Below are 57,671 nucleotides of genomic sequence, written 5' to 3'. Positions count from 1 at the left end.
ATCCCTATATGACAGAGTTGGGGGACAGGGAGACTGCTGCCAGCCGGTTGAATCTGGCCCAGTCATTCAATGGCTTGGGGTGTATCTGTGGGCCGTTGGTAGGCGGATTATTATTGTTCTCAGAAGACGGATCACCCGCCATCGCTTTGCCCTATACGTTGATGGGTATTGTGGTATTGTCAGTCGCTATGGTTTTCTCTAAGATCAGGTTGCCGGAAATAGTCCATGAAGAAGAAAACAAGGAACAGGAAAAGGTGGGAGGATTATGGTCGCATAAACTTTTTATTTTGGGTGTTGCCGCCCTGTTCTGTTATGAGATAGCTGAGATTTCCATTAACAGTTTCTTTATCAATTACGTGGTAGACGATGGCTGGATGAATGCCCGGGATGCTTCTGTCGTGCTCTCTTTCGGAGGATTGGGCCTGTTTATGTGCGGACGTTTTGCCGGTAGCTGGATTATGCAGCGCATTTGTGCAGAGAAAGTATTATTATTTTGCACCATATGCACGGTGATCACTTCTTTATTGCTTGTGCTGAACTTGGGGATGGTTTCCCTGATTGCCCTTTTCTTGGGTTATGCATTTGAAGCTATTATGTTTCCTACTATTTTTGCCCTTTCTTTGAGAGGATTGGGGAGACATACGAAGCGCGCTTCCTCATTTTTGATGATGTCACCTGTCGGTGGGGCGGTAGGCCCGTTAATGATGGGATATGTAGCCGATCAAACTACGATGTCTTTCTCTTTTATAGTGCCTTTACTCTCTTTTATGGTAGTTATGTTGTATGCTTGGAGAGTGAATGTGGCAAAATCATATTGAGCTTTTATCAAGAACCATTGTATATAATTTGACAGGTTTATCATTATAAAACATCCGGATGTTGTTAATGAAAACATGCCCATGTTGTATAAGACAACATGCCCATGTTCTGACATAAAACATGGGCATGTTTTTACTTCTTGATTCTATAGGGAAGAGAGACAGAAGTATACTTTTAAGTAGTAAAAGAGTATACTATGCTTATTTATAATAATATTAAGGAATACTTTTGAAAGACAACCAAACGGGTTTGCTTCAATCTTGGTTTCTATTAATACTCGTCACTGAGTGATATTACTTTCAGTTGCTTTTCCAACATCGACTGCGATAAAACGGTATAAATAACAACCGATACGGGAGTGCCCGGCAGTATGTCAAAGTAATTGTCGCTGAAAGAGCTTTCTGCATCACCTGTACTTAAAAATACAGCCCGTGCAAAATAATCACTTTTCAGGGTTACCTCGAAACCTCCTTCTACCGGTTTAATGTCCCGTGTAATCGATACTTTGGGATAATTGACCTCTTTTTGCTTGACTAAAAAGTATTGATTCGAATAAATGTTTTTATTCTTATCTGTAAGCCGGGCATAAATGAAAACGTCTTCTTTAGGGATATTTTTTAGTGCTTTGTCCAGTTCAATGGAAAAGAGCTTGCGGCTCGTATTGGCGGCTATCTTTACGGTTTGCCGGAAGTCGCTGATGATTTCACCTGTCAGTTTGATAACTTTTACATCGAGGGTACCGCTACAAGAAGCCGGGAGGTCGGAAACCACATAGATGTTCAGCATACCTTCCTCATCGGCAATGGGGGAGACGAGCAGATCACGATAGGCCTGACGGGCAAAGTAGTGTTGCGCTTTCCAGCGTCCGTAATAGTCGCGGCTTGCCCAGGAGGCCACCGGCCAGCAGTCGTTGTGCTGCCAGAAAAGTGTTCCCATGCAATAAGGCATGTCCCGTCGGTGGGCTTCAATAGCCGTTTTGATGGCATCTCCCTGTAATACATGGTTCATGTAGAGGAAAGCTTCGAAATCTTTCGGTTGACGATATTCGTTCAACAGATATGTTTCGATCAGTCCGTTGGCATGCGCGCCACCGCGTTGGTGAGACATCATTACCTCCGAGTAGATGTCCCAGTCTTCCGGGTAGGGAGCATAGCGCTTTACCGATTCAAATTCCGGAAACGACTGGAAACCATATTCGCTGAAAAAGCGGCTGCGTGCTTTGTTGTAGCTGTTGATCGGTTCTTTGGAATGCCATACGTTCCAATAATGACGGTCACCGTTGCGATCGTCGCTGCCGCCGTCATAACGGGCAAAAGGAGAAGAGGGCCAATAAAAACTTTCGGGAGCATATTTTTGAACGACTTCGGGAAGCGTCACGTAATATTGATCGGTAAATTGCTTCCATATCCGTTGCTCGTACTCCGGATTCTGCTGGGTATATCGCCTTTGCCATCCCCAGTTGAACCAGGCATCATTGCACTCATTGTTACCGCACCAAAGGGCGATACAAGCATGATTGCGCAGGCGCTTTATGTTGTCGATCGCTTCCTGGCGGATATTTTCAAGAAATTCGCCTTCGGCAGGATAAAGGCTGCATGCGAACATGAAATCCTGCCAAACCAGTATACCATATTGGTCGCAAAGATCATAGAAGAGGTCGTTTTCGTAAATACCTCCTCCCCAGATGCGCAGCATATTCATATTGGCATTGACTGCGTCGAGAATGGTTTTCCGGTATCTTTCTTCTGTGACGCGTGGCAGAAAATTGTCCTGAGGAATGTAATTGGCGCCTTTTGCAAAAACGGGTTGCCCGTTTAGTTCTACATAGAATGTCTTTCCGTCCTTGTCGGGTTTATTGATAATCTTTAAGGAGCGGATTCCTATTTTCTCTGTTTGGCTGTCTGTAAATCGTTCGTTGATAGATAAGTCTGTCCGGAAGTCATAACGGTACGGCTCTCCCAGTCCGTTGCTCCACCAAAGCTTCGGGTTTTTGAGGACGAAAGAAACGGTTGCTTTGTTGAGCCCTTTTTTGAGAGATAATCTTTGTTGTCCCAGCACTCTACCGGATTTATTATCCGTAATGGAGACAATGGCTTGGTCGAAATCTCTGTCTGCTTCTATTTCTACTTCTCCGGTGATGGTTGCCCGGTTTTTGTTTACTTCTTTTTGCCGGATAAAAATATTGTGAATATGTGCATCGTCCCATGCTTCTATAAAAACGGGGCGCCAGATGCCCGATGTGACCAGACGCGGTCCCCAATCCCATCCGTAATGATAGCCTGCCTTGCGGGCGAAGACGCTGACCTTCTTATCGAATACTCCGCCATTCTCCGATTGGTCATTGGATGCTTCGTAATGATAGGGAAGCGCATCCCATTTAGGGATATCCATTTTGATGGGTGAGTGGAAGTAAACTTTCAGCTTATTATCATCCGGCAGCAGATAGGGTTTTATATCGACTTGCCACTCACGGAACATATTATTGGCTGCCAGTATCTTTTTTTCGTTCAGGTAGACATCTGCATAGGTATCCAGTCCTTTGAATATGAGTCTGATAGTTTGTTTCTGCATGATTTCTGCCGGGAGAGAAAAAGTGGTTTCATAGATCCAGTCTTCTTTGTCGATCCATTGCAGCCCTCTTTCGTTGAGCCGGAAGAACGGATCTTCAATGATTTTATTAGCCAGCAGATCGGTATGTATCACACCCGGTACGGTGGCCGGATACCAGTTGGTAAGTCTTGCCTGTTTGAATTTCCAGCCTTCATTCAGTTCTTTCCGGAACGGGACGGCCATCAGTAAAGCACTGCATAGGAGTGATGAGGCCAGTAAGCCGGTACGTTTCACGGTTGATTTCAGTTCCTTCATAATATATTCGTTCTATGTGTTGTGGACTTCTATTTGCAAAAGTATGGAAAATTACCTTTATCGAATGATGAAATTTTATTGAATGCTGATACTATTCTGAATATTAGGGGTTGTTTTTCGTGTTTATACCTTATTTGTAGTACGAATTTACCACAAGTGTGGTATTTCCGGCGAACTAAAACCTCCCTATCTTTGTCGTATAATAAAAGAATGGATATTTAAATACAATATAAGTATGGCAAAGATAGCGAAAAAGCTGACGGACCTTGTTGGCAACACTCCGTTGTTGGAGTTGAGTAATTACAATGCAAGTAAAGGATTGAAAGCCCGCGTGGTAGTAAAGTTGGAGTATTTTAATCCGGCAGGAAGTGTAAAAGACCGCATTGCGCTGGCAATGGTGGAAGATGCGGAGGCGAAAGGTGCTTTAAAGCCCGGTGCCACTATTATTGAGCCGACCAGTGGAAATACGGGGGTAGGACTGGCTTTTGTTTCTGCTTCTAAGGGATATAAACTGATTCTGACGATGCCGGATACCATGAGTGTAGAACGACGGAATTTGCTGAAGGCTTTAGGGGCCGAGTTGGTATTGACTCCCGGTGTCGACGGAATGAAGGGTGCTATCGCCAAAGCGGAAGAATTGAAAGCAAATACTCCCGGTGCAGTGATATTGCAGCAGTTTGAGAATCCTGCCAATCCGGCTGTGCATGTACGGACTACCGGACAGGAAATCTGGGCCGATACGGATGGCAGGGTTGAGATATTTGTGGCTGGAGTCGGTACAGGGGGGACAGTAAGCGGCGTCGGTAAGGCGTTGAAAGCTCATAATCCTTTAATAAAGGTAGTGGCTGTGGAACCTGCGGATTCTCCGGTTTTATCCGGCGGTAAGCCTGGTCCTCATAAGATACAAGGTATCGGTGCAGGATTTATCCCGAAAACTTATGATGCTTCGGTAGTAGATGAAATAGTACAGGTACAGAATGACGATGCTATCCGGACCAGTCGTGAACTGGCTATAAAAGAAGGATTACTGGTAGGTATCTCTTCGGGAGCTGCCGTATACGCTGCTACCAAACTTGCCGAACTTCCGGAGAATGCCGGTAAAACAATAGTAGCACTACTGCCTGATACAGGAGAACGCTACTTGTCGAGAAAATATGGGAAATACCTATTGATAGCGTGACAGCCAAAGAATATGCTGCCCCGCATAATAGTTGAAAGCCTTATTTAGTTGAAAGTTGAGAGTTGAAAGTTGAAAGTTAGCTGCGCTATACACACGCACTGCATAGTAACTTTCAACTTTCAACTCTCAACTTTCAACTAAATAAGGCTTTCAACTATTATGCGGGGCAGCATATTCTTTGGCTGTCACGCTATCAATAGGTATTTCCCATATTTTCACATTTCTTACAGCCGGGTCGGAGTATACGAATTCCCGGCTGCTATAATGTTTCATGATGATATTCAGTGCTTCCCGTTTACTGTCCATATCTTCGATGAATCCTACCTTTCCACGGCAAATGACGCTCTTGGCTTTCATACGGTAACTGCAGGCTACTTTGGGATGCTGGAATACCAGTTCGTGATCTGTGCTGAAAGTGATACACACATGGTTGTTTTGCGCCAGCATATTGATACTGCTTCCGGTAGGGCCGGAATGCAGATAGATAACTCCCTCCTGATAACCGAAATTCATGGGTATTACGTATGGATTTCCTTCCAGATCGGTGATGCCGACAAAACAGATATCGCAACGGGAGATGATCTCTTCCACTCGTTGTCTGTCTTCTATGATAACAGTTTTCATTTTAAATAATTCAATAATATATCAAATCAATAATGTGCCAATGTGCCAATATGCCAATGTGCCAATTGCCATTCGGCTGGACAGCGCAGCTAATTGACACATTGGCATATTAGCATATTGGCACATTATTCACATTATTAAACTAATGCAAAGTCGAGTTGTTTCTTTTCCAAATTGGCTCGTGCCACTTTAACAGTGATGGCATCTCCCAGGCTATAGGTGTGATTTTTGCGACGTCCCCGCAGGCAATAGTTCTTTTCGTCGAACTCATAGTAGTCATCATCCAAATCGCGCATCGGTATCATACCCTCGCATTTATTTTCGTTGAGTTCTACATAAAGCCCCCATTCCGTAACTCCGGAAATTACTCCGTCGTAGGTCTGACCTACCCGTTCACTCATAAATTCCACTTGTTTATACTTAATGGAAGCACGTTCGGCATTGGCGGCAATTTGTTCCATGTTCGAGCTGTGGTCGCACAGGTCTTCGTATTTACTTTCCGAAACACTTCTTCCACCATCGAGGTATTTGGTAACTAACCGATGAACCATCATATCCGGGAAACGGCGGATGGGTGATGTGAAGTGAGTATAATAATCGAATGCCAAGCCGTAGTGGCCGATGTTGTGCGTTGAATAACGGGCCTTCTGCATGGCACGGATAGAAACTGTTTCGATCAGGTTTTCTTCTTTTTTTCCCTGTATATCATCCAACAGGTGATTGATGGATTTTGAAATATCCGTTTTGGTACCACTGGTACGCAGTTTGTATCCGAAACGCGCAATGAACTGATTCAGGTTGTCTAACTTTTCCGGATCGGGCAGGTCGTGAATACGGTAAGGCAGGACTTTGGCCTTTTTGCCTTTAGGTACACGGCCTATCTGCTCGGCTACCGTCCGGTTGGCAAGCAGCATAAACTCTTCCACTAACTTGTTGGCATCTTTCGATTCTTTGAAATAGACGCTGACCGGTTTTCCTTTCTCATCTATCTCGAATTTTACTTCGTAACGGTCGAAATTGATGGCACCGGCGGCAAAACGCTTTTCTCGTAAAGCTTTGGCAATCGTATCCAGCATCAGTACTTCATCTTTAAAGTCACCGTTTTTGGTTTCGATGATCTGTTGTGCTTCTTCGTAAGTGAAACGACGGTCAGAATAGATCACTGTATGTACGACACGGGAATTTTTCACATCTCCTTTTTCCGTGATGTCGAAGATGACGGAAAATGCGAGTTTCTCTTCGTGTGGACGCAGGGAGCAGAGGAAATTGCAGAGACGTTCGGGCAGCATCGGTATGGTACGGTCTACCAGATAAACGGACGTTGCGCGTTTCTCGGCTTCCTTATCGATGATACTTCCTTCTTTTACATAATGGGTCACGTCGGCTATGTGTACGCCTACTTCCCATAAATTATCTTTTAGTTTACGGATAGAAAGCGCATCGTCAAAGTCTTTGGCATCTTTCGGGTCGATGGTGAAAGTCGTTACTTTACGGAAATCTTCACGTCTGGCTATCTCTTCCGCTGTGATTTCCTCCGGGATTTTATCGGCAGCTTTCTCTACAGCCTGCGGATAAACGTAGGGCAGGCCGAATTCCGCCAGGATGGCATGCATCTCGGTTGTGTTATCCCCTGCTTTTCCTAAAATATCGATCACCTGTCCGATCGGATTTTTGGCTTTGTCCGGCCATTCGATCACCTTTACCACTGCTTTGTCTCCGGTCTTTCCACCTTTCAGTTTGTCTTTCGGAATGAAAATATCGTTGGCCAGTGTCCGGTTTTCGGTTACCAGAAAAGCATAAGACTTCTCTACTTCCAGCGTACCCACAAAGGTGTCGTTGGCGCGTTCCAGAATTTCGATCACTTCTCCTTCGGCATCATGGTGCTTGCGTTTGGCAAAAAAGGCTATCTTTACTTTATCATTATTCATGGCATGGGCCGAATTGCGTTCGGCTATGAATATGGGTTCGCCTCCGCCTTCGGGAATAAATGAGTTCTTTCCATTGCTTTTCCGTTGGAAAGTCCCTGTCATCTCGATACCGTGATTGTTGAGTTTGTATTTGTTTTTATCGACTTCCGTTATGTAGTCGTCTGCCAGCATATCCGCGAGAATATCCATGCACAGCATTTTCAGGGGATGTGTGGTAAGATGTAATTCCGCGAAAAGATATTTAAGGCTGATAACCTCTTCCTGTTTGGTATGGAAGAAATCCATTAATATGTTTGCCAGTTCTTTTTTCTTCATTCGTTTACCGGCTTTCTTTTCTTTCTTTTTCGCCATATTTTTTAAATTATAAGTTTAGTATGCAGGCCAGGTGGTAAGTGCGTATCTTATACGCTGGTTTCTAATTATTAATAGATACAAAGTAAATGATTAAATATTAATAATTCAAGATTTTCATGTACATTTGCCCGCGAGTTGATTAATATTATAACAAATTGGGGGCAGAAAATCCTACTCGGAATGAAATTTAATAATGTGTCAATGTGTCAATATGCCAATGTGCCAATTGGCTGCGCTGTTTATCCGAATGGTAATTGGCACATTGGCATATTGGCACATTGAATAATTATCTCTTATGGCAAGTATCTTAATAACAGGAGCAAGCGGATTTATCGGCAGTTTCATTGTGGAAGAAGCATTGAAGCGTAAATTTGCTGTGTGGGCAGGCATTCGTTCGTCGAGTAGTAAGAAATATTTGCGTGAGCGTAAGATCCATTTTCTGGAACTGGATTTTGCCCATCCCAATGAGCTGAGGGCACAGTTGTCCGGGCATAAAGGTACTTATAATAAGTTTGATTACATTGTACATTGCGCCGGACTGACCAAGTGCAGGGATAAGAAAGAGTTCGATCTTGTCAACTACTTGCAGACGAAGTATTTTGTCGATACGCTACGGGAGTTGAATATGGTTCCCAAACAGTTTATTTATATCAGTACGTTGAGTGTTTTCGGACCGGTGCACGAGAAAGATTATGCTCCGATAAAGGAGACCGATATTTGTGCTCCGAATACTGCTTACGGGCTTAGTAAACTTAAAGCAGAATTGTATATACAGAGTATTCCCGGTTTCCCTTATGTCTTTTATCGTCCTACGGGAGTATACGGTCCGCGTGAGATGGATTATTTCCTGATGGCGAAATCGATTCGCAATCATATGGATTTTTCGGTTGGCTTCAAGCGCCAGGATCTTACTTTTGTATATGTGAAAGATATTGTTCAGGCCATTTTCTTAGGGATAGAGAAACAGATATCCCGTCGTGCTTATTTTCTTTCTGATGGAAAAGTCTATAAAAGCAGTGCATTTTCCGATCTGATACGAAAAGAATTGGGGAATCCATATGTTATTCGATTGAGATGTCCGTTAATTGTCCTTAAAGTTGTATCTTTGCTCGCTGAATTCGTGGCTACCCGTTCGGGAAAGAGCAGTACACTGAATTCGGATAAGTATAAGATAATGAAACAACGAAACTGGCAATGCGATATAACTCCTGTCATGAAAGAACTGGGATACGTTCCGGAATACGATCTTGAAAAAGGAGTGAAAGAGGCCATTGCCTGGTATAAGAATGAAGGATGGCTCTAGATTTATTTAAACGTGTAGAGACCCGCAAGGGACTGTTCGCTGTCGAGAAGGTGACACTGATATATAATTTGTTAACTTCCATATTGATTCTGTTCCTTTTTCAGCGGATGGATCATCCCTGGCATATGTTGCTCGACAGGGTTATGATTGCCGGTATGACGTTTCTGCTGATGTATCTCTACCGGCTGGCACCTTGTAAGTTTTCCGCATTTGTGCGTATTGCCATTCAGATGAGCCTGCTTTCTTATTGGTATCCGGATACTTATGAATTTAACCGTTTCTTTCCCAATTTAGATCATATTTTTGCTTCGGCCGAACAATGGATGTTTGGAACTCAGCCTGCCCTTCATTTTTGTTATCTTCTTCCGCAGAAATGGATGAGCGAGGCTTTTAATTTAGGCTATTTTTCTTATTATCCGATGATTCTGGTAGTTACACTGTTTTATTTCATTTACCGGTTCGAGTTGTTCGAAAAGCTTTCTTTTGTATTGGTTACTTCGTTTTTTATCTATTATCTGATTTATATATTTGTTCCGGTTGCAGGTCCTCAGTATTATTTCCCGGCCATCGGGTTGGAAAATGCAGAACACGGGACATTTTTTGCCATCGGTGATTATTTCAATTATCATCAGGAGTTACTTCCCGGTCCGGGATATGAGCATGGCTTCTTTTATAATTTGGTAGAGGGGTCGCAGCAGGTCGGCGAACGGCCTACGGCTGCTTTTCCCAGTTCGCATGTGGGGATTTCTACTATCCTGATGATTATGGCATGGCGTGGCAGCAAGTGGTTGTTCGCTATTTTGATGCCGTTTTATGTGCTGCTTTGTTGTGCTACTGTCTACATACAGGCCCATTATCTGATTGATGCGGTTGTCGGGTTTGTTTCTGCATTCGTGATGTATGTCCTTGTGACGAAGATGTTCAAGAAATGGTTTGCGGTGCCGATGTTCAAGTAAGGTGAACAGGGAAGAGAATGCCGTCCATAAAAAATAAATAGTAATCGATGCTTTATTTTATTTAAAGCTCCCCCGGCATTTGTTGTTAGAATGCCGGAGGAGCCTCGCCTTATGTAGAGAAGATTATAGGGTTTTATTGTTAAGAGTACGGAGGATAATGTAATGGCAAAGATCGTTGGATTATTCTTCGCAAATATAATGAATGTTTGTATTTCCGGTTTAATTTGGCAAATAAAATGATGGGAAATGATTAAATTTTAACTTATAAAATCAATACGTGTCACGGTTTTCAGTGACAAAACTTTTTAAGGGAGATGTAAAAGTTGAGGTACGATGTGAAAGGGTATGATAAAGAGTGCGGCCCGCATGGAATTTCCGTGCGGGCCGCCTGTTATTTAAAAATGACTTAAATCGATCAGTCCGAAGTTCGGGTCTTTTTCCGGTTGCCATGTACGTACATGGATAATCGGTTCTTTGGGATTATTGAGATCTACCATCAGGAAAAGATACCCTGTGTCGCCGTAACTGGATGAAAAGTAGTCCTGTTTGATTTGGATGCCATAGATTTCTCCTCCTACTCCGGATTTACGCACTTGATTATCAGCAAAACGGATGTTGATATACTCGTTGCCTGCGAAGATGTGTTTCAGTCTTTTCATGAATTCGCTTTTCGTCTGACGGGTATATTTGACGGCATCTTTGCTCATTGGCTGGTTTTCGTTCGCCACTTTGTGTTTCAAGACGGAACCGGTGATAATCAGAGCATCATCCGAGAAGATGCTATTGATGTAATCGTAACGTTTCAACGCATAGGCTGTTTTGTAGCTCTCGAGGAAGTTTATCAGTACCTTACGCACGTCGTCTCCCCAAGAGGTTTGATTCATGATGTCGTCAACGGCCGCTTTGTTGAGTCCGAATGAGATCGCGTCTATTTTCCCCTCTTTAGTCAGGGTGAATACAACGTCCTCGACGAATGTGCGCCGGTTGCCGTTGAAACTGAAACTCATAGGAAGGCTGCGGCAGGTGATTTCACCATTGCATTCCAGGTATTTGAGTTCAGGCTCTTTTATTATTTTGGCATTGCCATATTTGATAAGTTGATTGAACATGGAAAAACCTTCCGGCGTGCATATGGATTGTATGTTCGTATAGTTCTTAGAGCGGATTGCCTTTTCTACTTCGTCTATGGTGTTTTGGTAAATGGTGGTGGCTTCATCGGCGAGGTAATGCATGGCGGATTCTGTCTGTTTGGCACTATCACCGGAGACAGCTTGCAGGGGCTCTTCAGAGGCGGATTCTCCCGGTTTGGGTTCGTCACCTTCCAGTTTTAAATAGCAATTGCGCATAGGGATCGGGTTTACCGATTGCATCACTTCTGCCAGTTCATTGTCGATATTCGATTCGCCTTCGAACATGTATTCTGTTTTGATCTGCATTCCTTTGGCATTGGCTACGGCCGGCATTTCGATGATGCCCAGTCCGTCTTTTGCCGAAAAGATGTTCGACCAATCGCGCCCGTCAAAATAAGTGTAGTCGTAATTGCGGGCGGGTTTGCCTTTGTAGAGTACTTTCAGATCGATGGTTTTCAGATCCCCGTCGATATGCACCTCGTTGATAGAGACTTCCAGATGCGAAAAGATCTCATTCATTTGTTTGGGAATCCAATTGCATAGTAATTGCTCTTTGCCTTCTTCGTCTTTCATGGTGAGGAAATTGCCGTCCGGATAACTTTGCAGCAAGATAAGAGCCCAGTAATAATAACGTAGGGCATCGGCTACCTGTGCCTTTTTCTCGGCTTTTATCGCTTCTTGGGTAAAGTCGAGCAGTTTGGTTTTGCGGCCTTCGAAAATACGTTGTATCTCGCTCACTTTGATGTAGCGCATGACAGCTGCTTCCGGTTCGTTTTGTATGACGATGCGACGGGTGTTGTTCAGGGTAGCCCGTGAATAGGTGTTGATGACCGATTTGAAGGTCTCGTCCACCGTAGCCTTGTCTCCGTCTGTCCCTCCTTCGGTGAGCTGGCTGAATTGGCTGGATACATTGGTGGAAATCTGGCTGATTAATGCAGCCAGAGCTTCATTGTCGGCTTTCTTAAGCGTGGAAGCGTTTCCTGTTCCCCAAATATATTCTTTGCTGTTCTGTATTTCTTCTACAGATTGTGCACGAAGCAGTGGGAGACTGAATGTCAGCATAACAAGAAATAGCAGTTTTCTCATATTGTTTGTTACGTTATAAGAGGTTCATTTTCTTGCAAAAGTAATAACTTTTTTATAATTATGCGATTAAAGTCTATCTCTTTTTTATTCACCTTCCGGCTTTATTTTGTCGAAAATTTGGAAAAGTTCTTCTACCGATTCTGTTCTTAGCATGGCAATGCGGGTTTCCCGGAAATTTGGAATGCCTTTGAACAAGGGTGTTGCAGCCAGATGGCGGCGTATGTGTATGATGCCCCGGCGTTCGTCCAGGCGGGCTACACTGTTGAGTACCTCTTCGCGGAGTACGTTTAGATACCATTCGAAAGTTTCGGGCGGCAGTTCGTTACCTGTTTCTAAGAAGTGTTTTACTTCGCGGAAAATCCACGGCCGGCCGATGCTGCCGCGACCGATCATGATGGCATCCACTCCGTAGCGGTCAAGGCATTCCTTTGCCCGTATGGCCGAGGTGATGTCACCGTTGCCAATGATCGGGATGTGCATGCGCGGGTTGTTTTTCACTTCGCCGATCAGCGTCCAGTCGGCTTCTCCCGTGTACATCTGTGCACGGGTACGTCCGTGGATGGCCAATGCGGCAATGCCGCAGTCTTGCAATTGTTCGGCCAGATCGACGATGATCTTATGGTCGGCATCCCAGCCCAGCCGGGTTTTTACGGTAACCGGTATTTTCACGGCATCTACTACGGCGCGGGTGATTTCAAGCATTTTCGGAATATTCTGCAACATTCCGGCACCGGCGCCTTTTCCGGCTACTTTCTTTACGGGGCATCCGAAGTTGATGTCCAGTATGTCGGGACGTGCTTCTTCTACGATTCGTGCGGCTCCTATCATGGCTTCGGTGTCTTTGCCGTATATCTGTATGGCAACGGGGCGTTCTTCATCGCAAATCGTGAGCTTCTGCGTGGTTTTATTGACCGAACGTATCAGTGCGTCGCTCGAAACGAACTCGGTGTATACCATATCTGCTCCAAACTTTTTACACATCAGACGGAAAGCGGGATCGGTAACATCCTCCATCGGGGCTAAGAAAATAGGGTGTTCACCCAAATCTATATGGCTTATTTTCATTTGTTGTTTACTTAATTATGCGGTTTACGATTGAAGTAACTTTCTTTATCGCTGCAAAAATACGGATTAAATTGTACCTTTGCATCATGATAAATCTATTTTCAATCGTAAATTATGAATATAAATGACTTTGAGATAATGGCTCCGGTGGGTTCCCGTGAGTCGCTTGCGGCAGCTATTCAGGCGGGAGCCGATTCCATTTATTTTGGTATTGCCAATCTGAACATGCGTGCCCGTTCGGCCAATACTTTTACGATTGACGACTTAAGGGAGATTGCCCGTACCTGTGACGAACATGGGATGAAGAGCTATCTGACGGTAAATACGATCATATATGATGACGATCTGGAGCTGATGCGCACCATTGTGGATGCGGCAAAGGAGGCCGGTATTTCTGCCGTGATTGCTGCTGATGTGGCGGTGATGAGCTATGCCCGTCGGATCGGTCAGGAGGTGCATCTTTCTACTCAGTTGAATATATCGAATGTGGAGGCGTTGCGGTTTTATGCACAATTTGCCGATGTGGTGGTGCTTGCCCGTGAATTGAATCTGGAACAGGTGGCCGAGATCTACCGTCATATCCGGGAAGAGAATATTTGCGGTCCTTCGGGGGCACAGATACGCATCGAGATGTTTTGTCACGGTGCATTGTGCATGGCAGTTTCGGGCAAATGTTATCTTTCATTGCATGAGATGAACAGTTCGGCCAATCGGGGTGCTTGCATGCAGGTGTGCCGCCGTTCTTATGCGGTGCGCGATAAGGAGACCGATGTGGAGTTAGAGGTTGATAACCAGTATATTATGTCTCCTAAAGATTTGAAGACCATCCACTTCATGAATAAGATGATGGATGCCGGTGTGCGGGTATTCAAAATAGAAGGCCGTGCTCGCGGGCCGGAGTATGTACGTACGGTGGTGGAGTGCTATAAGCAGGCCATTCAAGCCAATCTGGAAGGCACGTTTACCGATGAGAAGATCGCTGAATGGGACGAACGTCTGAAAACAGTGTTCAACCGTGGCTTTTGGGACGGTTATTACTTAGGGCAACGCTTGGGTGAATGGACGAAAAATTATGGTTCGGCCGCTACGGAACGCAAAATTTATGTGGGGAAAGGAATCCGGTATTTCAATAATATCGGGGTTGCGGAGTTTTTGGTGGAAGCGGCTGAGCTGAATGTGGGTGATAAGCTGTTGGTGACCGGTCCGACTACCGGTGCGCTGTTTGCCACACTTGAGGAGGCTCGTGTAGATTTGAAGCCCGTGCAGACCGTAAAAAAAGGAGAGCGTTTCTCCATGAAGCTGGATAAAGTACGGCCGAGCGATAAGCTCTATAAACTCGTTTCAACGGAAGAATTGAAGAAATTTAAAGGAATTGAATAATGTGCCATAAATAATGTGCCAATATGCCAATGTGCCAATTTTCCCTGCGGCATATGTCATGACGGCACAGATAATGGGTATATTATCTAATTGTTACATTATTTTGATTAGTGCATTGCTTAATTGATACATTCTCCAATTGGCACATTGGCATATTGGCACATTATTTAATTGACAAATTATTTTTTATGGATAAATATATTTATGAACTGGAGATGAAGGTGCGCGACTATGAGTGCGACCTGCAGGGCATTGTCAATAATGCCAATTATCAGCATTATTTGGAGCACACCCGTCATGAGTTTCTTTCTTCTGTCGGAGTTAGTTTTGCCGTACTTCACGAGCAGGGTGTCGATCCTGTTGTAGCCCGTATCAATATGGCTTTTAAAACTCCTTTAAAGAGTGGTGATGAGTTTGTCTCTAAACTTTATATGAAGAAGGAAGGGATCAAATATGTATTCTATCAGGATATCTTTCGTAAAAACGATCAGAAAGTAGTGGTGAAATCAACGGTTGAGACGGTCTGTGTGGTGAACGGACGTTTGAGTAACAGCACATTGTTTGATACCGTTTTTGCACCTTACCTCTGATGAGTAGTCCTGAAGAGTGTATTTGCAGCATTGCCTTGACGCAGATTCCGGGAATTGGGCATATTTGGGCCAAGAAGTTGCTGGATGGGGTTGGAAATGCTGTTGATGTGTTTCGCTATCGAAAAGAACTTCCCGATCGTTTGCCCGGTGTCAATAGCCGTGTGGTAGAGGCTTTAGATTGTCCGCAGGCTTTGTCGCGTGCTACACAGGAGTTTGAATTTGCAGAGAAGAATCATATTTCGTGCCTTGCTTTCACTGACGAGCGATATCCCTCCCGTCTCCGTGAATGTGATGATGCTCCTGTCGTACTCTTTTTTAAAGGTGCGGCCGATTTGAATTCTCTGCGTGTCATCAATATGGTAGGTACTCGTAATGCTACCGATTATGGAAAACAGCTTTGTGCTTCTTTTCTTCGTGATCTGAAGATCCTCTGTCCGGACGTACTTGTGGTAAGCGGCCTTGCTTACGGTATCGACATTCATGCCCATCGCGCTGCTTTGGCCAATGATCTTTCTACGGTCGGAGTATTGGCACACGGTCTCGACCGTATTTATCCTTCTGTCCATCGGAAGACGGCTGTTGATATGCTGCAAAAAGGCGGTCTTTTAACGGAATTCCTTACCGGAACCAATCCTGATAAGCATAACTTTATAAGCCGTAACCGTATTGTGGCAGGTATGTCCGATGCCACAATTGTGGTGGAATCTGCTTCTAAAGGAGGCTCGCTGATTACTGCCGACATTGCCGAGAGCTATCATCGCGACTGTTTTGCTTTTCCCGGCCGTACGATGGATGCCTCTTCTATCGGCTGCAACCAGTTGATCCGGGATAATAAAGCGGCTCTTCTTCTGTCGGCCGAAGATTTTGTAAAGGCTATGGGCTGGGGAGTTTCCCCTGTCTTTTCAAAAACGGAAAGTATTCAACGAAGTTTGTTTCTTGAATTGTCGGAAGAAGAACAACAGGTTGTTTCTATTCTTGACAAGCAGGGCGATCAGCAGATAAATACGTTAGTGGTAAAAGCGGATATTCCTGTGCATAAGATGAATGCCATACTTTTTGAGTTAGAAATGAAAGGGGTGATACGTGTATTGGCAGGCGGTATGTATCAACTGCTTCGGTAAAGAGCAAAAAAAAGGAGCAACGCCTTGCTCCAACCTTTGTTAACCTTAAATCTAATACTATGAAAAAAATCACATTGCAAATGTAAAGTTTTTGCCTGTTCCCACCAAATTTTATTCTTGATATTGGTTCTCTTTTAATTTCTTTCACGGTTTTTCACTGTTATCGTACACGAATACACTCAGGATGGGTATATTCAATGTAATTTAAGCTCTTTATCCCGAAGAATCGGGAAAAGTGAATGTGCATAAGAACATCGTTTATGGAGGATAAATACAGTTTGATTTGCGAACAATAGTCCTATGGCAGGGTTGCGTACAAGTCTGTTTGAGAAATGTTGTGATTTCAGATACGTGTAAGTGCATGGAGACGGAAGAGCGGGAACGGCCCTTCACTCTGTATCACCGATGAATAGGGAGTTTGATTAAAAAAGGTGAAGCCTGTGAAGGGGGGCGAAATATATAGAATAAGCATGCTGAAAAATAAAAAACGTTTGCCGGAAAAAAGATGTTACGTCTTTTTTTGAAACTTGTACATCTTTCTCTTGAAACCTGCTACATCTTTTTTTGAAAGATGCTACGCTTTTTAAAAAAGATGCTACGCTTTTTCACGCAGAAAGTTAACGGGCTGAAGTTGTAAAGTTGCAAATATCTTCCAATCGTTTCACGAACCCTTTCAGTACCGTAAAATAGTTGCCGGAGTGTTGCTTAAGTTCATTTTCATCTTCTATATTTGTTGCATCGAGATAATCGGTAGATGCAAAACAAGAGAAATTTATTCATGAAAAAGTAATGTCTTTCGTATTGTATTGGAGGAATCTCTTTTTGGGTAGATATGGCATTTATTAAAGATAAACGCGACTGTTACGGCAATGAATTGGAGGGCAATGAATTGGAGAATGAAACAGGATGTATGTACCGGTGGAATTTAGAAACAAATAAAACAATAATATAAACTTTAAAAACAAGAAGTATGAAGACATTTATTTTTTCAGCATTGGCATTGGGAGTGATGGCTGGTTGCTCAAATACAGAGATTGAGGATGTGGTTGATAGTGGGGAACCGGTAGCGATTACACTGAATGCAGGAGTAGAAACAGCAGTAGTGGTAGGGACGAGAGCTGCTATTGGAACAGATGAGCTGTTTAAAGCTACAGTATTGGGATGGGAAGGTGATAATGTTGCTGATTATAAGGTCGCACCTACATGGACGGCAATATCCAGTGATATAAAAGCGTCTTCTGAAGTAACTAATAATATAACTTTAACGAATACTCAATATTATAAATCAGATGGAACCCATACTTTTATGAAAGCTTTTTATGTAAATGGTGAAACTCCTGTTGCTGATACTGATAGTTGGATTTATAACTTGACAAAGAAAGATGGAACATTAGACATCTTAATGGCATCTGCCATTAACGGTGATAAAAATACGCCTGCTGCTTCATTTGCTTTTAAGCGGCCGTTGACAAAATTGATATTTAAGGTGGTTGCCGGTGATGGATTAGCTGATAATGTAACACTTACCTCTATTGAGGTAAAAGATATGTGTGTACTTGAAAAAATAAATCTTGGTACTGATGAAGTTGTTTTTGGAGAAACGCTTGCTACGCCTTTGTCTATAGGTGTTACTGCAAGTACTTCAATAACTGCAACTGAAACACCGGTAGGGCATGCCATCATGGTAAAACCTATCGCAGGTACATTTGTTATTAGTGTGACAACAAGTACAAAAACTTATGATAATGTTACTGTAACTTTAAATTCTGTGGCAGAGCATTTAGACGGCGCAGGTGTTGCATACACTGTAACTTTAACATTTAAAGAACAGATTTCGGTCAGTGCTTCTGTTGCTGATTGGAGTGAAGGTACAGGTTCTGCTACTATTGGATAATTGTTTTTATAAATGTAGTATAACCATCTAATGAATTCCTCAAGAAAAGATATAAAAACTTTTCTTGAGGAATTTTTTATATAATGCTTTGTGTGTAAAAATATTATTGTACTTTTGTGGAAAACATAAACAAATAAATAATATATCGTTATGTCCGGCCTCTCCACTTGTGGAGTCACGATGAACTGTTTGGAATGTCCCAAGGCAGTGACAAATTCTATTGTTCATGCTTCTCATCCGAGAGGGTTTCACAAGCCGGCTCAGAAGTGTGAAGAGAACATTATTATTTTTTTGCTTAAAGGTGAAGTTCTTGTCAATAGTCAGGAATATGCCGGTACTACATTGCGGGCCGGCGAATTTATTCTTCAGGCAATCGGTTCGAAGTTGGAGTTGCTTGTTATGGAAGACGCTGAATGTGTATGCTATAGCTTTAATAAACCTGAATTCTTTTGTGAGGAGCGTTATAATCATATAAAAACTCAAGTGACTCCTCCCTTGATCTTTTCTCCATTGAAAATAGTGCCGGAATTGAAACATTTTCTTGAAGGTTCTGCCAGCTATTTATCTAAAGACAAGATATGTCGCGAGCTATTATCACTCAAGAAAAAAGAACTTGCTTTTATTCTTAGTTCCTATTATTCCGATTATGAGTTATCCACTTTAGTACATTCATTGGCCAAGTATACCAGTAGTTTTCAATACTTTGTCCTCGGCAATCATACGAAAGTAAAAACAGTGGAAGAATTTGCCCACTTGGGTGGATATACGGTTACTACTTTTCGTCGTATATTCAATTCTGTATTTCATGAACCTGTCTATGAGTGGATGATGAAACAACGTAAAGAAGGGATCATTTACGAACTTCGCTATACGAAAGCTACCATTTCTGAGATTTGTTACAAATACGGATTTGAATCTTTACCTCATTTCTCAAATTTCTGTAAGAAAAACTTTGGAGCTTCTCCTCGCAGCATACGTTTAAGCGAATCGCAGTAAGTTTTGGGAGTATAAAAAAGGGCATCGCTTCACAGCGACACCCTGCCTAAATGGACACTCAGCAGTCTATAAAGATACACACTTGTACTTTTTGTTTATTGACTACCGGTATCCTCTCTTACATAAGGGATGATAAAATTCTATTAACGATTGGACGGAATTGTTAGCTTGTTTAAATAATTTATATTCATAATCATTTTTTTCTTTGTGTGTAACTTATTAATATAATTCCTATTACATGTGAAAACGAACAATAATATGTAATATTTAGTCGGAGTGCCGATAATATAAGAGCGTGAGACCGAAACATTACTCCTAAACGAGGCTCGACCAAAAGCCTAACTCTGGATCAATGAGTCAGCCCACACTCCCTTTATTGGTATATACGGGGAATTTATCTGTACGTATAAAAGCGTGTAGATATAACATATATATGCAATAAAGGTTGCGGGACTTTCTCTGTGCCAGAGTTCCAGAAATGAAATTGGTCGATTTCGTTTAGGCACAAATATTAGTTCGCAACAGAAGATGTACTACTGATAGTTAACGTCACCTGTGCTTGTATACGTTATGCATCTCCTTTTCCATTTGCAAATATAATGCATTAATATTATATTACAACCGATAATAATCTATTTATTTTCTTAATTCCTAAGAAAAATGGTTAACCTTGTTTTTAAGAAAACATCTTTTTCTATCATAGAGACAAGTTTATAGGTGAAATAGAACAGGAATATATGCTTATTTTCATGAAAGAAAGTGTCTTGATTTTACGATGAAAAGCTTATACGAATCCGTAGCGGCTATTCTATGGATTAGTGAATATTCAAAGTTTTTTTCGGTCGGTTCTATTTGATGCGGAAGTAAAGGACTGGTCCTAAAGAAAGAACTCCTTTAAATGTATTTTGCAATCTTTTAAAATCATTTTAGAAAGTATTACCGTCAATGCGAATAGCAAGTTTTACGTGATTTCTCTCTTTATTTGCAAACTCTGAATGGTTAATCCTGAAAGACAGTATCCTATGTTGAATTTTAAATTTAGTATTATGAGACATTATTTTACAAGTAGATTGTTTCTATTTTTGTTTGTTCTATTCGGCTGCGTGATGGCAACCAACGGGCAGAGTCTGAAAACCGTTAAAAATTGGAATTTCTTATCGTGGAGTGAAACAACTTTAGCTAATCTGGGGGCAGATGCCACCAGCTGGGAAGCAGAAATTGACGCTGATACGCAAGTTCTTAAGCGTTATAAGAATTTAGAGACGGTGGATGCCAAAAATGTCCTGAAAGCTAATGGGGTAGTGATTGCAGAGACCGATGGCATTCTCTTTCCTGCACTGACCAAAGGAAATTTGAGCCTTCGTATAAATATGGGTGATGATGGTATCCAGTTAGGAAGTAAGAATCTGGAAGTGACAATCAAAGAGCTGAAAGCTGGACAGCATGTTACCATTATTCTGAAAAGTGCGAATGCGACAAGTGGACGCGGCATCAGTGCCATAACGAACATGACAGGTACGGTGGGATCTGACACTTATAAGACCGGCAATGATGGTGAAAATACTTATGAGTTAGTAGTCGCTGCGGATGGTGATGTGAAGTTCAAATACAATGAAGGTGTTATCTTGAAAAGTATTACAGTATCCGAAGAAGCGGTTGCACGTAAAGTAGCTTATATTTATGATTCTTCTTATGCCGGTTATGTACTCGATGAAGACCCTGTACATGCTGCATTGATTGACGCCTATGAGGTAACGGATATCGATGTGAAATCTTTAGATGGTTCTACGGTAAATGAATTACTTGGTTATGATCTGGTATTTTCTTCTGAGGCTGTTGGCGGTAAACATGCGTATGGGTTGAAGTTGGAGACCGTTGTAAATAAAGTGCCTATGCTCAATCTGAAGTCATTCTATTATTCGTCGGACCGTTGGGCATGGGCTACGGGGCAGAATCCGGATAAAGGAACTAATACGATGATTATATTGGAAGCTTATCGTGATCATGCTATTTTCAATGGAGTGGCCATCGCAGAAGACGGTACATGTGTTATTTTTACCGAGAGCGATGCCAGCAACAATCAAGTGCAAGCTTATAAAGATCCGGGTGCAATCATTGCTGATGACATTGTTATGGCAAAAGATGGAACAGGTACTTATAATACCATTCATGAACATGGTACGACAAATAAGTATATGTTGATACCGTTTGCCAGTAATCTGATCAGGGGGATTGATGCCAATGCAATTAGACTGTTGCTGAATGCGGCCGATTATTTGATTGCCACGAAGGAAGTATATGTTGAGCCGTCGGATCCGGTAGCTGCTCCGGTTATTTCGGATGTTGTTAATGGAAACGCTAAAACAGTGACTATTACTACTGCAACAGAAGATGCCGCGATTTACTATACTTTGGACGGTACTGTTCCTACTATTGAAAGTATCCTATACACGCAACCATTTGATGTTTTGAAGCCGTGTTCGGTAACGGCTTTTGCTGTGAAAGAAGGAATGCTCGATTCAGAAGTAGTGTCGAAGGATATTGAGAACGAAAATTATATTGCACGAAACAAAACGTTGTTATGGGCCAATTTCAAGGATCAGCCGGAAGAATGGGGAGTAACCGGGGATATAATCGGTTCCGGAAAGACGGATGAAAAGACAATCGCAGGATTTATAATCGGAAGCAAGGGGCAGCGTGTTAATTTGCAGGCTACAGGTGTGTCCGAAAAGATCGGTGATACTTACGGTCCCGCTACAGAAGAAGATATGGGAGCGACAAGCTATGCAATGTCTTTCCTTACAGGCTCTGCCAGTGGCTATATAATTACTCCGTCTGTAGTAGCCGGACCTTTTGATGTTGCTATTTGGTGGTGTACGGCAAAGAGTGCATCTTACACTGAGAAATTGACTATATCTGTGAAAACTGCGGATGCAGAGGAGTGGACAGAACTTGAAACGATCTCTAATAAAAGTTATAAGAGTGTTCGTAAGCAAATTGTATCTTATGATGGAACAGAGCCTGTACAAGTTAAGATAACTTGTGCTTCCGGAAACGGCTCTAACAACAATGCAATGATATTCGATGTTAAGTTGTTGGGCGAAGGGGCAGATCCGGTAGCTACTCCGGTTATTTCGGCAGAAGCAAATGGAAATGCCAAGACAGTAACCATCACTACGGATACGAAAGATGCTACTATCTATTATACGATTAATGGAACAGATCCTACGATTACCAGCACGCAATATACAGAACCTTTTGACATCTTGAAGCCTTGTACAGTAAAAGCATTTGCCGTGAAGAAAGATATGGCAGATTCGGATATAGCTTCGGAAGATATTGAGAATGAAAATTATATCGCACGGAATAAAACCCTGTTGTGGGCCAACTTCAAGAACCAACCGGAAGAGTGGGGAATAACCGGGGATATAATCGCTTCCGGAAAGACGGATGAGAAAACGGTTGCAGGATTTATAATCGGAAGTGAAGGCCAGCGTGTAAACCTCCAGACTACCGGTGTTTCTGAAGAAATAGGCGGAAATTATGGCCCGGAGACAGAAGCTGATGCCGGTGCGTCGGGTTATGCTATGTCATTCTTGACAGGAACGGCCAGCGCTTATATGATTACTCCTTCTGCCGTAGCCGGACCGTTTGATATTGCTATCTGGTGGTGTGGTGCAAAATCAGCTTCCAATACGGAGAAGTTGACCGTATCGGTGAAAACGGTGGATGCTGAAGAATGGACAGAACTGGGAACACTTTCTAATGATGCTTATAAGAATATCCGTAAACAAGTGATTTCTTATGAAGGAACAGAACCGGTATTGGTTAAGTTTGCTTCTGCTTCGGAAAACGGAAAGAACAATAATGCGATGATATTCGATATTAAATTATTAGGTGAAGGTGAAGATCCGGTACTGCCGGTGGCTACTCCGGTCATTACGACAGAAGATACTGCCGATGGGAAAATGGTCACGATTGCTTGTGAAACAGAAGATGCGGCTGTCTACTACACTTTGGATGGCACTGAACCTACAGTAGAAAGTAGTCTTTATGCAGAACCGTTTGAGACGAAATCATCTTGCACAGTGAAAGCTATCGCAGTGAAAGAGGGTTTCCCCGATTCGGAAATTGCCGAACTGGATATTACTATCGCTACTTCCATTATTTCTGAAACAGTTTCTAAAGTTATCTTATCCCGCTCTTATTTCACTGTTGGCGGAGTGAAGCTTGAAGCTCCGGTAAAAGGATTGAATATCGTAAGAACGGTGTTTGAAGACGGAGTGATCGAGATGTCCAAGGTAATAGTGGAATAGTTCACAATTTCTCTTATTCAGTAGGTATATATAAAAATCCCTGCCGGATGACCCGGCAGGGATTTTCTGTTATTAATCAAATGCTAAGTTATACGCTTAGTCTTTCAGTTTTGCGAGGATGAAATCGCGGTTCAAACGAGCGATGTTGCTGATAGAAATGTTCTTCGGACATTCAGCTTCACATGCACGGGTATTTGTACAGTTACCGAATCCGAGTTCGTCCATCTTAGACAACATGGCTTTTGCGCGGCGGGCAGCTTCTACCTTTCCTTGCGGAAGCAGGTTCAACTGGCTGACCTTTGCCGAAACGAACAACATAGCCGAACCGTTCTTACATGCAGCTACACAAGCACCGCAACCGATACATGCAGCAGCATCCATAGCTTCGTCAGCAATGTCTTTGGAAATCAAGATAGCGTTAGCGTCTTGTGGAGCGCCGGTATTTACGCTTACATAACCACCTGCCTGCATGATTTTGTCATAAGCAGAACGGTCTACCATAAGGTCGCGGATTACCGGGAAGCCGGCGGAACGCCAAGGTTCTACAGTGATTGTATCGCCATCTTTGAAACGGCGCATATACATCTGGCAGGTAGTGGCGCCTGTTGCAGGACCATGCGGATGTCCGTTGATGTACAAAGAGCACATACCACAGATACCTTCGCGGCAGTCATGGTCGAATACGATCGGTTCACCGCCATCGTTAATAATTTGTTCATTCAGGATATCCAGCATTTCGAGGAACGAAGTATCGCCCGGGATATCTTTCATTTGATATGTTTCAAAAGCACCTTTTGCTTTCGGGCTTTTCTGACGCCATACCTTCAGTGTGAAACTTATATTTTTATCCATTTTTGTTTTCCTTTAATTGATTAGCCGATTAAGATTTGTAGTTACGAGTCTGAACTTTCACGAACTGATAGTTCAAATCTTCTTTGATCAATTCCGGTTCTGAATCTTCACCGGTATATTTCCAGCAAGATACGTAAGAGAAGTTCTTATCGTCACGCAAAGCTTCGCCTTCCGGAGTCTGGTACTCAGTACGGAAGTGACCGCCGCAAGATTCTTCACGGTTCAGAGCATCGCGGGCCATCAACATACCTACTTCGATAAAGTCGATCAGACGGAGAGCCTTTTCAAGTTCTACGTTCAGTTCGTTTACTTCACCCGGGATGCGTACGTTGGTCCAGAAGTCTTTTTTCACTTCTTGGATACCGCTCAAAGCTTTCTGCAAAGATTCTTTGGTACGAGCCATACCTACAAAATCCCACATGATGTGACCCAATTTCTTGTGGATGGAGTCAACAGAGTGTTTACCGTTAACGGCTTTGATTTTCTGAATCTTATCCTTGACAGCTTTTTCGGCTGCTACGAATTCCGGAAGGTCGGTAGAGAAACGCGGAACCTGGATTTGATCGGCCAGATAGTTTTGGATAGTGTATGGCAATACGAAATATCCGTCGGCCAGACCCTGCATCAACGCGGATGCACCCAAACGGTTGGCACCGTGATCGGAGAAGTTGGCTTCGCCGATAGCGAACAGACCCGGAATAGAAGTCATCAATTCATAATCTACCCAAATACCACCCATTGTGTAGTGGATAGCGGGGAATATCATCATCGGAGTTTTATATGGATTCTCGTCGGTGATTTCTTCGTACATATCGAAGAGGTTACCATAACGGGCACGAACCACATCCTCACCCAGACGATCGATGGCATATTTGAAATCAAGGAAAACGGCCAAGCCGGTATTGTTTACACCGAAACCTGCATCGCAACGTTCTTTGGCAGCACGTGATGCCACGTCGCGAGGTACGAGGTTACCGAATGCCGGATAACGACGTTCCAGATAGAAGTCACGATCTTCGTCGGGTATATCATTCGGTTTTTTAGTTCCTGCCTGCAATGCTTTGGCATCTTCGATCTTTTTCGGAACCCAGATACGACCGTCGTTACGGAGAGATTCAGACATCAGCGTCAGCTTAGACTGTTTGTCGCCGTGAACAGGGATACAGGTCGGGTGGATCTGTGCAAAACAAGGATTAGCAAAATAAGCACCCTTTTTGTAGCACTGGATGGCAACAGAACCGTTGGAGCCCATTGCATTGGTTGAAAGGAAGAAAGCATTTCCGTAACCGCCTGTACCGATAACTACGGCATGAGCAGCGAAACGTTCAATTTCCCCGGTTACGAGGTTGCGGGCAATGATACCACGGGCGCGTCCTTCGATTATAACAAGGTCGAGCATTTCATAACGGGTGAACAATTTTACAGTACCTTTCTGTACCTGACGGCTCAATGCTGAATAAGCGCCCAGCAACAACTGCTGTCCGGTCTGGCCACGGGCATAGAATGTACGTGATACCTGCGCACCACCGAAAGAACGGTTGTCGAGCGTACCACCGTAGTCACGGGCAAAAGGAACACCCTGAGCTACACATTGGTCGATGATGGCATTGGATACTTCTGCCAGACGGTAAACGTTGGCTTCGCGTGCACGATAGTCACCACCTTTGATTGTATCGTAGAAAAGACGGTATACAGAGTCGCCGTCATTTTGATAATTCTTAGCTGCGTTGATACCACCTTGTGCTGCGATGGAGTGAGCACGGCGTGGAGAATCCTGGATACAGAAGTTGAATACTCTGAATCCCATTTCACCCAGAGAAGCGGCTGCAGATGCGCCGGCAAGTCCGGTTCCTACAACGATAATGTCGAGACGACGTTTGTTGGCAGGATTAACAAGTTTTTGGTGAGCTTTATAGTTACTCCATTTTTCGGCTAACTGGCCTTCAGGAATTTTAGAATCTATTTGAGTCATAATGCTATTTACGATTTAATCATTTACAATTTTAAAATTTAGCAAGAAGCGCCGCATAACGATTGAACGTAGAATACGACTACTACCAGGGCAAAGCAGATGACAACGATTGTTGAATAGATGTTAGAGATGCATTTCCAACGATTGATCCAAATCTTGTTGTTCCAGCCCAGTGACTGCATAGAGCTCCAGAAGCCGTGAGTCAGGTGGAACCAGAGAGCGGCCAGCCAGATAAGATAAAGCACTACGTATACCGGATTAGAGAAAGTGTTGGTGATGTGATAAACACCGTCGGCAGCATAAGTAGTATCTACTACTGCACCCATGTTGTGCATCAATTCGGGGAGCTGCATTTTAGCCCAGAAATTGAACAGGTGAAGACCTAAGCCCAGAACCACGATGATACCTAAAACAAGCATGTTTTGTGAAGCCCATTCCACAGTTTTGGGTTTATCTACTACGGCATAGCGTTCGCTGCCGCGTGCTGCACGATTCTGAATCGTCAGCCAGAAGGCATAGATAATGTGAATCACGAAGAGGGCAGCCAGTCCTAAGGTAGCCACCAACGCGTACCAGTTTGCTCCCAAGAACTCACAAACCAAGTTGTAACCCTCAGCCGAGATGATCGCAACAAGGTTCATCGCCATGTGAAACGTTAGAAACAGGACAAGGGCGATACCTGTAATGCTCATCACCACTTTCCTTCCTACAGATGAATTACTTAACCACATAAATGATTGATTTTAAATTATTTAATTGTTAGAACTATAATTTCTTTTTTACATGCCTATTTCTCTTCGTGCAAAAGTACAGGAAATACATTGATTAACCAAAGAATTAAAGAAATAATTCTTTAATGAAAAGGGGGTATTATTTCTTACTAATATTCTCCCCTTTGGCTGCACGTGATCTCAGAGCACGGGGAGAATCTCCGAAAGAGGCTTTACAGAAATGGGCAAAATGTGACAAGGAGTCGAATCCGTAACGCGTGCTGATGTCGGTAATTCGCTCTTTGGTATGTTGCAGATCGTCAAGAATTCCCTCACGCTTTTTGTCGAGTATCCATTCGTACACCGGTACTCCATACATGTTTCTGAACAGGCGCCGGAAGGTAGTAACGGTATATCCGCCCAAATGGGCGAATTCTTCTACATTCTTTACCTTATTATAATTCTGCATGATGAAGTACTGGAAACTTTCAGTATACGTACTGATGGGATAAAAAAAGTTACTTAGTTGGGGGCGCGGATAGTAGCAGGTAAGAAGGAATACGAGTTCCTGACTTTTAATATCGATAAAAGGTCCGCATGAAATGCCTTCTGTTAAGTATTCTCCCAAGTCCGTTATGAACCGGCTGAGCCGGTAATTCATCACCAAGGGAGTATAGGTCAGCGGGGCTTCGGAAGTATTTAAGATTTCGCGGTAATAACTTTCACAAATTTGTGGCAATTCATTGAACCAGTATACGATGTATTCCACTTCTGTCAGTGCCAGTAATTCGATTTTGGAGCCGATGGCCTGAAGGATAAACTGCCCGTCACGTAAGCTGGTTCCGGGGTATTCCTGGCTATTCACGAGGAGTTCTCCCTTTATCATAAACAGTATGCAGTTTTGTGTGCACTTGTCGGCAGGGAAGTGTTGTCCCCTGGGAAAGTTCCTATAGACAAATGTACCTTGAGCAGCTTTGGGGCATTGTGCACAGTCGGTAAATCTTTTACAATAACTGTTTTTTATCATGAATTAAAGTGAGAAGCTATGGTTGTCAGGCAACAAAGATATGATATTTTTTATGAAAACTCAATATTTTTGCTATATCTTTGTCTTGTCTAATAAATGAAAATGGTGATGAGGAAATTAATGATTGCGTGTGTTGCAGTGTTCTGTACTATGGGAATTCAGGCACAAAACTGGGATATAAATACGTTGCATAAAATTAATAGTATGGACGGGAAATTTGTGCGGAATTATAGTAAAGCATTTTCTCGCTCGGCTCCTTATATTTCGGTGGGAGTGCCTGTCGCTATGGCAATTTATGCCGGTATAGGGAAGGACAAGGAGTTGTTAAAAGATGCCGTATATATTGGTACGAGTGTGGCCGAAGCTGTGGTGCTGACTTATGGCATAAAACACATGATCGGTCGTGAGCGGCCGTATGACCGATATCCCGGGCGGGTATATCCGTATAGTACGGAAAGCAGTCCTTCGTTTCCGTCCGGCCATACGGCGGCAGCTTTTTCGTTGGCTACTTCACTGAGTATTAAATACCCCAAATGGTATGTGATTGCTCCTTCGGCTGTTTGGGCCTGTTCGGTAGGTTTTTCCCGAATGAATGAGGGGGTGCATTATCCTTCGGACGTGATAGCAGGAGCGGCTATCGGCGCAGGTTGTGCAGTCGTTAATATTTATGTCAATCGTTGGTTGAACAGTTGGCTGTTCGGAGAAAAAAAGCAGGTCGCTTTTACCTATTAAAAGCCTGTTTTTAATTTTCACTTATAAATAAAAACGGGGATGTAAATGTGTCAAAACTCCCCTTTTATCGAAATCACCCTCGCTACAACTGCTTGAGCTGCACTCCTAAAGTTTTATGTCCAACTTTTGGGGTGCAGTTCATTTTTAGTTTATGAGAATTTCGACACACCCTCATTTTCTTGGAGGGGGATATACACCCTTCATTTATTTCAGCATTTGTTCGTACTCCTTTGAACTTAATATTTCCAGTGCCCGTTCTACACTTTTATTTGTTTTATTCATTACTTGGAAATATTCGTTCATATCCCATAGATCGCGGGCAATGAGTGCTTTCAGTTGGGTCTTGATAAGAGGCAGAGCCTTGTTGTATTGCTCTTCGTTGAATTCGATTTTCTCTTGATCTGCCATTTCACGCATCGTTTTCAGCAATTCATCATCTACTTCGAATTTCTCATTGAAAGTTTCAAACTTTTTGTATTTATTCAATAATTCTTTCCGATGCTTTTCGATGTATTTCATGGTCAGTTTGATAATTACCCCTTTGGCCACGAGATTGCGGTGATAATCCGTATACAGAGTGGTATCGATCGGCACAAAATAATCGGGCATGATACCTCCGCCGCCGTAAACGGTACGTCCTAATTTTTTGGTCTGGCATTTTAGTGAATCCGGAAAGTGGATACTGTCTGCATTCATCAACTCACCACGGTTGAAACGGTCTATCAAATCCTGATTATATTTCTTTTGATTATTCTCACTGTCACTGTTCCTGCCTGATAATTTGGTATCCGCTGTGCTATCGTAAGGTTTTTGAATGCAACGGCCTGCGGGAGTATAATACCGTGCTATGGTCAATCGGATCATTGAGCCATCGGGCAGGTCGATAGGACGTTGAACCAGTCCTTTTCCGAAAGAGCGTCGTCCTACAACTACACCTCTGTCCCAGTCTTGGATGGCTCCGGTCACAATTTCACTGGCTGAGGCGGAATATTCGTCTACCAGTACGACCAAGCGTCCTTTACGGAAATTTCCTGTACCTTTTGCGAAAAATTCACTGCGCTGTGCCGTTCTTCCTTCTGTGTATACAATCAGCTCTTTTTCCCCGAGGAATTCATTGGCAAGGTCGATAGCTGCGTTCAGATATCCTCCTCCATTACCTTGAAGATCGAGGATAAGGTCTTTCATACCTTTGCTCTGCAACTCTTTCATTGCTTTTAGAAATTCTTCAGCGGTGGTAGCTCCAAAACGGTTGATACGGATATAGCCTGTTTTCGGTTCGATCATATATGCGGCATCCAGACTAAGGATGGGGATTTTGTCGCGTTTCACTGTGAAAAGCAACGGATCATTTACTTCCCGTCGGAGGATGGTCAGGTTTACTTTAGAACCTTTCGGGCCACGAAGACGGCTCATGATATCTTCCGTACTCATTTTCACTCCGGCAATAGCCGTATCGTTGACTGCTATGATACGGTCTCCGGCGAGAATACCTACTTTCTCGGAAGGTCCGTTACTGACAGGTTGTACGACCAATAGGGTATCTTCAATCATCTGAAACTGAACGCCGATACCTTCAAAATTACCCTGTAAGGGTTCATTCATCTTTTTTACCTCTTCCGCATTCGAATAAGTGGAGTGTGGATCGAGTTGTGCCAGCATTTTGATGATGGCTTCTTCTACCAGTTTATTTTCGTCTACTTTGTCCACATATAAGTTGGCGATAGCGAATTCGGCCATTTGCAGTTTGCGCATGGCAGGAGAACCGAAGTTCTGTGCCTGTGATGTGATAGCCCACAGGCAGGCTAAGAATATATATATTTTTTTCATCATCTTGATTTACTAATCACTAATCATTTATTACTCGTTATTAAATTTCCATCCCTTCCGGAATAAACATACTGATATCTTTATTGTAGCCAAGAAGTTCGCGTACGATGGTAGAACTGACGCAAGTGAGTTCCGGCTCGGTGAATAGTAATATGGTTTCGATTCCGGCCAGTTTGCGATTGATGTCTGCAATGGTCTCTTCATATTCGAAATCTTTTACCGTACGTATGCCGCGAACGATAAATTGCGCACCTACTTGCTGGGCGAAGTCGATGGTCAGACAATCATAAGACATTACTTTTATTCGTGGTTCGTTTTGGTAGAATTTCCGGATCATTTCCACACGCTTCTCTATCGGGAAATAAGTGTTTTTGTTTTCGTTGATACCTATTCCGATGATTACCTCATCCATAAAAGTCAGGGTACGGGTTACTACCGAATAATGTCCGATAGTAAACGGGTCGAACGTGCCCGGGAAAATAGCTCTTCTCATTTTTTTGTTTTATGCTATGTCTTCTTCTATAACCAGATTGTCTATAATAAAGTTTTGCCGTTCCATGGTGTTTTTACCCATATAGAATTCGAGTAATTCTTTTACAAGATCGGTTTTACGCAATGACACTTGCTCCAGACGCATGTCTTTCCCTATAAAGTGTTTGAATTCGTCCGGGGAGATTTCTCCTAAACCTTTGAATCGGGTAATTTCCGGATTGGGGCTTAACTCCCTGATTGCTTTCTGGCGTTCTTCGTCACTGTAACAATAAAGGGTCTTTTTCTTGTTGCGTACACGGAACAGAGGTGTTTGCAGGATATAGACGTGCCCTTTTTTAATCAGGTCGGGAAAGAACTGAAGAAAGAAAGTAATAAGCAGCAAACGGATATGCATACCGTCTACATCGGCATCCGTAGCTACGATTACTTTGTTGTAGCGCAATCCTTCAATGCCGTCTTCAATGTTTAATGCAGCTTGAAGCAGGTTGAATTCTTCATTCTCGTATACCACTTTTTTGGTCAGCCCGAATGAATTTAGCGGTTTACCGCGCAGGCTGAATACTGCTTGTGTGTTGACATCGCGGCTTTTGGTAATAGAACCACTGGCAGAGTCTCCCTCGGTGATGAATATACATGAATCTTCTTCGAGTCCTTTACCTTTGGGGTCATTCAGATGAATGCGGCAATCACGGAGTTTTCGATTGTGCAAATTGGCTTTTTTAGCGCGTTCACGTGCTAATTTGGTTACACCGGCAATGGCTTTGCGCTCTTTCTCGGAGTCTTGTATCTTTTGCAGCATGATTTCTGCTACATCACCGTGTTTGTGCAAAAAGTTGTCTACTTCCTGTTTGACAAAATCGCCGACAAATTTGTTTACAGTTATGCCACCGGGTGACATATTGGTAGAACCTAATTTGATTTTTGTCTGGCTTTCGAACATCGGCTCCTCAACGTTGACGGCAATGGCAGCTACCAGCCCGTTACGAATATCGGTATAATCTTGATTTTTATTATAGAATTCTTTGATCGTACGGGCAATGTGTTCTTTGAAAGCACTTTGGTGAGTACCTCCCTGTGTCGTATGCTGTCCATTGACAAATGAATAATATTCTTCGCCATACTGTCCGGTATGTGTAAAGGCGATCTCGATGTCTTCCCCTTTCAGATGTATAATAGGGTAAAGCCCGGTAGCAGTCATGTTGTCATTCAGCAGATCGACTAATCCGTTTCGGGATAAAATTCGTTGCCCGTTATAGATTATTGCAAGGCCGGTATTGAGATAAGTGTAGTTACGCAGCATCGTCTCGATAAACTCAGGACGGAAGCTGTAGTTCAGGAACAGGGTAGCATCCGGTTCGAAGAAAATATATGTTCCGCTTTCTTCTTCCGTATCCAGTGTTTCGTCTGTAAGCAGATTACCTTTAGAAAAGGTGGCAATGCGGACTTTACCGTCGCGATAGCTACGTACTTCGAAACGGGAGCTCAATGCATTGACGGCTTTTACACCTACACCATTCAGGCCGACACTCTTTTTAAATGCTTTACTGTCATATTTACCACCGGTATTCAAGACGCTGACGGCTTCTACCAGCTTTCCCTGTGGGATGCCTCGTCCGTAATCTCGTACACTGACACGCAGATTTTCTTCGACAATGATTTCTATTTTCTTACCGGCTTGCATCTTGAACTCGTCGATACTATTATCTAACACTTCTTTCAAAAGGACATAAATTCCGTCTTCGGAATGTGCACCGTCGCCAAGCTTTCCAATATACATGCCGGGACGTGTACGGACGTGTTCCATGTCGCTCAGATGGCGGATGTTGTCATCTGTGTATTCTACAGGACTGTTGTCTAAAGGTATCAGTTCGCTCTCTTCCATAAACAATAATTTTTTAATGTGCCAATATGCCAATGTGCCGATTGGCTACGCATGCAGCTACGCTATGCTAAAGCACCGTTCGGAAACTGGCACGTTGGCATATTGGCACATTGTTCCATTATTCTATCTTTTTTGTAAACGCACGACGACGTTTATGTTGCTCGGTTTTGAAGTATTCCCATTGAGCCTGGACTTTTCCGTTTTCTTCCAGCTCCGGGTTGCTTTCTGCAAATATAAAACCTAATTTTTGATAAACCGGAATTAAATCGGAAAATAACAAAGCGTTAACACCTTTATTCTGGTATTCCGGTTTCACGGCTACAAGCAGCAGATCGAGCATTTTTGCCCGTCGTTTCATGAACAGGGCTTTCAGAAGATAATACCAGCCAAAAGGTAACAGACGCCCATGTGACTTTTGCAGAGCTTCTGATAATGAAGGCATTGAGATACCTACTGCAATCAGTTTGTCATTGGCATCCGTGATAAGGGTTACCATGCGCAGGTCGACGATTGGCAGATACATTTTAACGTACTGGTCTATTTGGCGTTGTGACAGTGGGGAATAACCGTACAACGGACTGTAGGCTTCATTCATTAACTCAAAAATGGCCTGTCCATAGTCTGCGGCAATCTTTTTGGCGGAGGTATATTTCTTTATTTTGAGATTATATTTCCGTTGGATGAGATCGGAGATACGTTTATGCTTTTCCGGTATAGCGTCCGGTATGTAGATTTTATATTCTACCCAGTCAGCATCTTTTTCGTATCCCAACTTCTCCATGTGTTGGGGATAATAAGGATAGTTGTAGATTGTCGCCATGGTGCTGAGCTGGTCAAATCCTTCTATCAGCATACCTTCTGCATCGAAGTCGGTAAATCCCAATGGGCCTTGGATGTCTGTCATGCCTTTGGCTTTGCCCCATTCTTCTACGGTTTTCAGCAATGCAGAAGATACTTCTATGTCATCGATGAAATCTATCCAGCCGAAACGTACATCTTTTTTATTCCATTTCTCATTGGCTTTATGGTTGATAATGGCTGCTACACGGCCTACCAGTTCATCATTTTTATAAGCCAGAAAGTATTCGGCCTCACAAAATTCAAACGCAGCGTTTTTCTTTTTGTTGAACGTATTAAGCATATCGTCATAAAGATCGGGAACAGAATAAGGGTTACCCTTATACATCTTGAAATTGAAACGAATAAACTTTTTTAGTTCTTTTCTTCCAGATACTTTTTTGATTGTAATAGCCATAATTTGTATTTATTTGAGTTTGCAAAGATACGTGATAATCTTTAAATTACAACGGGGAAGTGGCAAAAACTACTGTAATCGCCATTCCCCGTTTTGTGTAAATACAAAGTGGTATCTTTTATGATTTGAAAGGTATGTATAATGTTGTATTTATGATAATGAAAGTATCAGTAGCTGTGCCGTAAGCACGCGCAGAAACATGGCCAACGGATATACGGTAGCATAGCCTACGGCGGGAGCGTCGCAAGAAGTCAGGTCATTCGAGTAGGCAAGAGCGGGTGGATTGGTATTGGCTCCGGACAATACTCCGATGAGTGTATAGTAATTCAATTTACAGCCATAACGTCCGATAAGCCCCGTTATTAATAATGGGATAACAGTGATGATGGCCCCATAACCGATCCAAACATAACCTCCTTCGTTCACAACAGTTTCTATGAATCCCTTACCGGCTCCTAATCCTACACAGGCAAGAAAGAGTGAAATGCCTATTTCTCTAACCATCAGATTGGCACTCATGGTGGTATAAGTAATCATTTTGTATTGTGGACCGAAACGGCTGATAAGGATCGATACGATGAGCGGGCCTCCCGCAAGTCCCAGCTTGACCGGTTGAGGAATGCCCGGAAACATAAATGGAATACTTCCTAAGATACATCCCAAAGCGATACCTATAAATATCGGAATAAGATTGGGATGGTTCAGTCGTTTCATTGAGTTTCCCAAGACCTTCTCGGCATGTCCTACAGCCAGTTCGCTACCGACTACTGTTACACGGTCGCCCATCTGCAATTGCAGGCTCGGAGCGGCTACAAGGTCTACTCCCGAACGATTGATGCGGGTGATATTTGCGCCGAAATTATTTCGTATTTTCAGTTGCGACAGCGTTTTTCCATTCAGTTCGGGTTTGGTAATCAGGATACGTCTTGAAATCAGATTCTTACTAACCTGTTCCCATTCTACCTCCACTTGTTTACCGAAGAAGACCGTGATAGCCTCAATATCTATCGGATTGGAGATAATTAAAATCTCATCATCCAAATGCAGGATAGTACCCGAGTTAACTAATTCCGTCTCTTTGTTTCCTTCATGATAACGTATACGCGAAATAACAAAATTCCGGTTTACCAACGGGCGTATATCTTTAATTGCCTTTCCGTTTATCGCCTCATTTTTTATAACTAAGGTGACGGGACGTACAGTCAGTTCTTGTAAGTGTCCTAATCCTTTTTCCGCATCGGCCTCTTCTTTGGTCGTATTGATATTTAAAATATACTTTAAGGCAAGTAATGAAAGGATAGCACCCACCACTCCGAGTGGATAGGCTACGGCGTATCCCATTGCTATCTCAGGCGCATCGATACCGTTCAGGTCACTGTTGGCCTGCTGGGCAGCACCCAATCCCGGGGTATTGGTGACGGCACCGGAAAGAATTCCGACCATTGTTGTGATGGGAACGCCTGTGGCGAAGTGTAGGATGACGGTAATAACAACACTCAGAAAGATAGTTGTCATGGCGAGCATGTTCAGTGTAAATCCTCCCTTTTTAAAAGCGGAAAAGAAACCAGGCCCTACCTGTAAACCGATGGAGTAGACAAATAATATCAATCCGAATTCCTTTAGGAAGTGTAGCAGATGTTCGTCTAAGCTCAGGTTGAAATGCCCGAATACGATACCGACGAAAAGTATCCATGTGACACCCAATGAAATTCCGGCTATCTTTATTTTAGCCAGTATGATACCGAAGGCTATAACCAACGATAAAATAAGTACGGAGTGTGCCACTCCACCACCCCAAAGATTGGGGTATCCTTCGAAAAGGTTTCTGAGAAGTTCCATAATATAATAAATTTGTCTTTAATGTATCAACCACAGAACCTCGATTAATTGTATCACAACATAGACATACCCATATTTACAGGTATCTCTTTCGCAGGTTCTTTCATTGGATTCATCTTCTTTCACACTGCTTTCCTAATCCCACGAGTAAAAACAGCCTTTGATGAATGGCAGGTCTTCTGACTGACTCCTTATCTTGAAGCCTTCCCGGTTCTATAAAAAGAACCAGTGGCAAAGGTCTGTTTTCAAGATATTAGCAGAGTTTCACAGCAGCGGGACTGTCCGGGATTTTCACCCGATTCCCTTTTAATCCGAATAGTCGAAATGTCTATCCGCAACCAATTCGGGGCAAAGATAGTCGATTTTATAATTCAATGGGGAAGAAACGAAGAAAAAAGATACGGCTGAATATTTTTTCCTTTTCAAGTTGAATTCTTGATTTAATTTCTAACTTTGTCAGCAATATCGGTTTCTGAAGTAGCTTCAATGCGAACCGGAATTAAAAGGGAATCCTGTGAAAATCAGGGACTATCCCCGTAGCTGTAAGTTTTATCTCTTGCATTTGAAAGAGAAATGTTACAACAATCTTTGCCACTGGTTATTTTTATAGAATCGGGAAGGCGTTGTAATAAAAACAAGTCAGAAGACCTGCCGGTTTCATTACCTCATTCAAGGCTTTCGGGTGAAAGGCGATGGAGTGGATTCTACCGATTTCATTTTATTACTGACCTCCGTGAATTGTCGTATTTGAATAGCTTTATGATGAATTTATTTGTTAAATCTTAATTTATAAGTATGATTAGTTCGGAGATATTCATTATCAAAAGAGATGGGAAAAGAGAAGTGTTTTCTCTTGATAAGATTAAAAATGCGATTGCCAAAGCTTTTTTGTCAGTAGGGAGTTTTGCTACACAGGATGTCATTACCAATGTATTGAGCCGTGTCAGTGTCAGTGATGGAACCAGTGTGGAAGAAATCCAGAATCAGGTGGAAGTAGCTCTGATGGCAGAGCATTATTACAGTGTTGCAAAAGCATATATGCTGTATCGTCAGAAGCATTTGGAAGACCGTGAAGTCAGAGACAAGCTTAGATTCTTGCTTGATTATTGTGACGCTTCCAATCCTGCTACCGGCAGTAAATATGATGCAAATGCAAATGTGGAGAACAAGAACATCGCTACTTTGATAGGTGAATTGCCAAAATCGAATTTTATTCGTCTGAACCGCCGGTTATTGACGGATCGTTTGAAAGATTTGTATGGTAAAGAAGTCTCCGACCGCTATCTTGAACTTTTGAATCATCATTTTATTTATAAGAATGATGAGACTAATCTCGCCAATTATTGTGCAAGTATCACCATGTATCCCTGGTTGATAAACGGCACTGTGGGTGTGGGAGGCAATTCGACGGCTCCGACTAATCTGAAATCTTTCTGTGGAGGATTTGTCAACATGGTATTCATTGTATCCAGTATGTTGAGCGGTGCATGTGCTACTCCGGAGTTTTTAATGTACATGAATTATTTTGTAGGCTTGGAGTATGGACAGGATTATTATAAACACGCTGACAAGGTTGTTGATTTGTCTGCTAAGCAAAGAACGATCGATAAGATTATAACGGATTGTTTTGAACAGATAGTGTATTCTATTAATCAGCCTACGGGTGCACGGAATTTTCAGGCGGTATTTTGGAATGTAGCCTATTATGACAAGTACTATTTCAATAGTCTTTTCGAGCATTTTGTTTTTCCCGATGGAAGTAAACCCGATTGGGATTCTTTGAGTTGGTTGCAAAAGCGCTTTATGAGGTGGTTTAATAAGGAACGCACACGGACCGTTTTGACGTTTCCTGTCGAAACAATGGCATTGCTGACCAAAGATGGTGACGTATTAGATAAAGAATATGGAGATTTCACTGCCGAAATGTATGCCGGAGGGCACTCTTTCTTTACCTATATGAGTGATAATGCCGATTCCCTAAGTAGCTGTTGCCGTTTGCGTAATGAAATACAAGATAATGGTTTCAGTTATACGTTAGGTGCCGGCGGGGTTTCTACCGGTTCGAAGAGTGTATTGACTATTAATCTGAATCGTTGTATCCAGCATGCAGTGAAGTCGGGTATGCTTTATCCTTTCTTTCTGGAAGAGGTCGTCGATTTGGTTCACAAAGTACAACTGGCTTACAATGAGAATCTGAAACAGTTGCAGGCAAAAGGTATGTTACCTTTGTTTGATGCCGGTTATATCAATATGAGTCGTCAATATTTGACTATCGGTGTCAACGGTTTGGTTGAAGCAGCTCAGTTTATGGGAATCGAAATCAATGATAATCCCAAATATGAAGCATTTGTGCAGGAGATCTTGGGTATGATAGAAAAATATAATAAAAAGTATCGTACAAAGGAAGTTTTGTTTAACTGTGAAATGATCCCTGCCGAAAATGTAGGCGTGAAGCATGCCAAGTGGGATAAGGAGGCCGGTTTCCAAACTTTTCGTGAATGCTATAACAGTTATTTCTATATCGTGGAAGATGAGTCATTGAATATTGTCGACAGGTTTCGTCTTCACGGGCATCGCTATATCGAGCATCTTACCGGTGGCTCTGCTTTACATATGAATTTGGAGGAGCATCTTAGTAAAGAACAATATCGGCAATTGTTACGGGTAGCTGCTATAGAAGGTTGTAATTACTTTACATTCAATATTCCGAATACTATTTGCAATAAGTGTAAGCATATCGATAAGAGATATCTGCACGAATGTCCTGAATGTCATAGCGAGGACGTAGATTATCTGACTCGTGTTATCGGTTACATGAAACGTGTCAGCAATTTTTCACAAGCCCGGCAGAAGGAGGCTGCTCAAAGATATTATGCTCCGGTACGCTGATTATGATATTGTTTTTCAAGAGATACCGGGTGAGGTTACTTTGGCTATCAATCTTTCTAATTGTCCGAACAGGTGTAAGGGGTGTCATAGTCCTTATTTGATGGATGATATCGGTGAATTCCTGACTGAAGAAAGTCTTTCATGGCTTTTGCAGAAATATGGTAAAGCTGTGACTTGTGTCTGTTTTATGGGTGGAGATGCTTATCCGTTAGAAGTAGAGCGATTGGCACAGTTTCTCTGTTGCCGTCAGTCCATAGCTCCGGTGAAAGTGGGTTGGTATTCCGGAAAGTCGGAGTTACCTGCCGACTTTAATATGAGTTATTTCGAATATATAAAGTTGGGACCTTACGTGGAAGCGTTGGGTGGATTGAAATCTGCAAAAACAAATCAGCGTTTGTATCGTATTGCCAATGGGAAAATGGAGGATATTACTTATCGGTTTTTGTCAAATCAATTGTTTGTTTGAAGGGATTTCCATGATCACTTTTTATATTCTATGATAGGAATACCTGGATATTTTCATGTATGGAAGGGGCTATCCGACTTTGGATAGCCCCTTATGCAAGTTATAAATTTTGAACCTGCTTAATTTATTAGAGACGTTTTAGTTCCTTTTTATGGATAATATTTGAATTCTATCTATTTCTAACAGATCATTTCTTAAGAATTTTTATTGTACGAACCTCTTTACCGTCTTTTATCACTTTCACTAAGTAAATGCCATTAGTACCAAGGGTAATACGCATATTTTGACCGGCATAAAGAATTTCTGCTTTTTGAGCAGCAAGCATACCGGATATTGTGTATACAGAAACTTGGTAGTTACCGTCTTCTGCAAATTCTACAAAGAGAATGTCTTCTACAGTATACGTGCGCAGTTCGCCTGTTGCATCCATACTTTCAACGCCTGTAGCATCGTAGATGGAGAACACAGGATAATCCCTGGAATCTGAACCAAGATCGTTGGCAAGCGTTAAAGTTACAGTACGGTCACTGGCTTTTTCATAAGATAATTTAGCATTACCGGCGATGTCATTACCGGTAGCTTCGCTGATTACAGCACGTTTGGCAGTCCATGTTGGTAATGTTTCAATCTTATAAGCAGATCCGGCGATATACGGAGTACCGGGAAGGAAAATAGGTAGCTGAGGAGTTTGAGTACCGGAACCTTCTTTATCTCCTGCTGCGATCTTATAGTTGCAGGCTTTTGTTTCCGGTTTGCTGCCTTTGGCCGTGAAATAATGATCGTTATCTGCATCTGTATCAAAATCCCAGTAAGCAAGCACATTTTCCGGGAGATTATTGGCATCAAGACCTGCTTTTGAAAGTTTTACCTCTTCCGGAGTCATTGCGCCCTTCCAAACTTGCAATTCGTCTACTACGCCATTGTTGAAAGTCGGATTACTGCCACGACCTCCACCGAAACACATCCAGTAGTCTACCGGAAGTGCAAAGTGTATAGAACACCAATCTTCTGTTGTTCCCGTTTCTGCTCCATTGTTATATGTCCATGTAGACTTTTGGAGGACACCGTTTATATACAGTTTGACGCGGAATTTGCCGACATTGTTGTATTCAAAGATTAATGCCAGATGGGTCCATGCGCCAAATATGATGGTACTTTCAGGGAAAGTAGTCCTGTATTCCGGAGCACCGTTATTGTTGGATGCACGGAATGAGAATGAGTTTATTGTACCATCAGGGTCAATATTAGACCAGAACCATCCCCAGTTATTTACAGGCCAACTACCGGTACGGTCTTCAATACTGCAGAGTACTGAACTACCGGGTACAGAAGTAAAGTTTATCCATGTGGAAATAGAGAATGATTCAAAAGCATCAATGCCTAAAGGTTTCATTTTGCAACCTACGGAGGCTTCATTGATTGAGATACCGCGTGATGCGGCACCGTTTGCTTTTCTGCCTGTATAGCCAAGCGTAATTTCTTCTCCGATTTCAATTTTGACAGGCGATGCCTCTTCTTGTACATCTTCTCCATTGAGTGTTAGACTTTGGATTTCAGGCAGAGCACCTGATCCCCAACTTGTAATCTGTACATAAGAATTAATGCGGCGGAGAGTATCGGATTCGGTAATTTCGAGATCATAAGCACCAAGCTCCTTGATACCCTCGGGTACAGAGAATTTGATGGTATTGCTTGCCTCTTTTACTACCTCGCCTTCACCATTGTAGAGTTTCCAAGTAGCCGGATTGTGACGGGGATCTACATAAGAGATTTCGAAATTCTCTTCCGGCTTAATTGTCGTTTTATCAATTTGGATATCATTAATAGTACTATAATCACCAAAATCATCCGTATATTCACTCCAAGCAATCTCAGAATCAGAGTTTGTATCCACTGATACGGCGGCAACGCCCAAACGTATCCGTTGTGCCTTATTCGCATCAATAGGAATAGAATAGTACATACCTGCCCAAGAAGTGGTGATGCCCATAAATACAGGCTCTCCGCCTTCTTGCTGTGCGTAAAGCTTAAACATAGAGGTGTTTACATCAAGGTTGTAAACAGGGGTACCGGCTTCCTTATTGTTAGGCATGTTGAAAATCACTTTGGCATCAACACCTTTAAGGTGGCTACCGACAGCTTTTGCTACGGTGATTTCGGGGGCGGAAGGAGTAGGGGTCGTACTACGAGTAATGGAGAATTCTCCAAGGTAAAATTCAAGATTTTCAGCATTCTTGAAATGCAGGCCGATCATTGCAGCCTCCTGACCGTCGAGCGAGGCTAAAAGACCACTGATTTTGAATGTTTTTTGTACCCAAATTTCATCGTCGGCTACTTCTTTCATCGTCAATACTTTTAGGTTGTTTTCGCGTAGAATCGTTGATTCCTTGCCTTTTGCAGACAAAACAAGATTAATATCAGCCTGTCCTCTCATGAGTTTGTAACGAACAGTGATTACGTCGCCTTTATTCAATAGGAAATCGGTTTTGAACAGATGCAAATATTCATTGTCTGTTGAACCGAAAATGCGGAGACAAGAACCGCCTACATAAGCATCATCCCACGTGAATTGAGCATCCAACCCATCAGCCGGTACATCGGATTCCTCTTTACCCATAAATGAAGAAGCGAACCAGTAACGCCATGTAGGAAGATAATCTTGTACACCTATATTATACCATTCGTTATCATTTTGGCGTTCGCCTTTCCAATTGAAGAAACGACCGTTACCTAAATTGAAGAATGTTATAAACGGTTCTTCAGAAAGATCCCAGCTTAAAGAGCTGCGTGCAGAGATATAGGCTGACATACCAAACCACTTTTCATTTGGGAAGTGACTTTTTGCATCATAGATATCGATCTTCTTTACGGGATTACGGTTGCCGTTGGTAAAGAACATTTCAAGGATATTCTGATAGGTTGACTGCTTGGATATATCTGCACTGCCTTCTTTTGAACGGCCTGCCCAAAGCATGTTGTAGTCGTGGGCACCCCACAATCCGATAGACATAGGATATTGGGCAAGAGTAGTCCATGTCGAAGGGTTTCCTCCCTGCATATTAAATCCTGCATAAAGATCAAGCGAACTGCGTCCGGGAGCAACGTTTTGAATGTTAGAGATAGAACTCAATACCTGTGACCTCCACCAATTGTAATTAAGGAAAAGAGAAGTACGTATATGATCTCCGTTTCCGAATGTTTCTTTATTATGACTGCTGATACCACCGTCCCAAGTGATGCCACCGGTGTCATTGGTTCCGTCATACCAAAAGTTTTCTGCCAGATGATTGCCCTGCTCAACAAGGTATTTGTGAATAAGTTCATGTTGAGTATGAAGAGCAGGTAGATCATCGCTCATACCGGAAAACTCGGAGTTGTAACCAAGACCGTCTACTCCATGATAATGAAGAAATTTAGCAAATTTCTCATTGTCAAGGATTACTTGCTTATGTAAAGCTTGCCCCCAAGCTCCGTCGCTTGTACTGATACCTGAATTAGGGATGGAAGCAACGCCGGATACTCCTACACCGTTTTTGTGGGCAACATCGGCAAATCCACCGGGAACCCAACCGTGAGGCGAAGTCCAGTCGCCATAATGAGTCACATAAGACCATGTACTGAATACTTCAGAGTCGAACTCACCGTCGGGGCGTGCATTTACATTGCCTCCCGTAACCTGGCCTATCGGGACCCAGAACACGAGTTTCCTGTCATTGGCTTCCGTTAAAGATTCATTAATCTGAGTTGCAGAATTACGGAAGCGTTTTTTAGGTTTCACACGAGAGATGTAGAAGTTTTCGTCTTCAAACAAGGGAGTACCGGGAGTCCATTTAGTCACATAATCGGCTATGCCCTTACTGTCAGGCCATACCATGTAATTTTCTCTCAATTCTTGCGCTTTGGCAGAAAAAGAAAGTACTACAATTCCGGAAAGCAAAAGGAATTTTTTTTTCATGGAATTCTTTTTTAAGTTAAAAATATTATATAATTCACGATCTGTTTTTGCTTTATATTTTAAAGCAGGAAGCTTAAGATTGGAGAGGCTCAAGCTTCCTATTAGGGCTCTATTGGATTCCCAATACATTATTTGCTTTGAGCGTAAATGATTTATCACCCACCGAAGCTGTAAGTTCGAATGATATCACTGCATTACCGTTGGCATCCGAAGCAATGGTTACCTGCCCCAAGTCGGCAGTGATCTCTGCTTCATCGATGTTTATGTTTACCGGATACTTGCCGACCGAATAAGTGCCGTCATAATTGTTGGCACCGGAATATGCACCTATCAGTTTGATTTTAATCATTTTGTAGATTCCGGATGTTGGGACGACTACTACCATTAAGTCATTCTCATTATCATCATCAGGCGATACGGATGTATCGCCACCATTGGTGTTGGAAGGTGTATACGTTACATCTGACGGCAAACCGATTACTTTGACTGTTGCAGAATTGGTAGAGACATTGGTTACTTCTGCCAGAACCACGGCTGTTCCTTCTGCAATGGCAGTAATTATTCCCTTTGAATTATCACCTTCTACCTGTGTAGCGGTAAGTACCTTTGTATCGGATGATATCCAATTCGCATCATATGGATTAGAAGCACCTGAAATTGTTGTTGCTTCAATGCCCCATTGAACAGACTGCCCGGCAAATAAGGTGCGGCTATTCCCTTCTTTCCATAATACTTGCTTTATGGCTTCAGTAATTTCTACCGGAATTTCAAGTCGTTTGCCGTTAGATGTGAGAATGAGCTTGGTTGTTCCAACTTCCAATCCTCTCAGGGTGATCATATTTCCATCATATTCACCTACTTCTATAATGGCAGGATTTTCTGCCGTTACTGCCGGCTTGTGGTAAGCATATGACGAGGAAGGCTCAACGCCCGTTGTGATAATGGTTGATCCATTTACAGGCATTTTGATGAATTCATGGCTCACTGTTATTTCATTTACAGGATAACGGTTTGTATAATCCTGTACTTTGAAAGTTGCTACAAGTACGGTATCGGGAGTAATACAGTGAAACTCTGCTTCTCCTTCTTCAATACCTGCACGTACGGTCAGTACAGCATCGAATCCTTGGTCCTCCACATATTCTTCGCTCATCCTGGTAACAACTACCGGGCCGCCTGTTACTACTTCCCAGCGATATGCATCATAAGCAGCTTTAATATCTGCTTCAGCTCCGCTTTCCAAGTTCATTGCCACGCGTACCGTTGTTTCGGTACTGATATCCATCTTGGTTTCGCTGGAATAAGCAAAATACATCGACAATACGTCCTTGCCAGGTCTGGTTCCGATCTCAGGCATGGTAGCAAATTGCTCACCATAGAAAGTAGCCTTGATAGTAGGTGCTACTATCACAGGGCAGGTTGCGCTTGGGGCGGTATTACCTTCTCCTATGGTGACTGTAATTTTTCCTTCGATGGTCTTACGGGGAGCCGAATAATGCACGGTTACCAGTCCTTTCCTCTTATCTACGGTCATCGGCGTTTTGAACGGTTCGAGTCCTTCTATTGTATATTCGGGTTCAAAATCCTCTAAGACTTCTTTGGGAGAAACGGCAAATATGGCAGAATCATGGGCTATGTTGTAACTATGTTTGGACTCTATTATAGCTCCTCCGTCATTCACAAGAGTGATGCCTTTAGGGAGATTAGTAGTGACGATAATAGGGGAAAGACCATACTTGCCATTGGTGAGTGTTGCCTTCAATTTTGTCTGTTTTCCCTGTGCGCCCGGTACGCAGACAACCGCTGTGTCACCAAGTATTTTTGCTACATCATCATCCAATACCGACCATGCAATAGGTGTTTCGATCACTTTGCCGCTCACGTTAGTAACTACAGCCGAAATATTCACCGTATCGCCTACTCTTAAAGTAATATCTGTCGGATTAAGGGTAATATATACCTCCGTTGCACCATCGAGCGTATTGTCTTCATTGCATCCAACGAAAATGCCTGCCCATAAGATGGCTATGAAAAAGAATATTATATTTCTATATAGTTTCATCTTGAAATTTTATTAAAAGTTTACCGGAATTACCAGATTAAATTCGTTATCTTCACTTTTTTCACCGCGTTGTTCAGTCGGTACATCCCAAAACACACGTGTGCTGCCATTTTGTGGTCCGCCAAGGGCTTCTACAAGAGAAGACATTTCAAGTGCATTGTTTTCTGTTTCTATTAAAGGTATCCGACGGAGCTGAAGTTCCAAATCTACGCCCATTTCGCCCTTGGAATAAACGGGGAACAAGCGCGGATAACCTGTACGGCGGAATGTAGTCCATGCCTCTCCGCTCATCGGGAAGTTGGCGATATACTTTTGAGTGATGATCTTTTCCAATTTCAATTCATTCGCATCCGCTTCATTCCACTTCACATCCACTTTCACGCGGCCTTTGATATTGTGCTCTGAATTAAACGGATCCACATAATCCACATCCTTAACCTCTGTCCGATTGATATATTCATCAATAGTCTCCTGTTTGGTAACTCCGTTTTCCTCAAAGGCAAGGCGGATTCCAGCTTCGTAAAAATCTTTGGCAGTTCCACCCATTGCCCATCCTCTGAGAGCACCTTCGGCGCGAAGAAACAGACATTCGGCACGTTTTAAGAAAGACTGATGCATAAATCTAAAATCGTCAGTTAATGTGGCAAAAGGACCGTAACCTGTTTTCCTATCTGTGGTGTTGATGTTTTTCATATAGATGCCGGAACGCATACCATATACGTCGATAGCTGCCGGAATACCTGTATTTTTGTCTACAATATTAACAGGACTTGTATCAAACCAACGTGTCAACAGCGGATTCCTAAAATGCTTAAGAATGTTTTCCAATGATGCATTCAAACGAAGATCGTTCCAACTATTACTAATAAACCACAAACAACATGAGGTTTCACTGATCGGATAGTAAGCTATGTCTTTATCATCTTTTTCAGTAAGTACGCCTATTTCATCAGCCACAGCTTCTTCGGCTTTTTGTTGAGCTTTGGTGGCATCATATTTCACTATATTCATAGCCATGCGAAGCTTAATACTATTCGCAAATTTTACCCAACGTTGCCAGTCGCCGTAGGAAATGGTTTTATTGGGATCTTCAATCTTTTCCAATTCGGTTTTTGACGGTTGGCGTTCTTTTAAGATGGCAATAGCCTCGTCAAGATCATCAAAGATCATGTCGTAAATAGCAGCTCCTTTTTCATAAGTTAATGGCGGAATACGGTTTACATTGCGCCAATCGGTAAAAGGAGCGGCGCCGTAGAAGTCGACTATTTCATGACCGGAATATGCTTGAATAATCAGAGCGACAGCGCGCCATTCGGGCTTTCCAAGCTCTTTGGCATGAAAGATGGCATTTACGGATTGTGTAAAAATCTGATTGTCCATTGCGCCTCCGAGATAGTCATTAGGATAGGCATAAAGGGTGAGTAATGAACCGCCGAAAGAAAATGTTCCTTTTGAAGTAGTCCAATATCCGGCATAATTATCAATATTATTGGCACGATAATATTGATATTTATGAGGAGCCCAACTGCCGTTTGGCTCATGCGAATAATTAATCATATAGGGAATGGCACCACGAAGTTCTTTTTCGAGAACCGTAATGTCGGTGGCTCCTGCACCTGATTCATCGGTATTATCCATATCTTGCTGCTTGCCTATCATCCAAGGGTATTCTTCCTGGAACTGGTCACCGCAACCGGTAAGTATGCCTATTGACAACAAAGACCCGGCAATGAAACCTATTAAACCTGTTATCTTTTTCATTTTTGTATTTTATTAAAAGGATATACTTATTTAGAAATTGAATTTAAGTGTCAATGCATAACTGCGTGTAGTAGGCAATGCATAACAGTCAATGCCGGAATAACCGTTAGCTGCCGATACGGAAATATCCGGATCTACTGGCGAGTCTTTATAGATAAAGAATGCATTCTTTATAGAGAATTGTGCCGTAAGTCCTCTGTTTTTGCCAAACAGATTAGAGAAATTATAGCTCAATGAAATATCACGTACACGGAAATTCGTTGCATTATAAACATGATCTTCCATGGGGTAAGAACCAATAGTGGTATAGTAATTCTCAACGGATACCTTGTTGCCCGAACCATCCGGAAGTTCTTTAAGAATATACTCTTTTCCGTTTTGGGTCACATGTTCACCGTTCAAACGATCTTGAACTGAACGTTCGGAAAGACCGTACAAATCGAGGTCGGGTTCTGTAAGAGACATTACCTTACCGCCGATACGTCCGTCTATGAGGAAATATAGAGTAACGTTCTTCCAAGAGAAAGTGTTATTCCATCCCAGAGTGACAGGGGAGGTTGTATTGCCCACGTAGGTTTCATATTTTCCGGATTCCATCTTAGGTGTGGCGTTTTTATAATTATCGGCCTCATTGATTTCTATATGTCCGTTTTTGTCACGGATGAAAGAGTTAACATAGATGTCGCCATAACGCCCTCCTTCTATATATTTGATTTTGAAAGCATTGGTTCCCATTGTTACAATATATGGTGCTCCACTTTCTGTTTTATAAGTTTCTAAAATGCGATTGTCATTCCAAGCTATATTAAAGCCTGTCTGCCAACGCCAGTCGCGACCAATATTCCAACGATAACCTGCAGAGAATTCAAGACCATAGTTACGGATTTTACCTGTGTTGACAGGCTTAGACTCGCCATTGGCTGTCGTAATTTTAAGGAATTGATTACGAAGAGTAGAATTATAATATGTGATATCGAAATTGAATTTATTATCAAACATCCATACGTCAAGACCGGTTTCAAACGAGGTTGTAGTTTCCGGTTTCGGATCGTCAAACAACGGCGGACGAGTATTTATGGTACCATTACCGAAATCATAGCTTTGCCGAGCGAAAAGAGTATTAGGAATGGGATTACCTACAACAGACCAACTACCACGCCATTTTAATTGGTTGAGCCAATCCAACTTAGGCAAAAATCTATCAATGAGCACATTGACACCTGCTGAATAATAGTCAAAAGATTTATATCCGTTTCCTTGAGTGAACTGCTGAAATGACTGCGCCCATTCCAAACGATAGCTACCGTCGAGATATACCTTATCAAACAATCCGATAGAAGCTGTTGCGAAAATAGCGCTACTCCAATCGGAATAGTTCCAACTGTCATTGGCAGATGTTGCGCTACCATTCGGATTGCTAGGACGGCTTTTCTTACTATTCTGAGGTACGAAAGCATTGGGCAAGCCGCAAGTATCAATATTAGTAGTGATAGATGTATTGCGGCTGTAGTGGCGTGTAAAACTGGTACCTACTGCTGCGTTAATATCAATCTTATCATCGATACGTTCATTGTAAGAAACCATATGGTCGTTGTAAATATCACTTGTGCGTGAATCGCTGGAGTAATATTTTCCACCTACATAGTCAAAAGCTGTACGATTCATGCCGGCATATTCTTCATTCAGATTGTCTTGAAGCACATAGTCTATACTGAATCGTGTCTGATATTTTATGTTTTTCCAGATAATCGCGTCCAGAGTGATATTGCCCAATAGGCGATCTCGTTTTTGTACATCATTATACATATTTGCCACCCAATATGGATTGTTTAGATATTGGTCGTACCAATTCCACGTCTGAACCGGTTGTCCTACCAATTTGGGATTTCCCTTTGTCGGATTGCTTACAATATCATCGGCCATTGTACCGGCATGTTTATAATTATGTTTGAAGTATCGCATGTCAATGTCTGCTGCAGTACGATATAATGGATAAAGTGTACTCAAAGCTTTACCCACAACCGGAGCATTATTCGTTTTTTGATGTATCCAGTTAAGGCTGGTGCTGATATTGACGCGCTTATCAAACAGAGAAAATGCTTCCTTGAACATTACATTGTTACGACGGAAGTCATTATTAGGAATCAACCCGGTTTGATACGTATTATTGTAGGAAAAGTATGTCCGAGAGTTTTCTGTACCTCCACTAAGCGTTATGCCGTTATTGAGTGTTACACCCAAATTGAAAAAATCTTTTACGGCATTACGGGGAGAATTCATCATATATGGTGCAGAAGCTAATTCATCTGCAGTACGTGTACCAATTTCAGGCCCCCATGCCGACCATTGGTTATTGTCACTAATACCAAAGATCTGTTGAGTATGCGGATACATGGCTATCGTTTCAACGGATGTACTGCTGGAAACATCTACCTTAACAGTGCCGGAGGCGCCTGATTTGGTGGTGATTACAATTACACCGTTATTGGCAGCACTACCATAAAGCGCAGCAGCATTAGGGCCTTTTAATATAGTCATATTTTCAACATCTTCAGGATTAATGGTAGACAAAAGGTCATCGCCACTACGCCCACCGCCCAAAGCTATACCATCAGTGACTTGAGTTCCCATGCCATCTTGCATTGGTACACCGTCAATAACGATTAGTGGCTGATTAGTTCCAAGAATAGAAGTGGAGCCGCGAAGTACTATTTTGGAAGCTCCGCCACCTGCACCTCCGTTGTTGGGGGTGATCGTAAGACCGGCACTTTTTCCTTGAAGTGAATTGATAAAATTCGTTTCTTTGATACGGGTTACTTCATCGTTTTTAATAGTTTGCGCTGCATACGTAAGAGTTTTGGCTTCACGAGTTATACCCATAGCTGTTACAACTACTTCGTTCAAAACTTGGGCATCTTCTTTTAAAACAATATTAAAAGAAGTAGCATGAGATACTGACAATGCAGCTTTTTGGTAGCCAATATAGCTGAATTCGAGTATGGCATTGTCATTGGGGATTTCAATAGAATAATTGCCATCAATGTCAGTAATGGTTCCTGTGGTAGTTCCTTTTACTAATACACTTACGCCGATCAGGGGTTCCCCGAATTCATCAGAGACCAAACCTTTGATGATACGTTTGTTTGATTGGGTTGTTTCATTTACCACATCAGTATCTTCAGAAGAGTAGAGTACTAAATAATTATCCTTTATGGTAAATTTTGCCCTTGTGTTTTTCAACAAGTTTGCCATAACAGAAGATAATTTTTGATAATTTGCTTTTACTGACACAATTCGGTTAGGATTTACATCTTTAGTATTATAAACAATACGCAGTGAAGTTTGACGACCAATCTCATTCAAAACTTTACTCAGAGGGACATTAGAAAAATCCAAACTTATGGCTACATCATTTTGTGCTGTAGCATGCATAAAAAATGGAATAAAAAGAAATAGGGAAAACAACAAGAACCCAGTCTTGTACTTCTGATTTTTTTTCATTTAGTATTTTTTTAAGTTAACAAAACGCTACTTGTATTTATATCAAATACGAATTTTCTTATATTAGTTTATTTTGTTCATGCTATTCATGTTAGTTTATTTTGTTTATGTTCTTCGTTGGCTTATTTTGTTTATGCTTTTTGTTGTTCTATATAAAACAACATATATTAATTTTAATTCTTATTTTAAGGCTATCTATTAATATTACAATTCAAGCGTAAGTCTTACTAAATAAAAAAAGTATTTTATTGTGTTTTTTTTATTTAAGCTTAATAATTTATGGATAATAGACCTTAATTAAATAAGAGGATAAGTTTCTATATTACATGAAGCTTATTTCATACCTACAAAACATCCGGATGTTTTGTACTACAACATCCCCATGTTTTCATGCAAAACATGGGGATGTTCTTGGGGTAAAACTATATACTTTGATTTAGCTTAAATATATATGGTATAAATAGAGTAGTATTGTCTCTCTTTGGTGACTATATACTACCTTACAGTAAAGCCCTCTATAAACGATTGTACGATTATAGAGGGCTTATAATTTTGATATATTCTATTGCTAACAAGAATTTACACTGTAAGCAATATATAGTTACTTATTTTTTGTTTTAATTACACGTGGGTATTCCCCAAGATGTATTAGGCTTGTCACCCATTTCCAAAATCAGTTCACCGCCTTTTAGTAATTCGGAAGCCGGAAAGAAGAATTCATTCAGTACTTTACCATTTAGCATGGCACTTTGAACATATTTATTTTTTCTGGAAACGTTCTTTGCTTCGATTGTAAATGTTTTGCCACGATTATAACGTTCTCCCAAGTCGATAATGACTTTCTCATAAAGCGGGCTGGCTATTTCGTAGATCGGATCGATGCGGCATCCGCCATCTGTCTGGAACAGACCTAAGGCGGCCATTACAAACCATGAGCTCATTTGCCCTTGGTCTTCGTCACCTAAGTAAGCATTGGCGATGCCTGTTCCATAGTACTTATCAATGATGGATCGTGACCATTTTTGCGTGAGCCAAGGCTTCTTCGCCCAATTGAACAAGAAGGCAAAATGCATAGACTGTTGATTACCCTGTACTACAGGATAGTCCCAATACTGATCGTTCGGTGCATTGTACCTCCAAGGTTCACTGGCTTCAAAGCCCCAGTTCAGACGATCGATAAAAGTTTCTTCACCGATTGTTTCTATTAATGCCGGAACATCTTGGGGGACAAAAAAACTGAGTTGCCAGGAATTACCTTCTACATAATGATGATCACGTCCGCTTTGGAAGGGATCAAAATCAGGGATAAACTGCCTTGTCGTATCGCGCATGTGTGCATATCCGTTTTGGGGATTAATGGCATTTTTCCACCAACTTCCACGGTCATTGAATATATCGTACTCGGTATATTTTCCCAATGCTTTTGCCATTTGTCCTACCGTCCAGTCATCATATGAGTATTCCATTGTATTGGAGAAACGTCCCTTTTCGATGGGTACATATTTATATTTAAGGTAAGGCAGCAAATCACGGTTACCGGCAAATCCGCCGGCAACACGGGTAGCAGGCGTAGTTTGCATTTTTTTTATCGCTTCAAATGCTTTTTCAACATCATAGTCCCGGATGCCCATTTGATACGCAGAGACTATTAATGGTATTTCGTGCTCTGCCACCATTACGGGGATATACTCCATGCCGGCGGGGCCCTTTGCCAGCCAACCGTTGGAATCGTACATGGCCAGTTGTGAATTTACCCATTTGGAGGTCCATTCGGGAGTTACCAGGTTCCAGAATAGATTGAGATTCCAAAATGAATTCCAGAATGCATCACAACCTAAGGCGACATGATCCGGGTTAGTAAACTTACGTACTTTTTCATCCGGGGACATCCACTCTCCGTTTATATCGCTCCACATATTGCGGCAAAGTGCACGGAACATATTTGTGTAGAAACGTACTTTTTCGATCCGGTCATTGGATGTGATGGTCAGACGATTCAGAATCTCGTTCCATACATCTTTCTGGTTTTGTACAACTGCATTGAAATCCCAGCCAAATTTGTCGCTTATCTCTTTTTGCAGATTTTCTGAGGCATTGGCTATGCTGACCAAAGAGATGCCAGTACGGACTTGGACTACGGGATGCTTTTTCGTATCGAATTCGACATATAATCCGGCGTCTTTTAAATTCTTTCCTGTTATCTGTTTTGAGTCCAGTACCTGATCGTTTTTCCAACCACCGGTTTTCTTTATGGGGGCATCGAATTCAATGACGAAATTTACAACATACTCCTGATCGGCGTCACCACTCCATACCTGTGGGGAAAACTGATGGCAGAATCCTTCTATTCTGTAGTCGCTTACCTGCTTCATTTCTACTTCACGCAGATTGTAATCATACTCAGCCTGAATATGTAAATCAATCATAACCCGGCCGTCTTTATCTTTCGGGAAAGTATATTTCTGGAAACTGGCTCTTTCTGTAGCCGTCACTTCTGCAAGAATCTTTGTATCGGTAAGGAATACTTTATAGTAGCCTAAAGGGGCTTCTTCCGTCCGTTTATCAATGCGTGAACGATAGCCTTCATCGGGACAGAATTGATCGCCTACTGTTGTGAACAGTTTTCCATTGGTCGGCATCATGCCTAATCCTCCCATGGTCCACTCGTGAATATGGCTGAAGCAACCCAATGTTTCAAAAGTGGGTTGATAACCGGCCTGCCATCCCATATTCTGGTTGTCCGGGCTCAGTTTTACCATGCTGAAAGGCATCCATGGGCCGGGAGCTATCATCCATCGGGAGTGTGCAGTGCCTATTTGGGTGTCTACATAGTCCGCCAGTGTCTGTAGAGCCTGGGGGGAACGCAATACGATACCCTTTTCTATCAACTCATTGTTTACCAACACTTGATACATACTTTTCCTGTTTTTTTTAACAGCAGGCATAGGAGCTTCGAAAATAGACCGTGAGGTATCCAGCTTAGCAGCAAATATATCCGTGCCGTCCAGCTTCACTGTTAACTGTGGGGTACCGTTCAGGTGTTCCACATCAATTAAAAGCGGTTGTACTCTTTTGCCTTCCAGTTCTGTTTCATAAGCAGCAGGTGCTACATTGCGTAGAAAAGCGTATTTGTTATTGTCCCCTAATGTAACACGATCCGATCCTTCCAGTAAGATTTGGTCGAATACGATCCAACCACCTTCGAGCACAGAGATAGTAACAATATTACCGCCTTCTTTCAGGTCGGCAGTAGAAAAAGGAAATTCCAGAATCTGTTCTTTGGCATTTTGTACATTGCCTTCCAGTGCCTCTTCGGAATGGCCTTTGATCTCGAATTTCTTTTCTATAGAATTAATTGTGACTTTTACCACCGAGCGATTCGGATTTGAATCTACCAGATCGATAATCAATTTGCATTGTCCGTTTTTAGGTTTTTGGGAGATATTGAACAGAATGTTTGTATCATGTGTTCTCCAACCGGAAGTCCTCCAAGTACCTCCCCAAGTATCATCCGGTCCGGGCATCACATATGGGAAATCTGTTTTATCAGAAGAAGTCCCGATCAGAAAGAACCGGTCTTCATACCCGAAATCGTTAGCTAAAAATTTCTTATAATCAGAGGGGCCTAATGCCAGTTCGGAACCGGAATTATCTCCGTTGCCAATTGTCCATATTATTTTGGCTGTGGCTGTAAAGGTGGAGAAGTAAACCGATAGAAAAAGGAATAATAGCTTTCTGCTCATAGTTGCACTTTCTTTAATTTATGATTTTATTGGATAAGGCTTGCTGCATCTATCTGTTGCAATGCAAAAGTATATGCTCCTAATGCAATGGCTTTATTGGCACCCAATGAGGATACAATTACCCCGATACGTTTATTGCAATCATATAGAACCTTTTTGTCGGTAGAAGGCACTTGGATATGGACGGCTCTGTTTTCCATAAACCTCCTGTAATCGTTCGCGTCCTCCAGATTGCAGACATCCATCTGTAAACAGGGAAATTCCTGCCCTGCAAAAGTGGAGACGGATTGTTTCATCTCTCTCATTATACCCGGCAGAATGTATTTAGCGGCTCCCGCTATGCCGCCACCGATTACTACCAACCCATCGACAATGTGAAGCGCTTGGGTAATGGCTGCTCCGGCCATTTCGCCTAATTCTTCAAAGCTTCTCACGGCCGCCTCACGATTTCCGGAATGCAGGCCTTCTGCAATATCGTAGATATCTTTAGGAGTCAACTTTGAAGCATCTTCACCGCTAAGTTCGGTATATACCCGGCGGACGGCTCTGATACTTACACTTTCTTCTGCTATCAATCCGGGATATTTTTTATTGCGCATGATCCATACGTCACCACCACATCCGTTGTCGCCCGTCAGCAGGCGATTGTCGATAACCACTCCTGCACCGAACCCTGTTCCCAAAGTGATTCCCAATAAGTTTTTATATCTTTTAGGACTACCGGCGGCAGCAAGTTTTTCGTTTATGGCAGGTAATGCACCGGCCAGTGCTTCACCATACGCAAATAAGTTACCATCATTATTAATAAAAACGGGGATTTTAAATTTCTCTTCCAGATATGGTCCTAAAGCTATTCCTCCCCGGAAAGCCGGGAAGTTGGGCAAATCTCCAATGATCCCGTTTTTATAATCGGCAGGCCCCGGAAAAGCAAAGCTAATTGCAACCGGGGTGTCTTCCAACTGATCTTTAACCAAGCTAAACCCTTTTAGCAATGCAGACAAACATTTATCCAGGTTATCAGAAGCAGCCGGAAGACAGACCGGAGTTACAATTTCTTTACATTCTCGAATGGCAGAGAATACAAAATTGGTACCCCCTGCATCCAGAGTCAGTACAATACGCTGATCATGTTTATACATATGATAATAGAATTAAGTTAACCTTACGTTTTTATCAGAATCTCACATAAGCTTTAATAGTCGCACATTCTTTACCGGCAGACTTGCCATAAGGGGAAATGATGTATTCGTTTACATTTGCCGGAATGATAAATGTTTCGGCATAATGAACCACAAATGGCTTAAACGCTCCGTTGGGACTTTCGATGATGGCTTCTTCGCCTTCTATCAGATTCAAGACATTCACACTGTTGTTCGTATGGTGTGTCACAGGTTTGGTAAACCAGTGGCGGCGGGTTTCGATGAATTCATTCGGGTGCAGCCCTGTTCTTTCTTCTCTCCAGCCGTCTCCTTCGGAAATCTTTGTCAGATGGTTGGCCAAATGCTGTTTGACATATTCCGTATCACGTTTCCAGTCGATAACTTCTTTTCCTCTTTCTACGTTTATGGGGCGTGGTTTTCCATCTAATCCTAAACGCTGCCAGTCCCATAACTTGAAAGTAAACAGGTTAGGAGTAGAACTGATTTCAAGTACCAATGCTTCTGAGCCGGAACAATGTACGGTTCCGCCCGGAATCAGATAATGATCGTGTTTCTTTGCGGGCAGTTTATTCACGTACTTCTCCGTATTGAATACTATTTCTCCTTTTTGGGCTTTCCGCAAGTCTTCAATCATTTCATTTTTATCGATACCCGTCTTCAAACCGAGGTAAACGGTAGCACCTTCTTTGGCATCCAATAGATAATAGCTTTCATCCTGTGTGTAGTACATGCCAAAGTTTTCGCGAATGAATTGTGTCGTGGGATGTACCTGTACACTTAGATTACCGCCACCTACCGTATCGAGAAAGTCGAAACGGATGGGAAAGTCTTTTCCGAAACGCGCTTCTACCGGCTCACCCAACAATTCTCTTGTTTTTAAAAGTACGAGATCTACCGATGGCAATTCGAATCGTACACCATTCACTTCAAAATAGAGGCTGTTTTCTTCGGGAACACAATCGAAACACCAACCGTAATTTTCTTTTTCCGGATCGAGATCGCATACTTCTTTCATCCATTGACCGCCCCAGGGAGCCGGATCAAAGAAAGGAACTACGCGGAAAGGAGAATGAACCGTCTCTTCGATTCCTTTGAAAAAAGTGGTTTGATCAATCATTTTAGGCTCAGTTGCTATGTGGGTGTCTAACCAGAAGTCAACCTTGTCAAACAAACTTTCCTTGTATTTATCGCATACTCTCCAATCATTGAAGTAGCCTCTTTTATATTGCAGGGATACTGCGTCTTTCCGGTTGTCTATCCCCAATGCTTTCACTTCATGACGGCGGAAACGCTGTTGGATTTCCCAACGCGCCATATCTGCATAAACCAATACGGCTTCGGCAGGGACTACCATGGCGGCTCCGCTTCCCACAACCACTACTTTTCCTTTTGTCGCAATTACTTCCTCACGCGCTTTCTTCAGTTTGTCCTGGTCAAAATAATCGTTTAGCGTGATATTAGTCACGTAGCCAAATAAGACGTCATCCGTCATAAAGCGGGCTGTCATAGCTTTAATCTCACTTTCCGGTTTCATCAGGTCGCGGGTATCGATAAATAGGGCGGGGGATAAGCGATGGAGTTCATTTATTACTTCTTCCTCATATACCCCTGTATAAAAATCAACGGCTAAAGCCGGATAGGCCTTTAAATGTTCCTCCAGTAGAGAACAGATATTCTCCCATCCTTGAATTACAGTTCCCGAAATTTTAGTAGATGGAAACCGGTCATAATTTGCTTTTCTCATAATGATATGTATTCTTTATAATTTAATTATAGTTCCGGTTGCAACCAGAAACTATAGGCATGATATCTCAGTAAAACCAAATATTCGGAGTGCACCGGCTTTCCCCAAGAGTTATCGCCACCCACTCCCTTTTGTGCATAGTCAATATTCAAATAATAATTTTGCTCTTTTGCCATATTGACGGAAGAGCGCATC

Annotated in this window: 35 protein-coding genes and 2 riboswitches (1 of these 37 cut by a window edge); of the genes, 13 read left to right on the top strand and 22 right to left on the bottom strand. The window is 42.4% G+C overall.

The window, feature by feature from the left end:
- Nucleotides 1-818 carry the 3' portion of a sugar MFS transporter gene (locus QVP90_RS19125; protein ID WP_007479612.1) on the top strand. The gene continues 382 nt to the left of window position 1, outside the view, so 818 of the gene's 1,200 nt are visible here — the last part of the coding sequence; its start codon lies off the left edge, out of view; it ends in the stop codon at nt 816-818.
- 271 nt (nt 819-1,089) lie between these two features.
- On the opposite strand, the gene QVP90_RS19120 is transcribed toward QVP90_RS19125, so the two are convergent.
- Nucleotides 1,090-3,684, bottom strand: a complete 2,595-nt coding sequence (locus QVP90_RS19120) for a beta-mannosidase (protein WP_021937320.1) — start codon at nt 3,682-3,684, stop codon at nt 1,090-1,092.
- Nucleotides 3,685-3,919: 235 nt separating this feature from the next.
- Between QVP90_RS19120 and cysK the strand changes: the two genes are divergently transcribed.
- On the top strand, nt 3,920-4,864 hold the full coding sequence (cysK, locus tag QVP90_RS19115) for a cysteine synthase A (protein WP_021937319.1): 945 nt from the start codon (nt 3,920-3,922) through the stop codon (nt 4,862-4,864).
- Between the two features lie 150 nt (nt 4,865-5,014).
- Here the strand turns inward: cysK and QVP90_RS19110 are convergent, their stop codons facing one another.
- Nucleotides 5,015-5,488, bottom strand: a complete 474-nt coding sequence (locus QVP90_RS19110; RefSeq protein WP_021937318.1) for a pyridoxamine 5'-phosphate oxidase family protein — start codon at nt 5,486-5,488, stop codon at nt 5,015-5,017.
- Between the two features lie 137 nt (nt 5,489-5,625).
- On the bottom strand, nt 5,626-7,767 hold the full coding sequence (rnr, locus tag QVP90_RS19105; RefSeq protein WP_021937317.1) for a ribonuclease R: 2,142 nt from the start codon (nt 7,765-7,767) through the stop codon (nt 5,626-5,628).
- Nucleotides 7,768-8,065: 298 nt separating this feature from the next.
- On the opposite strand from rnr, the gene QVP90_RS19100 reads away from it, so the two are divergent.
- Both QVP90_RS19100 and QVP90_RS19095 read left to right on the top strand, forming a co-directional pair.
- A complete protein-coding gene (locus QVP90_RS19100; protein ID WP_007479622.1) occupies nt 8,066-9,073 on the top strand; it encodes an NAD-dependent epimerase/dehydratase family protein in 1,008 nt (335 codons plus the stop codon).
- Entirely contained in the window at nt 9,064-10,029 is a 966-nt protein-coding gene (locus QVP90_RS19095) for a phosphatase PAP2 family protein (protein WP_007479624.1), read from the top strand. The genes QVP90_RS19100 and QVP90_RS19095 overlap by 10 nt, the downstream gene beginning before the upstream one ends.
- A gap of 395 nt (nt 10,030-10,424) precedes the next feature.
- Here the strand turns inward: QVP90_RS19095 and QVP90_RS19090 are convergent, their stop codons facing one another.
- Together QVP90_RS19090 and dusB are read right to left on the bottom strand one after the other, a co-directional pair.
- Nucleotides 10,425-12,245: an LPP20 family lipoprotein gene (locus QVP90_RS19090; protein ID WP_007479626.1), complete on the bottom strand. Its 1,821-nt coding sequence runs from the start codon at nt 12,243-12,245 to the stop codon at nt 10,425-10,427.
- Between the two features lie 84 nt (nt 12,246-12,329).
- Nucleotides 12,330-13,310 carry a tRNA dihydrouridine synthase DusB gene (dusB, locus tag QVP90_RS19085; RefSeq protein WP_021937316.1) on the bottom strand — a complete coding sequence of 327 codons (981 nt, stop codon included), beginning with the start codon at nt 13,308-13,310 and terminating at the stop codon, nt 12,330-12,332.
- Nucleotides 13,311-13,424: 114 nt separating this feature from the next.
- On the opposite strand from dusB, the gene QVP90_RS19080 reads away from it, so the two are divergent.
- The 6 genes from QVP90_RS19080 to QVP90_RS19055 all read left to right on the top strand — a co-directional run bounded on the left by QVP90_RS19080 (nt 13,425) and on the right by QVP90_RS19055 (nt 23,607).
- The gene (locus QVP90_RS19080; RefSeq protein ID WP_007479628.1) at nt 13,425-14,690 is read left to right on the top strand and encodes a peptidase U32 family protein; all 1,266 of its coding nucleotides are present in this window, start codon (nt 13,425-13,427) and stop codon (nt 14,688-14,690) included.
- A gap of 188 nt (nt 14,691-14,878) precedes the next feature.
- Nucleotides 14,879-15,280 carry an acyl-CoA thioesterase gene (locus QVP90_RS19075; protein ID WP_007479630.1) on the top strand — a complete coding sequence of 134 codons (402 nt, stop codon included), beginning with the start codon at nt 14,879-14,881 and terminating at the stop codon, nt 15,278-15,280.
- Nucleotides 15,280-16,401, top strand: a complete 1,122-nt coding sequence (gene dprA, locus QVP90_RS19070; protein ID WP_021937314.1) for a DNA-processing protein DprA — start codon at nt 15,280-15,282, stop codon at nt 16,399-16,401. The genes QVP90_RS19075 and dprA overlap by 1 nt, the downstream gene beginning before the upstream one ends.
- 970 nt (nt 16,402-17,371) lie before the next feature.
- Nucleotides 17,372-18,295 (top strand): fimbrillin family protein, encoded by a 924-nt coding sequence (locus QVP90_RS19065; RefSeq protein WP_021937313.1) that lies wholly within the window; start codon nt 17,372-17,374, stop codon nt 18,293-18,295.
- 150 nt (nt 18,296-18,445) lie between these two features.
- The gene (locus QVP90_RS19060; RefSeq protein ID WP_005928245.1) at nt 18,446-19,291 is read left to right on the top strand and encodes a helix-turn-helix domain-containing protein; all 846 of its coding nucleotides are present in this window, start codon (nt 18,446-18,448) and stop codon (nt 19,289-19,291) included.
- Between the two features lie 1,046 nt (nt 19,292-20,337).
- Entirely contained in the window at nt 20,338-23,607 is a 3,270-nt protein-coding gene (locus QVP90_RS19055) for a chitobiase/beta-hexosaminidase C-terminal domain-containing protein (protein ID WP_264380736.1), read from the top strand.
- Nucleotides 23,608-23,703: 96 nt separating this feature from the next.
- Here the strand turns inward: QVP90_RS19055 and QVP90_RS19050 are convergent, their stop codons facing one another.
- From QVP90_RS19050 to QVP90_RS19035, 4 genes are all read right to left on the bottom strand, one after another.
- Nucleotides 23,704-24,459 (bottom strand): succinate dehydrogenase/fumarate reductase iron-sulfur subunit, encoded by a 756-nt coding sequence (locus QVP90_RS19050; protein WP_002558385.1) that lies wholly within the window; start codon nt 24,457-24,459, stop codon nt 23,704-23,706.
- A 28-nt stretch (nt 24,460-24,487) separates the two neighbouring features.
- Nucleotides 24,488-26,431 carry a fumarate reductase/succinate dehydrogenase flavoprotein subunit gene (locus QVP90_RS19045; RefSeq protein ID WP_005928252.1) on the bottom strand — a complete coding sequence of 648 codons (1,944 nt, stop codon included), beginning with the start codon at nt 26,429-26,431 and terminating at the stop codon, nt 24,488-24,490.
- A gap of 38 nt (nt 26,432-26,469) precedes the next feature.
- Complete coding sequence (locus QVP90_RS19040) at nt 26,470-27,162, bottom strand: b558 family succinate dehydrogenase (Or fumarate reductase) cytochrome B subunit (RefSeq protein ID WP_021937311.1); 693 nt, start codon at nt 27,160-27,162, stop codon at nt 26,470-26,472.
- A 139-nt stretch (nt 27,163-27,301) separates the two neighbouring features.
- On the bottom strand, nt 27,302-28,168 hold the full coding sequence (locus tag QVP90_RS19035) for a helix-turn-helix transcriptional regulator (protein ID WP_005928258.1): 867 nt from the start codon (nt 28,166-28,168) through the stop codon (nt 27,302-27,304).
- Between the two features lie 108 nt (nt 28,169-28,276).
- Here QVP90_RS19035 and QVP90_RS19030 point away from each other — a divergent pair, with 108 nt between their 5' ends.
- Nucleotides 28,277-28,900 (top strand): phosphatase PAP2 family protein, encoded by a 624-nt coding sequence (locus QVP90_RS19030; protein WP_021937310.1) that lies wholly within the window; start codon nt 28,277-28,279, stop codon nt 28,898-28,900.
- Nucleotides 28,901-29,104: 204 nt separating this feature from the next.
- On the opposite strand, the gene QVP90_RS19025 is transcribed toward QVP90_RS19030, so the two are convergent.
- From QVP90_RS19025 to QVP90_RS19005, 5 genes are all read right to left on the bottom strand, one after another.
- Nucleotides 29,105-30,727, bottom strand: coding sequence for a S41 family peptidase (locus QVP90_RS19025; RefSeq protein WP_007479640.1), 1,623 nt, complete (start codon nt 30,725-30,727; stop codon nt 29,105-29,107).
- Between the two features lie 40 nt (nt 30,728-30,767).
- Nucleotides 30,768-31,220, bottom strand: coding sequence for a pantetheine-phosphate adenylyltransferase (coaD, locus tag QVP90_RS19020; protein WP_005928267.1), 453 nt, complete (start codon nt 31,218-31,220; stop codon nt 30,768-30,770).
- 9 nt (nt 31,221-31,229) lie between these two features.
- Entirely contained in the window at nt 31,230-33,101 is a 1,872-nt protein-coding gene (locus QVP90_RS19015; protein ID WP_021937309.1) for a DNA topoisomerase IV subunit B, read from the bottom strand.
- Between the two features lie 118 nt (nt 33,102-33,219).
- A complete protein-coding gene (locus QVP90_RS19010) occupies nt 33,220-34,356 on the bottom strand; it encodes a hypothetical protein (protein ID WP_021937308.1) in 1,137 nt (378 codons plus the stop codon).
- A 150-nt stretch (nt 34,357-34,506) separates the two neighbouring features.
- Nucleotides 34,507-36,195, bottom strand: coding sequence for a putative transporter (locus tag QVP90_RS19005; protein WP_007479644.1), 1,689 nt, complete (start codon nt 36,193-36,195; stop codon nt 34,507-34,509).
- Between the two features lie 152 nt (nt 36,196-36,347).
- Nucleotides 36,348-36,553: riboswitch (cobalamin riboswitch) on the bottom strand.
- Between the two features lie 91 nt (nt 36,554-36,644).
- Nucleotides 36,645-36,865: riboswitch (cobalamin riboswitch) on the top strand.
- Between the two features lie 125 nt (nt 36,866-36,990).
- On the opposite strand from QVP90_RS19005, the gene nrdD reads away from it, so the two are divergent.
- A complete protein-coding gene (gene nrdD, locus QVP90_RS19000) occupies nt 36,991-39,084 on the top strand; it encodes an anaerobic ribonucleoside-triphosphate reductase (protein WP_021937307.1) in 2,094 nt (697 codons plus the stop codon).
- Nucleotides 39,068-39,550 (top strand): anaerobic ribonucleoside-triphosphate reductase activating protein, encoded by a 483-nt coding sequence (gene nrdG, locus QVP90_RS18995; RefSeq protein WP_021937306.1) that lies wholly within the window; start codon nt 39,068-39,070, stop codon nt 39,548-39,550. Before nrdD ends, nrdG begins: the two co-directional genes overlap by 17 nt.
- A gap of 187 nt (nt 39,551-39,737) precedes the next feature.
- Here nrdG and QVP90_RS18990 read toward each other — a convergent pair whose 3' ends face one another.
- The 8 genes from QVP90_RS18990 to QVP90_RS18955 form a co-directional block, all read right to left on the bottom strand.
- Nucleotides 39,738-43,505, bottom strand: a complete 3,768-nt coding sequence (locus tag QVP90_RS18990; RefSeq protein WP_021937305.1) for an endo-beta-N-acetylglucosaminidase — start codon at nt 43,503-43,505, stop codon at nt 39,738-39,740.
- A gap of 109 nt (nt 43,506-43,614) precedes the next feature.
- Complete coding sequence (locus tag QVP90_RS18985; RefSeq protein ID WP_021937304.1) at nt 43,615-45,567, bottom strand: hypothetical protein; 1,953 nt, start codon at nt 45,565-45,567, stop codon at nt 43,615-43,617.
- Between the two features lie 12 nt (nt 45,568-45,579).
- Nucleotides 45,580-47,328, bottom strand: a complete 1,749-nt coding sequence (locus tag QVP90_RS18980; RefSeq protein WP_021937303.1) for a SusD/RagB family nutrient-binding outer membrane lipoprotein — start codon at nt 47,326-47,328, stop codon at nt 45,580-45,582.
- A 30-nt stretch (nt 47,329-47,358) separates the two neighbouring features.
- Complete coding sequence (locus QVP90_RS18975; RefSeq protein WP_264380738.1) at nt 47,359-50,580, bottom strand: SusC/RagA family TonB-linked outer membrane protein; 3,222 nt, start codon at nt 50,578-50,580, stop codon at nt 47,359-47,361.
- An 866-nt stretch (nt 50,581-51,446) separates the two neighbouring features.
- Nucleotides 51,447-54,572, bottom strand: coding sequence for a GH92 family glycosyl hydrolase (locus QVP90_RS18970; protein WP_021937301.1), 3,126 nt, complete (start codon nt 54,570-54,572; stop codon nt 51,447-51,449).
- 26 nt (nt 54,573-54,598) lie between these two features.
- The gene (locus QVP90_RS18965) at nt 54,599-55,711 is read right to left on the bottom strand and encodes an ROK family protein (protein WP_021937300.1); all 1,113 of its coding nucleotides are present in this window, start codon (nt 55,709-55,711) and stop codon (nt 54,599-54,601) included.
- Between the two features lie 34 nt (nt 55,712-55,745).
- A complete protein-coding gene (locus QVP90_RS18960) occupies nt 55,746-57,476 on the bottom strand; it encodes a class I mannose-6-phosphate isomerase (protein ID WP_007479654.1) in 1,731 nt (576 codons plus the stop codon).
- A gap of 26 nt (nt 57,477-57,502) precedes the next feature.
- On the bottom strand, nt 57,503-57,652 hold the full coding sequence (locus QVP90_RS18955; RefSeq protein WP_288204933.1) for a hypothetical protein: 150 nt from the start codon (nt 57,650-57,652) through the stop codon (nt 57,503-57,505).
- Nucleotides 57,653-57,671: the final 19 nt, after the last annotated feature.

This window comes from Bacteroides sp. CAG:189 (assembly GCF_000432295.1).
In the GTDB taxonomy this organism is placed as follows: domain Bacteria; phylum Bacteroidota; class Bacteroidia; order Bacteroidales; family Bacteroidaceae; genus Bacteroides; species Bacteroides salyersiae.
Note: the sequence above shows the minus strand (reverse complement) of the source record. Positions and strands in the feature narration are given on the sequence as shown.

Excerpts from the sequence above, each read along its gene's own strand:
- QVP90_RS18980 (WP_021937303.1), bottom strand. The coding sequence starts at position 47,328 with ATGAAAAAGATAACAGGTTTAATAGGTTTCATTGCCGGGTCTTTGTTG.
- QVP90_RS18985 (WP_021937304.1), bottom strand. The coding sequence starts at position 45,567 with ATGAAACTATATAGAAATATAATATTCTTTTTCATAGCCATCTTATGG.
- QVP90_RS18975 (WP_264380738.1), bottom strand. The coding sequence starts at position 50,580 with ATGGCAAACTTGTTGAAAAACACAAGGGCAAAATTTACCATAAAGGAT.
- nrdD (WP_021937307.1), top strand. The coding sequence starts at position 36,991 with ATGATTAGTTCGGAGATATTCATTATCAAAAGAGATGGGAAAAGAGAA.
- QVP90_RS19095 (WP_007479624.1), top strand. The coding sequence starts at position 9,064 with ATGGCTCTAGATTTATTTAAACGTGTAGAGACCCGCAAGGGACTGTTC.
- QVP90_RS18955 (WP_288204933.1), bottom strand. The coding sequence starts at position 57,652 with ATGGCAAAAGAGCAAAATTATTATTTGAATATTGACTATGCACAAAAG.
- QVP90_RS19055 (WP_264380736.1), top strand. The coding sequence starts at position 20,338 with ATGAGACATTATTTTACAAGTAGATTGTTTCTATTTTTGTTTGTTCTA.
- QVP90_RS19010 (WP_021937308.1), bottom strand. The coding sequence starts at position 34,356 with ATGGCTATTACAATCAAAAAAGTATCTGGAAGAAAAGAACTAAAAAAG.
- QVP90_RS19050 (WP_002558385.1), bottom strand. The coding sequence starts at position 24,459 with ATGGATAAAAATATAAGTTTCACACTGAAGGTATGGCGTCAGAAAAGC.
- rnr (WP_021937317.1), bottom strand. The coding sequence starts at position 7,767 with ATGGCGAAAAAGAAAGAAAAGAAAGCCGGTAAACGAATGAAGAAAAAA.
- dusB (WP_021937316.1), bottom strand. The coding sequence starts at position 13,310 with ATGAAAATAAGCCATATAGATTTGGGTGAACACCCTATTTTCTTAGCC.
- QVP90_RS19075 (WP_007479630.1), top strand. The coding sequence starts at position 14,879 with ATGGATAAATATATTTATGAACTGGAGATGAAGGTGCGCGACTATGAG.
- QVP90_RS19065 (WP_021937313.1), top strand. The coding sequence starts at position 17,372 with ATGAAGACATTTATTTTTTCAGCATTGGCATTGGGAGTGATGGCTGGT.
- QVP90_RS19110 (WP_021937318.1), bottom strand. The coding sequence starts at position 5,488 with ATGAAAACTGTTATCATAGAAGACAGACAACGAGTGGAAGAGATCATC.
- QVP90_RS19120 (WP_021937320.1), bottom strand. The coding sequence starts at position 3,684 with ATGAAGGAACTGAAATCAACCGTGAAACGTACCGGCTTACTGGCCTCA.
- QVP90_RS19005 (WP_007479644.1), bottom strand. The coding sequence starts at position 36,195 with ATGGAACTTCTCAGAAACCTTTTCGAAGGATACCCCAATCTTTGGGGT.
- QVP90_RS19025 (WP_007479640.1), bottom strand. The coding sequence starts at position 30,727 with ATGAAAAAAATATATATATTCTTAGCCTGCCTGTGGGCTATCACATCA.
- QVP90_RS19040 (WP_021937311.1), bottom strand. The coding sequence starts at position 27,162 with ATGTGGTTAAGTAATTCATCTGTAGGAAGGAAAGTGGTGATGAGCATT.
- dprA (WP_021937314.1), top strand. The coding sequence starts at position 15,280 with ATGAGTAGTCCTGAAGAGTGTATTTGCAGCATTGCCTTGACGCAGATT.
- nrdG (WP_021937306.1), top strand. The coding sequence starts at position 39,068 with ATGCTCCGGTACGCTGATTATGATATTGTTTTTCAAGAGATACCGGGT.
- QVP90_RS18970 (WP_021937301.1), bottom strand. The coding sequence starts at position 54,572 with ATGAGCAGAAAGCTATTATTCCTTTTTCTATCGGTTTACTTCTCCACC.
- QVP90_RS19090 (WP_007479626.1), bottom strand. The coding sequence starts at position 12,245 with ATGAGAAAACTGCTATTTCTTGTTATGCTGACATTCAGTCTCCCACTG.
- QVP90_RS19015 (WP_021937309.1), bottom strand. The coding sequence starts at position 33,101 with ATGGAAGAGAGCGAACTGATACCTTTAGACAACAGTCCTGTAGAATAC.
- cysK (WP_021937319.1), top strand. The coding sequence starts at position 3,920 with ATGGCAAAGATAGCGAAAAAGCTGACGGACCTTGTTGGCAACACTCCG.
- QVP90_RS19060 (WP_005928245.1), top strand. The coding sequence starts at position 18,446 with ATGTCCGGCCTCTCCACTTGTGGAGTCACGATGAACTGTTTGGAATGT.
- QVP90_RS19030 (WP_021937310.1), top strand. The coding sequence starts at position 28,277 with ATGAGGAAATTAATGATTGCGTGTGTTGCAGTGTTCTGTACTATGGGA.
- coaD (WP_005928267.1), bottom strand. The coding sequence starts at position 31,220 with ATGAGAAGAGCTATTTTCCCGGGCACGTTCGACCCGTTTACTATCGGA.
- QVP90_RS18990 (WP_021937305.1), bottom strand. The coding sequence starts at position 43,505 with ATGAAAAAAAAATTCCTTTTGCTTTCCGGAATTGTAGTACTTTCTTTT.
- QVP90_RS19035 (WP_005928258.1), bottom strand. The coding sequence starts at position 28,168 with ATGATAAAAAACAGTTATTGTAAAAGATTTACCGACTGTGCACAATGC.
- QVP90_RS18965 (WP_021937300.1), bottom strand. The coding sequence starts at position 55,711 with ATGTATAAACATGATCAGCGTATTGTACTGACTCTGGATGCAGGGGGT.
- QVP90_RS18960 (WP_007479654.1), bottom strand. The coding sequence starts at position 57,476 with ATGAGAAAAGCAAATTATGACCGGTTTCCATCTACTAAAATTTCGGGA.
- QVP90_RS19080 (WP_007479628.1), top strand. The coding sequence starts at position 13,425 with ATGAATATAAATGACTTTGAGATAATGGCTCCGGTGGGTTCCCGTGAG.
- QVP90_RS19045 (WP_005928252.1), bottom strand. The coding sequence starts at position 26,431 with ATGACTCAAATAGATTCTAAAATTCCTGAAGGCCAGTTAGCCGAAAAA.
- QVP90_RS19100 (WP_007479622.1), top strand. The coding sequence starts at position 8,066 with ATGGCAAGTATCTTAATAACAGGAGCAAGCGGATTTATCGGCAGTTTC.